Origin of the sequence: Spiroplasma sp. TIUS-1, assembly GCF_010365785.1 — a bacterium.
Taxonomy (GTDB): Bacteria; Bacillota_I; Bacilli_A; order Mycoplasmatales; family Mycoplasmataceae; genus TIUS-1.
Genome location: NZ_CP048387.1, coordinates 692,058 through 749,728, shown reverse-complemented (window position 1 = coordinate 749,728; position 57,671 = coordinate 692,058). Strand labels below are relative to the sequence as shown.

Sequence of the window (57,671 nt, the reverse complement as noted above, 5' to 3'; positions counted from 1 at the left end):
ATGATGAAATTTTTGGATGGTGAAGAATTAACTGTTCCAGAATTAAAATCAGCAATTAGAAAAGGTGTTCTATCAGCTGAATTCTTCCCAGTACTTGCTGGATCAGCATTTAAAAATAAAGGTGTAAAACTTTTATTAGATGCTGTTATAGATTACCTACCAACTCCGTTAGACGTACCACCAATAAAAGGTGTATTAGCTAATGGTAAAGAAGCTGTAAGAAAAGCTTCTGATTCAGAACCTTTCTCAGCTTTAGCATTTAAAATTATGACTGACCCATTTGTGGGTAAATTAACATTCTTTAGAGTTTATTCAGGAGTACTTAAAAAAGGTAGTTATGTTATGAACGCTACAAAAGGTAAAAAAGAGAGAATCGGACGTATCTTAAGAATGCACGCTAACAACCGTGAAGAAATTGAAGAAGTATATGCTGGAGAAATTGCTGCAGCTGTAGGATTAAAAGATACAGTTACAGGAGATACTCTAACAGATGAAAAAAACGAAATTGTTTTAGAATCAATGGTATTCCCAGAACCAGTTATTCATTTAGCTCTTGAACCAAAAACAAAAGCTGATCAAGAAAAACTTGGTTTATCACTTAATAAATTATCTGATGAAGATCCAACATTTAGAACTTTCACTGATGAAGAAACAGGACAAACAATTATTGCTGGAATGGGTGAATTACACTTAGATATTCTAGTTGATCGTTTAAAACGTGAATTCAAAGTTGAAACAAACGTTGGGGCACCTCAAGTTTCTTACAGAGAAACATTCAGAATGCCAACTAAAGCAGAAGGTAAATACATTAAACAATCTGGTGGTCGTGGACAATATGGTCATGTTGTAATCGAGTTTGCACCAAATGAAGACAAAGGTTTTGAATGAAATGACAAAATTGTTGGTGGTAAAGTTACTAAAGAATATATTAATGCAGCTAAAGTTGGATTAATTAACTCACTACAAAATGGTATTATCGCTGGTTTCCCAATGATAGATGTTAAAGCAACAATTGTTGATGGATCTATGCATGACGTCGATTCATCAGAAATGGCATATAAAATTGCCGCATCAATGGCATTGAAAGATGCAGCTAAGAGAGCTAAACCAGTTTTATTAGAACCAATCATGTCAGTTGACGTAACAATTCCCGACGAATACTACGGAGATGTAATGGGTAACATTTCATCAAAACGTGGATTAATTGAAGGGTCAGAACAAAGAGGTAATGCACAAACAGTTAAAGCTAAAGTGCCATTATCAGAAATGTTCGGATACGCTACAGAATTACGTTCATTTACACAAGGTCGTGGGAACTATTCAATGGGATTCAGTCACTATTCTGAAGCTCCTAGAAACGTAGCAGAAGAAATTATTAAAAAATCAGGAAAAAAACCTGTTTAAAAATTAACTTAAAATATTGGAATATTTCAATAAAATTAAGTAAAATTATTAAGAACAAACTTTAAGGAGAATCATCAAATGGCAAAAGAACAATTTGATCGTAGTTTACCTCACGTTAACATTGGAACAATCGGACACGTTGACCACGGTAAAACTACATTAACAGCTGCAATTACAAAAGTATTAGCAGAACAAGGTGGAGCAGAATTCAAAGATTACGCAAATATTGATAATGCACCAGAAGAAAGAGAACGTGGTATTACTATTAATACATCACACGTTGAATATAAAACAAAAAATAGACACTACGCACACGTTGACTGTCCAGGTCACGCCGATTATGTTAAAAACATGATTACTGGTGCCGCACAAATGGATGGAGCAATTCTAGTAGTTGCTGCAACAGATGGACCAATGCCTCAAACAAGAGAGCACATCCTTTTATCAAGACAATTAGGATTACCAGCAATTGTTGTTTTCCTAAACAAATGTGACATGGTTGATGACGAAGAGTTAATTGACTTAGTTGAAATGGAAGTTAGAGATCTATTATCTGCTTATGAATTTGATGGAGATAACTCACCAGTTATCCGTGGATCAGCTTTAGGAGCACTTAATGGTGAAGCTAAATGAGTTGAAAAAGTTAATGAATTAATGGCAGCCGTTGATTCATTTATCCCAACACCAGCTCGTGAAACAGACAAACCTTTATTATTACCAGTTGAAGACGTTTTCACAATTACAGGTCGTGGAACTGTTGCTACAGGTAGAATTGAACGTGGAATGTGTAAAGTAAACGAAGAAGTTGAAATTATCGGACTAGTTGAAGGTTCAAAAAAAGTTGTTGTTACAGGACTAGAAATGTTTAGAAAATTATTAGACCGTGCAGAAGCAGGGGATAATGTTGGAGCATTACTACGTGGAGTTAACCGTGAAGACATCGAACGTGGACAAGTTATTGCTAAACCAGGTTCAATCAAACCACATACAGCATTTACTGCATCAGTATATGCTTTAACACAAGAAGAAGGTGGAAGACATAAACCATTCTTCAACAAATACCGTCCTCAATTCTTCGTACGTACTACAGACGTTACAGGAGAAGTGTCATTACCTGCAGGTACAGACATGGTTATGCCAGGGGATAATGTTGAATTATCAGTTGAATTAATCAAACCAATTGCTGTTGAACAAGGTACAAAATTCTCAATCCGTGAAGGTGGAAGAACTATTGGTGCTGGAACAGTTGTTAAAATTATGAAATAATCCTTTTGGATTATTTTTTTATTTTTAAATTTTTTTTATTTTGTGACGTTAATAAATGTGGAGGAACACAATGAAATTAACAGAAGCACAATATAAAGATATGTCACAATGTCTTGGGAAAAATATAAATAAAGATACAGACTTTGAATTACTTAGTCTAGAATTGCAAAAAGATATGCACGATATGATTGAATCCCTTCGAGGATTAATTACAATTAATAAAGCGTTAATAAAAGACAACCAAGAGTTATTTGATCAAAATGAATTTTTATTAAATGAAATAAAATCTGAAAATATGCCTTCAAAAGATCGAATATTAAATTAGGTGCACAAATTAATTATCAAAATATTATTTATAGTATTTTTGCCTTTTTATCTATTAATAGTAATAACTAGCGGTAGCATTTTAAAAATTCAACACAAGGATAATGTTGCGTTTGTCACTTTAAGCGTAGGCAATGGTCTATTTTCGTATCTTAAAATTGATGATAGTGCTATATTATTTGACTGTGGAATTGGAGGTAATCCAATAAACTGGAGTAATACATTCCAAGGTAATTCCAATTTTCCAACAAATTACATGAAAGAAGATGGGATCAAAATAATTGAAAATATATTTATATCTCATAACCATGTTGATCATTATTCAAACTTAAAAACTATTGCAAAAAATTTTAAAATTAAAAATATCAGTGTTCCTTATAATTTTGACAAAATGAATAATCAAATAAAGAGTTATATCTCAGAAACAGGAGCAAATATTATTAGTTTTAAAAATACATATAAATTTAAAAACATAACTTTTAAAAATTTAACTTATGAATGAGTTACAAAAAATTTTAAAATAAATAAAAATGAAAATAACAATTCCATGATATTAGATTTTGAACTTCTCAATAATAGATTTTTGTTAACAGGTGATACTGAAAATGAGCCTACAAAAAATTTAAATATGAAATTTACAAATTATGATTACTTTCAGGTACCTCATCATGGTAGTGATAATTCAGGAACATTTAATTTATTAAAAAAAATCAAACCAAAAAAATGCATCATAAGTGGAACAAATAATGTTAAAAGTTGGAGTAAATATTCTGGAGGACATAATTTTCCAACAGAGAATATACTCAGCAAAATTCAAAATAGCTGTCAGGATACTTACGTAACTGGATATGCAAAAAATTATAGTGGAGAGCATTCCTTGGAATACTTCCCAAGAATTCATGAAATTTTTAAAACATCAAAAACTATTCAAAGTTATTAGATATGTTAAAATAGTCATAATGATAATGGAAATTAAATATGGCAGCAAGTGATAAAAGCATAATTAAAAAACATAGTAAATTGGCAGAAGAAATTATTGCTCTTGAAAGTGAATATGCAAAACTGTCAGATACAGAATTACGTTCAAAAACAGATGAATTTAAAAAAAGAATTCAAGAAAATGGTGAGTCATTGGATTCAATATTAGTTGAAGCTTTTGCGGTTGCTCGTGAAGCAGCTTATAGAAAACTTGGAATGAAGGCTTATAAAGTTCAGTTGATTGGTGGAATTATTTTACATAATGGTGATATTGCCGAAATGAGAACGGGTGAAGGAAAAACTTTAACAGGAATTTTTCCTGTTTATCTAAATGCGCTAACAGGAAAACCTGTTCATATTGTTACTGTTAATGAATACTTATCAGGACGAGATAGTAAGATTAATGGAGTAGTATTTAATTTTTTAGGTTTAACTGTAGGGCTAAATGGTAGGGCTTTATCTAAACCCTTAAAAAGGCAAGCATATTCTCAAGATATTACTTACACAACAAATGCGGAATTAGGATTCGATTACTTGCGTGATAACTTGGTAATTGATTTTGCTCAAAAAGTACAACGAGGTCTAAATTATGTTGTTATCGATGAAGCTGACTCAGTATTGATTGACGAAGCAAGAACACCTTTAATTATTTCAGGTGGAACTCAGAATAGAAACAATCAATATCAAGCTGCTGACAGTTTTGCAAAAAAATTAAATAAACATGTGGATTTAAAGTTTGATTTGGAAACAAAACAAATAAATATGACTGATTCAGGAATTGCTAAAGCTGAAAAATTCTTTGGGCTTGTTAAGTTATTTGATATTAAGAACTCAGAATTATTTCACTTAATTACAAACGCATTACGTGCGAATTTTACATTTTCTGAGGGTGTTGAGTACATGGTTTCTGATGGGGAAATTAAATTGATAGACCAATTTACTGGTAGGGTTATGGATGGTCGTTCTTATTCAGATGGCCTACAACAAGCTCTTCAAGCTAAGGAAGGGGTAAAGATTGAAGAGGAAACTCAAACTCTTGCTACAATTACTTATCAAAACTTTTACAGACTTTATTCAAAAATTTCAGGTATGACAGGAACTGCGAAGACTGAAGAAGAAGAATTTATTAAAATTTACAATACACGTGTAATTCAATGTCCAACTAACAAACCAGTAATTAGAAAAGATTTACCTGACTTTACATTTGGTACTAAAAGAGCTGCATTGTTAAAAATGACAAAAGATATTAAGGAAATTATTGCAAACGGTAGACCAATTCTAATCGGTACAACATCTGTTGAATCATCAGAACAAATTTCAAGATACCTTACAAATGAAAGTCTGAAGTTTGAAATGATTAATGCCAAAAATCATCATAGAGAAGCAGATATTGTCGAAATGGCCGGGCAAGTTGGATCAATAACATTAGCAACAAACATGGCAGGTCGTGGTACTGATATTAAACTTTCAGATGATGTTAAAAAAAATGGTGGTTTATTTGTTATAGGTGTTGAAAGAAATGAAGCTCGTCGTATAGATAATCAGTTACGTGGACGTGCAGGTCGTCAAGGTGACCCAGGTTCATCAAGATTTTATATAACTATGGAAGATGATTTAATGATTAGGTTTTCATCACCTAGAGTAAGAAATATGTTTGCCAAACTTGGAGATGATCATATAAACTCAAAAATGTTTACCAAAGCATTAACAAATGCACAAAAAAAATTAGAAGGATTAAACTTTGATCAAAGAAAAAATATTTTAGATTATGATAATATCCTTTCACAACAACGTGAATCAATTTATTCTCAGAGAGATACAATCTTATTACAAGAGGATTTGACAAAAGTATTAGAAAGATTTCAATATACAACAGCTTATGAAATAGTTAATGATTCATCTGAGGTTGTGCGTGGAGAAAGGATTATAAATCTTGATAGATTAAAAAATGATATAGTAAAAGATTTTATAGATCCTAACTCATGAAACAAAAACGATTATTTAGGTTTGGATAAGGCAGGGATTGCTAAAAAAATTCAAGTACTTATGATGCAATATTATCTATATAAATCAAGAAATATTCCACAAGATGTTAGAACTAAAATTGAAAGAACTACTATAGTTAAAAACTTGGATTCATATTGAACTAAGCACATTAACATTTCTTCAAAATTAAGATCTGGTATTTATTTACAGCAATATGCTCAAAATAACCCATTACACGAGTATATTGAAGAGTCATCAAGAATGTTCAATAATATGAAGATAAATATAGCAAGTGTTTCAGTTAAACACTTAATAACTTCGATTAATGATGATATGATGCCAAACTTAAATATTCAACAATCTGGTCAAGATCATGTTCACGAAACTAAACCAGAAGTTAGAATTACTGAAGCAGATGTGAAACAAATATTAAGTGAAATAGGAATTGAAAAAGAACAATTTACAAGACCAAATGTTGAAAAAAGATTTCAAGAAATTCTTTCAAGTGAACTTACAGAAGAACAAAAAAGAAATATTTTAATTAAGCAAAATATTTTATCTCAATTTATGCAAAAACTAGATAAGATGATTTTTGAACAAAAAAAACAAGTTCAAATTACAGATGAAATGATAGTTGCTGTTGCCACGAAATATAACTTCAAAAAAGTTAGAGGTAATAATGATTTAATAATGGAAATGTTTAATAAACTATCACATGGTCAACCTGATAATGTAAGAAAGCAATTATTACAAGAAGCAATCTTGATTAGGGACTTAGATAAAATTATTAAAGAAAATCCTCAATTAGAAAAGTTAATTAATGATATCGATGATAATGACGATAGTACTCAAATAGACATTTTGACAAAAATAGGTTAACAAAGGAAAAACATCCAAGGGTGTTTTTTTTAATATATAATAAAAACACTCTGCTGATGACTTTTGTCGTTTGTAGTGTTTTTTACATTTTGGAGGAAATATGGAAAAGAAATTTAAGTTAGTTACAAAATTTGCACCGTCAGGTGATCAGCCTCTTGCAATTGATAAATTAGCTGAAGGTGTTTTGAACAAAGTAAAAGATCAAGTATTGTTAGGGGCAACTGGGACTGGTAAAACATTTACAATTGCAAACGTAATAAACAAAGTTCAAAAACCTACTCTAGTTTTAGTACACAATAAAACACTTGCTATGCAATTATATGTTGAGATGCAGGAATTATTTCCCAACAACAAAGTTGAGTACTATGTTTCACATTTCGATTTTTTCCAACCAGAAGCGTATGTTGCAGCAAGAGATTTGTATATTGGCAAAGATGCTAGAAGAAATGCTGATTTAGACATGATGCGAGTTAGAACATTAAACTCATTAGTTACTAGAGATGATGTTATTGTAGTGGCTTCGGTTGCTGCAATTTATCCAACACAAAATCCAACTACTTATGAAAAAATATTTCTTCAATTAGATTTAGGAGAAACAATAAATCTTAAACAAACATTAACTGACTTAATTCAGATGGGTTATATTAGAAATGATACTGATGATGAAATTGGTAGTTTTTCAGTTAAAGGTGACGCAATAACAATTAGACCAGGGTGAAGTGACAAGATGTATTATAAGATTTCATTATTTGGAGATGAAATTGAAAGCATTGGAACATATGAACCATTAAACAATACTAAACTAGAATCATTAAGAACATTGACAATTTATCCAGCTGTAGCTTATGTTAGTGATAGGGACAAAATTAATATTGTTGTTGAAAACATTAAAAAAGAACTAAATGAAAGAAGCAAAGAATTAAATCAAGCAGGTAGATATATTGAACTTGACAGACTTCAAAAAAGAACTAACTATGATTTAGATATGCTATCTGAATTTGGTATTTGTTCTGGAATTGAAAATTATTCAATGTATTTAGATTTTAGAGAAATAGGATCTGTACCTTGAACATTGATTGATTTTTTTAGTTCGAATGGTTTCTTAACAGTTATTGATGAATCACATATGACGATGCCCCAAATTAGAGGTATGTATCAAACTGATAGAAGCAGAAAAGAGTCGCTTGTGGAATATGGATTTAGGTTGCCTTCAGCAAAAGAAAATAGACCACTGAACTTTGAAGAATTTAAGTCAAAAATTGGTCAAACTATTTATGTTTCAGCAACTCCAAGTGAGTATGAACTTGAGTTGGCAAAAGAAAATGTTGCACAACAAATCATTCGCCCAACTGGGTTACTTGATCCAATTGTTGAGGTAAGGAAGCAAGAAGGTCAAATTGACGATATTATAAAAGAAATAAATTTACGAACTCCTAAAGGTGAAAAAGTATTCATAACAACATTGACAATTAGGTCTTCAGAAAGTATTACAGAATATTTACAAGATAAAAATATAAAAGTTGCCTATATTCATTCAGAACTAAAAACATTTGAGCGAAGCCAAATTTTAAATGATTTACGTTTAGGTGTTTATGATGTAATAGTTGGAGTAAACCTTTTAAGAGAAGGACTGGATATTCCAGAAGTAAGTTTAGTTTGTATATTAGATGCAGATAAACAAGGTTTCTTAAGAAATACACGAAGTCTAATACAAACAATCGGTAGAGCTGCACGAAATGAAAATGGTAGAGTTATTTTTTATGCAAACACAATTAGTAGATCTATGGAAGAAGCAATGGAAGAAACTTCAAGAAGACGTAAAATTCAAGAAGATTTTAATATTGCAAATAACATTGTTCCAAAAACAATAACCAAAGATTTGGCAGCATCATTGCATGATGGAGATATTAGGGGCAAAATTGCACAACTTAAATCTAAATCGTTGAAAGAAAGAAAAACTGAAATTGAGAAGTTAATAGCTTCAACAAGAAAAGAAATGATTATAGCAGCACGTGAACTTGATTTTGAAACAGCAGCTAAATTAAGAGACATAATCATACAGCTAGAGGGAGAATAATATGAAAGATAAGATTATTGTAATTGGGGCGAAAGAACATAATTTAAAAAATATTAATATAGAGGTTCCGAAAAATAAACTTGTTGTATTTACTGGTGTATCTGGTTCTGGTAAATCGTCATTAGCATTTAATACAATTTATGCAGAAGGTGAAAGAAGATATGTTGAATCACTTTCATCTTTTTCTAGACAATTTATTAAAACTACAGAAAAACCGCGAGTTGATGATATTGAAGGTTTATCACCTGCAATATCAATTGACCAAAGAACAACTAGCCATAATCCAAGATCAACTGTGGGAACTGCAACAGAAATTCACGATCACTTAAGATTACTTTGAGCAAATATTGGTCAAGTTTTTTGTATTAATGGACATGGAGAAATTTCTTCTCAAACTGTTCAAGAGATTTATAATTCTGTCAAAAAGAATGTAAAAGAGGGTGATCAAATTTTTATTCAGTCACCAATAGTTAGAGATAAGAAAGGTACTCATAAGGACTTGTTCTATAACTTAAAAAAGGAAAATTTTGTTCGTGTTATTGTAGATGGCGATATGAGACTACTTGAAGATGATATTGAATTAGAACAAAACAAAAGACACAATATTGAAATTGTAGTTGATCGTTTGATCTATAAAAATACTGATGATTTAAATTCTAGATTGTTTTCTGCAATTGAAATGTGTGCAATGTATTCAAAGGGTCTTGTAAAAATTGTAGAACCAAAAAATGGAAACAAAGAAGTTTTATATTCAACGAATCATTCATGTAAAAAATGTGGATTTATGATTTCAAATTTGGAACCAAACTTATTTTCATTTAATAAAAAGGATGGAGCTTGCGAGGAGTGTTCAGGATTAGGGACAAATATGATTCCCGATTTTAATTTAATAGTTCCAGATAAATCTTTGACTATTAACCAAGGGGCTATTGCATTTTTCAAGAACACTGTTGGATCAAAAAACATTGATTGACAAATGTTCTCAAAATTATTAGCACATTACAAAATTTCACTTGATGTTCCAATTGAAAATTTTACAAATAAACAAATTGATATTATTAAAAATGGTAGTGAATATGATGTTGATGTGACAATTGAAACTTCGTCAGGTAGTGTATACAGACAATCAAAACCACTAGATGGAATTTCGTCTTTAATTCAAAGAAGATATATTTCAACAAACTCAGATGATGCTAGAAAAAACTATTTAAAATATATGTCTTCAAGAACTTGTGAGGCATGTAAAGGTAAAAGACTAAACATGACAGCTCTTGCTGTTAAAATTCAAAACAAAAGTATTGCAGACTTTGTTGCAATGACAATTGGGGAAAATTTAGACTTTTTATTAAATATTAATTTAACAAAAAAACAAGAAGAAATTGCTTCACTTGTTATGACGCAATTAGTTTCAAGAATAAGTTTTTTAAACGAAGTTGGTTTAAGTTATTTAAACTTAGAAAGAGCTTCAATGTCATTGTCTGGTGGAGAAGCTCAAAGGATTAGACTTGCTAAACAACTTGGTTCGAAGTTATCAGGAGTACTTTACGTTCTTGACGAGCCATCAATTGGATTGCACCAAAAAGATAATGATAAGTTAATTGGAACTTTAAAAAAATTAAGAGATTTAGGTAACACATTAATTGTTGTTGAACACGATGAAGACACAATGAAAGCGTCAGATTGAATTGTTGATATTGGTCCAGGGGCTGGAGAACACGGTGGTGAAATTACGTTCGAAGGAACTTATGAACAAATTTTGAAAGATGATAAATCATTAACAGGAAAATATTTGAGTGGAGTTAAAAAGATTGAAATACCAAAAAAACGTAGAAGCGGAAATGGTAAAACAATAGAAATTAAAGGAGCACGTGAAAACAACTTAAAAAATGTTGATGTGACAATTCCACTTGGAAAATTTATTTCAATTACTGGTGTATCAGGTTCAGGTAAATCGACGTTACTAGAAGAAATAATTTATAAAGGTGTTAAGAACGAAATTGGAAAAGAGAGAATTAGAACCGGTAAATTTTCAAAAATTACAGGAGCAAATAATGTAAATAAAATAATTTATATTTCTCAAGACCCTATTGGTAGAACACCAAGATCTAACCCAGCAACATATACATCTGTATTTGATGACATTAGAGATTTATTTACAATGACTCCTGATTCTAAAATGAGAGGTTATGCAAAAGGTAGGTTTTCATTTAACGTTCCAGGTGGTAGATGTGAGAATTGCCGTGGAGATGGTATTGTAAAAATTGATATGCAGTTTTTAGGATATGTAGAAATAAAATGTGATGTTTGCTTGGGAAGAAGATACAATGAAGAGACTCTACAAGTTAAGTACAAAGGTAAAAATATTTCAGATGTTTTGGATATGACAATTGAAGAAGCAAGTACTCTATTTGAAAATATACCTAATATAAAAGATAAATTAGACACATTATTAGAAGTTGGAATTGGTTACATTAAATTAGGTCAAAACGGTACAACATTATCTGGTGGGGAAGCTCAGCGTGTTAAATTATCAACACACCTATTGAAAAGACAAACTGGAAATACATTGTTTTTATTAGACGAGCCAACAACTGGTTTACATATCGATGACGTTTCTAGATTAGTTAAAGTACTAAATAAATTAGTTGATTATGGAAACACAGTTTTAACAATTGAACACAATTTAGACTTTATTAAAATGTCAGACTATATAATTGACTTAGGACCAGACGGTGGAACAGGTGGTGGATTAATTGTTGGATCTGGGACACCTGAACAATTATTAAAAGCAAAAGGAAGTTATACAGCTGAGTATTTAGAACCATATTTAAAAAATGATTAGTGTAAACAAAGAGATATTTCCTAAGGACTTAATATTCAAAAAGAACTACCGTTTAAAAGAAATGTTAACAAATGAGTTTAACAATATTGAAAACAACATTAAAGTATTAAGTGTTGTAGGAACTAATGGTAAAGGATCAACAACACTGATGTTGTCTGAAGGAATGAAAACTCAATATAAAAAAGTAGGTATGTTTATATCTCCTGCTTTTTTGTTTCACAATGAAAGAGTACAAATTAATAATGAGTATATTACTGATGAAGAAATAAAAAATATATTAGATGAATATAATTCAATTATTAGAAAATATGAACTTACATATTTTGAAATATGGACATTCATAGGTATAATCCATTTTACAAATAACAATGTTGAAGTTGCAATTATTGAAGCTGGTATAGGTGGAAAATTTGATTCAACAAATGTGTTTGAAAACCAGTTAGCGGTAATTGTAACATCCATATCAATTGATCATATTAATATTTTAGGGAATAAAATTGAAGATATAATTGACCAAAAAATAGGAATATGAAAAGGTAAGTCTAAGATATTTGTAGCCAACTCGAATAAGAAATATAAAAAATATTTTGACCAAAAAAATATTGAGTTTATATTTGCTGATGAGTCAAATTCAAATAATATTTTTGATAGAGATAATCGAGGTTTGGTTGAGTGTGTTTTTAATAACTTTAATTTAAAAGTAGATCTATCAATAAATAAATTACTTGGTAGAATGACCATATTAAAAAGTAAACCATTACTATTAATTGATGGTGCTCATAATATTGATGCACTTGAAAAGTTAGCAATAACTATTTCTGATGTTGAAAAGCCACTTATATTAATTGGTTTATCCGATTTGTCAAAAGTCCAAATGTGTAAAAATATATTTAAAGATAATGAATATTTGTTTGTAAATTTTGAAAGTGAAAAATCAGTTGATCTTTCAAATCAAAAAAACTTTACAAATGATTGAAAAAAAACAGTTAGAGATAATTTGCATAGAAATATAATTGCTACAGGTAGTCTTTATTTTCTACCGTTAATTGTTGAGGAGTTTGGAAATGGCGATACGTAATTTTGAAGGTGACCAATTTCTATTAATATTTACAAATGTAATATCATGGTTATTAGTCGGAGCATTTCTATTAGCAGCAATTTTTATCGAAAGAAAAAGATTAACAGAAACAAAAATATTACACATTTCGATAGTGGGAACAATTTGTGGACTATCTGCAATACTTACAAACTTATTAGGATATAACATTTCAATATTTTCTTTGTCAATTAAGTTAGCTCTTGGACAATGATTAATATTTATAGTTGGAATTTTTTATGGCCCCACATTAGGAGTTGTAGCTGGAATATGTGGAGACTTAGTGGGTTCATTGCTTGGACTTGGTGGTGGAGCTTTTCATGCTGGATTTATGTTGTGTTCTGTAATCATAGGTTTTGCGGGAGGGGTAACTTTGCTATTTGGTAAAAAACATATTTTATTAAAGGGAGCAATTCTATATTCTTTAGCTTACATATTACAATCAATTGTATTGAATCCAATATGATTGTTCAGTATGAGATATGGTGAATATGTTTATGTTGATATGGCTTTGAAATTAATAAAATTACCAATCTCTTTAGCAATTTATATTTCTTTAATTTCGGCAACCTTCTTTTTATTTATTCAAATTATAAAAAGAATGAATGATGAAGATTGTTGATGGTACTTAAAAACAAAAGGTACAGGTGTAGTTAATGAAATATAAATTTGCCGAAATTAATGTTGCAAAGAGAAGTAACATAGAAACAAATCGAAAACTGGCAATACAAGTAGCCACAGATGATTTTAAAACAATAAAATTTTTACTTGTTGATAAACTAATTAATATTAATAATTATGAAAAAAACGTACAAGGTGTTTATGCCATTTTTTCTAATAATAATGAACAGTTAACATTTAGCTATATTGGAGTTTCAAAGAATATAAAAAATAGAATAAAAACTCATAAAGTCGGATTGGAAAAGACAAAAAGTAAAACTTATAAATCATGATTAAAAATATTAAACATCAACAATCAAGGTATAGAAGATTTATATTTTGGGATAATATTAATTTCAGATAATGAACAAGAAAGATTAAAAAGTGAAATTTTAAATATTGCTAAGGTCTGAAATAAGTTTGTTAATGCAAATAAGAGAATGAGAGATAGAAAATACCACTGCATAAATTGCGGAGGTGGGATGACAAATGTTTCTTTTGTTAGTTCTGATGTAAATGTAATGTCATATGACATAAAAATAAAATGCATTAGAAAACATTGCAAGAAACAATACATGTTAAAATAACTATGTATAGAGGTAAAAATTATGATATTTAAAAATAATAACAAGTCATTTGACATTACGCTTAAAGCCATTTGCTCAAGTGATAATGCGATGGTAGTAAAGACTCCAGGAGCAATAACTTTAATTAGTGAAGAAAAAACAATATACCTATTCTTAAATGAAAAAACAAGTTTAAGAAAATTAGAAAACATTATTAAAACAACGTTTACTTCATTGCCATACAATGTAAATGTGGATATTGAATCATTCTTATGCATCAAAGAAAATGACAAAGAGATTTTCCAAGTTGTGGTAGAGGCAATTATGTTTGCAAATAATCCAGGTTATGTACTTAAAAAAGATGCTAAAAAACACGACCGTGATTTTAACATTGTATTTAATAATAATGAGTTTGATGCAATTTTTAATTCGTCAGAAATTAAAATGGAATTTGTAAACTTTGCAAGAAATCTACAAGACTTACCACCTAACATTGGAACTTCTGTGGAAATTGCTAATATGCTTGTTGAAAAAGCAAAAGGCATAGCAGGATTAAAAGTAACTGTTTATAACAAAAAGCAAATTGAACAATTAAAAATGGGATTATTACTTGGAGTAAATGCTGGATCAAGTGTTGAAGCTAGAGTAGTAGTAATGGAATATTCATCAGATAGTTCAATTGAAAAAACTGCTTATATTGGAAAAGGAATTTGTTTTGACTCTGGTGGATATAACTTAAAAGGTTCACAATTTTTAAAAGGAATGAAATTTGATATGTCAGGAGCAGCAATTGTTTGTTCTTCAGTAATGGCGCTTGCAAAAGCAAAAGCTAAATCAAATGTAATTGCCGTTGCATGTTTAACAGATAATAGAATTGGTTCATCAGCAACTCTTACTGAGTCAGTATTAACTTCAATGAATGGAACTACTGTTGAAATAGGTAATACAGATGCAGAAGGTAGATTAGTATTGGCTGACGGAATAACTTTAGCTATTAGAAAATTTGGAGCAGAAAAAGTAGTTGACGTAGCTACATTAACTGGAGCAATTGTTATTGCTTTAGGAGCTTGGTTTACAGGATCTTTTTCAACAAATGACGAATACTACAAAGAATTCGAAATTGCACATAATAAAGCAATTGAATATGTATGAAGACAACCAGTAATTGAGGAGCATTTCGAAGTAATGCAAAAAGCTTCAAAAATTGCAGATTTAAATAATTCTGAAACAAGTAGACAAGCTGGATCATCAACTGCTGCTGCCTTCTTAAACCATTTTGCAGAAGGTAAACCATACATACATCTAGACATTGCTGCCACTGATGCAACAAATGATCGTGGTGATGCGCCTATGTTAAAAACGCTATTTGAATTAGGATCAAAATAAAAAAACAAACATCGTTATTAGGTGTTTTTTTATTTATATTAAGTATAGATACATTAAAAGGATAAAAGATGAGAAGCATTGAAAATAATATAAATAACTTTGTAGACAATTTTATAACAAGTATTATTGGAAAAATAGATTTAGGTTCAGTAGACACTTTTATTAATAATGCAATGATCATTGGTTCTGCAATATTTATATTTGTAACTTTAATGACTCTTGTACTTTATAAATTTTTTCATAAGAAAAAAGTTAGAGTAGCAGTGTATACACTATTTTCATTATGATCAGTAATTACATTGCTTATTACATTTCTATTAATAGCACTTTCATATAATTGGTTTCATATATTAGATCCTCTTAATTCAACAATTGATCCAATACTAGATACATTTAGAGAAATTGTTAAAACATCAGGAGAGACTGGAATTAATTTTTTTAATGGTATGATAGGTGGAATATTTGGTTCAGGTATGAATTATCAAACATTATCAACACAATCAGTAATTAAATTTATATTAAATATTCCAATGATAATTGCTTGAGTAAATATAGGATTAATTTTTTTAATAACTTTAGCTATTATTTTTGCTCCAAAATTTGAATTTATAAAATTAAGTGTGCAAGTTGCGTATTTCATGTTTTTTATCGTTATGTTATTTTTTGGTATTTGATTTTTAATTTTTTCAATAAATGCTAATGTTAAGACAGCAACAATACTTACAGTTTTCATAAAAGGGCAAGCACATATCATAACTGGTGGAATTATCTCTGGAATAGAAAATATTAAAGACAAGGCAGAAGAATTTGTTGATGGTATTTTAGGAAAAATTAATGATGGTAATTTGGAAGAAATCGTAAATCAAATAATTAACACTGAAGGTGGTGTGATATCTATAATGGGTGACGAAATTAAAATTGATATTAGTGAATTAAGTGGCTTACTAGGAATTGACCAGGAAGAAATTATAAATAGTATAAATGAGTTCAAAGATAATTTTGTAAATGAAGGTTCAGAAAAAGCTAAAGAATCATTGACTCAAATTAAAGATTGATTGTCAAAAGATTTGAAGTAGAAAGAGTTGAGCTTTTGTGTACTATCAAATAATCAAATAAATATACTATGGTAAAATTGACTTATATTTAGGGGTAGATATGAAAAAATTAAGTGCAAATGAAGTTAGAAAAATCTGATTAGATTTTTTTAAATCAAAACAACATCACTTCTTGGAACCGGTTAGTTTAGTTCCGGTTAATGATCCTAGTTTGCTTTGAATAAATTCAGGAGTAGCAACATTGAAGCCTTATTTTGATGGAAGATTAAACCCACCATCACAAAGATTAACAAACTCACAAAAAGCCATTAGAACGAATGACATTGAGAATGTTGGAGTTACTGCAAGACACCAAACAATGTTTGAAATGCTAGGTAACTTTTCAATTGGGGATTATTTTAAAAAAGAAGCAATACAATTTGCTTGAGAATTATTAACCTCAAAAGATTGATACGCGATGCCAATTGAAAAACTTTATGTAACTGTATTTGATGAAGATGATGAAGCATTTAATATTTGAAAAGATATTATAGGTTTATCGGAAGACAAAATTTTCAAAATGGGAAGAGATACTAACTTTTGAGATGTAGGGCAAGGTCCTTGTGGTCCTAATAGTGAAATATTTTTTGATCGTGGTGAAATTTGAGATCCAAAAAATATTGGAGTTAAATTATTAAAAGACGATATTGAAAATGACAGATATATTGAAGTTTGAAATATCGTATTTTCGCAATTCAATAATGATGGTCAAAATAACTATACAGCATTACCAAGGAAAAATATTGATACCGGAGCTGGGTTAGAAAGAATGGTTTCAATATTTCAAGAAACACCAACAAATTTTGAAACTGATTTATTTATGCCTACAATTAGAGCAGTTGAAAAATTAACAACAAAAAGATATTCATTAGAAAATTACTTTAAACCAAATAAAGAGCAAACTCAAATTAATACAGCATTTAAAATAATAGCAGATCATATACGTGCTTGTACTTTTGCAATTGCTGATGGAGCTTTTCCTTCAAATAAAGATCGTGGATATATTATTAGAAGACTAATTAGAAGATCAAGTGTATATGCTAAAGCACTTGGAATAAATAAACCATTTCTATCCGATTTGGTTGATGTTGTAATTTCAACAATGAGTGGGTTTTATACTTATTTAAAAGACAAAAAGGATATTGTCAAAAAATCAATTTTAGAAGAAGAAACAAAATTTCTTAAAACATTGACTAAGGGATATGAATTATTTAATGAAATAATTAAAAGAGAAAAATCAATTTCTGCCAAAAATGCATTATTGTTATTTGAGTCATATGGATTTCCAATTGAGATAATTACTGAGTTGGGTGAAAGAGAAAACATTAAAGTTGATTTGGATGGTTTTGACAAACTATTTAATGACGCAAAAGAAATTGCTAAAAATGCAAATAAAAATAATTCAGTTTGGAATAAGCAATCAAAAATTTTAACTGATTTAAAAGTTGAGTCTGAGTTTGTTGGTTATGAAACTCTTACAACTAGAAATTCAAAAGTCGTTTTTATGTTTGCAAACGATAAAGAACTTTCAGAAGCAAAACAAGATCAAGTTATTCAAATTATTTTGGACAAAACCCCATTTTATGCTGAAAAAGGTGGTCAAGCAAATGACACAGGAATACTTGTTAATAATGATGGACAAATACATAAAGTTATTGATGTTCAGTCAGGTCCTAACGGACAAAATATTCACACTGTGGTTGTTGGTAGCAAAATATTATTAGGTGATCTTTTAATTACTGAGGTTGATGAGATAAAAAGAGATCTTACAGCTAATAATCATTCAGGAACACACTTATTGCATGCAACTGTTCGTGAAGTATTGGGAAATGATGCAACTCAAACTGGTAGTTATAATAATGAAGATGGGTTCAGATTAGATATTTCATTTAACAGGATGCCAACACAAGATGAAATTGTAAAAATTTCAAATCAGGCAAACAAGTATATTGCTAAAAATTTCAAACGTGAAGTTTATTATTGTTCTTTAAAAGATGCAATTGAAAAGCATAATGCTATCGCTTTATTTAGTGATAAATATGATTCTGAAGTAAGAGTTGTTAAATTTTCAAATGTTTCAAGTGAACTCTGTGGTGGAACCCATGTTCCACAAACAGGAATTATTGAAAAATTATTTGTGACAAGTGTGGAGTCAAAGGGAAGTGGAGTATATAGATTTACTGCACTAACTACTGAAAGTAAAATACAGGAATTTTTAGAAGAACAATTTTCAAAACAAAGAAATGAAATTCTTGGTCAAAAAAATAAATTTATTGAATTATCAAAGATTAAATCTTCTAAATCAATTGCCTCACTAATTGAAAAAATTGACTCATTAAAAATCATAGAAGAAAATTATACTAAGATTAAAGAACTTGTTTTTGAATTTAAAAATGAATTTAAGCTATATCAGAAAGCTGCAGAATCTGAAATGACAGATTCTATAGTAGATAAATTTAAATCTTTAGAACCAATAAATAACAAAATTGTTTTAATCAACGATAGTTTAGATATGCAAATGTTTAAAAAAATATCAGACATACTGCAAAACAAATATGATCTATTGATATTTGAGGGATTCAATGAATTGTTAAAAGTTTGTGTTATTTCTTCTAGTGACCCAAAAATACCTGCAATTGATATCTTAAAAAATAACCCAAGATTTGAAATTAAAGGTGGGGGAAATAGCAAATTTGCCCAAGGTAAAATTATAAAATCTAAATAAAAAAACTCAAATTTTTTGAGTTTTTTTATTATTTTAAATCTAAAACCAAATTTCAAATTGTATGTATCTTAATTAAAAACTTCTATATAATAAATATTACGTATGTATTTTGTGTGCATATTGACAATACACCGATAAGGGTTGTCTATTATATAGGAGGAATTAATGGCTCAGCAAAAAATAAGAATCAAACTTAAAAGTTATGACAATGCAATCGTGGATCAGTCAATGGTAAAAATCATTGAAGCAGCTGAATCAACTGGTGCAAAAGTTAGGGGACCAATCCCTTTACCAACTGATAAAGAAATTATCACAATTCTTAGATCTGTTCATAAACACAAAGATTCACGTGAACAATTTGAAATTAGAACACATAAAAGAATTTTAGAAATTATTAACCCCACTGCAAAAACAATGGATTCACTTACAAGAGTTCAATTGCCTACAGGGGTTAACATAGAAATCAAACTATAAAACAAAATCACAAAGTATGTATGAAACTTATTACAAAAAATAAAGGAGAAAATCTATGATAGGAATCTTAGGACAAAAACTAGAGATGACTCAAGTATTCGACGAAAATGGAAAATTAATTCCAGTAACTGTTGTGGCTGTTGAACCAAATAAAGTTCTTGCAGTTAAAACAATTGAAAAAGACGGATATGAAGCACTGAAATTAGGTGTGGGTCAAAAAAGAGAAAATTTAGTTAACAAACCACAGATGGGTCAGTTCAAAGCTGCAAACTCATCACCTAAGCGCTTCATTAAAGAGATCCGTAATATGAAAGGTTTTGAAATTGGAGAAGACTTGACACCAGGTCAACTTTTCCAAGCAGGAACATTTATCGATGTTACAGGAATTTCTAAAGGTAAAGGATTCGCTGGGGCTATTAAAAGACACAATTACTCAATCGGGCCAAAAGCTCATGGTTCAGGATACCACAGAGGTATTGGATCAATGGGAGCCATTATTAACAGGATTTTTAAATCTAAAAAAATGGCAGGTCACATGGGACATGAAAAAGTAACAATTCAAAATTTAGAAATCGTTGCAATCTTAGATGATAAAAATGTAATGCTTATTAAAGGTTCAGTTCCTGGACCTAAAAAAGGATTTGTAATTATCAAACAAAATGCTAAGGGTAAAAAAGCAACAAAAGCTTCACAAATTATTTCTAGAAACAAAAAAGAAGAGGCGCCAGTTCAAGAAATGGCTGCAGCTGAGTAATAAGGGGTTTATATGAAAATTAAATTATTTGATACAACAGGTAAAACTCTTAAGGATATTGAAATTGCTTCAAGTGTATTTGGAATCAAACCACATAAACAAGCAATGTACGATACAGTTATTGCTCAACAAGCAGCTTTAAGACAAGGTACTAAAAAAACTAAAACTAGAGGTGAAGTATCTGGTGGTGGTAAAAAACCATGAAGACAAAAAGGAACAGGTAGAGCCCGTCAAGGTTCTATTAGAGCTCCACAATGAAGAGGTGGAGGAGTAGTATTTGGTCCAACTCCAAGCATTAATTACAAAAAAATGGTTAATAGAAAAGTTAGACAACTTGCTATTAAATCAGCTTTATCAATCAAAGCTAAAGAAACAAACTTAATTGTTGTAGATCAATTTAAATTTGCAAAACCTTCAACAAAAGAGTTTATTAAAATTCAAACAGCTCTAAAAATCAATGATAAAAAAACATTAGTTGTAACACTAGAAGATGATTTCAATGTAGCTAAATCTTCATCAAATATTACAGGTGTTAAAACAATTGACGTAATTAAATTAAACTTATTTGATTTAATGAATGCAACAACATTACTGATTACAGAAGATGCAATCAGACACATTGAGGAGGTATACGCCTAATGCACTTAACAGAAGTTATTAAAAAACCATTGTTAACAGAAAAGACATATGCTTCTAGAGCTAACAATGAATATGCTTTTATTGTTGATAAAAAAGCAAATAAAGTACAAATCAAAAAAGCGTTCGAAACAATATTTAATGTAAAAGTAGAAGAAGTTAGAACAATGAATTACGATGGTAAAGCCAAAAGAATGGGTAAGTTCGAAGGAACTAAAGCCTCTTACAAGAAAGCAATCATCAAATTAAAAGATGGAGAAAAATTCGAAATCTTAAACGACTTATAGAATTAAATGAATTGTAGAAAAAGTTATTAGTGTAATAACTACTTATTGCAAAAAATGATATAAGTGATTGACGACAAGGAGAACACATTATGCCAATCAAAAAGTATAAGCCAACCACAAATGGTCGTCGTAATATGACAACACTTGATTATTCTGTTTTAACAACAGATACACCCGAAGGTTCATTAGTTACTAAACTAAACAAAAAAGGTGGACGTAATAATCAAGGTCACATTACTACTAGACATAAAGGTGGTGGACACAAAAGGAATTATAGAGTTATTGATTTCAAAAGAAATAAACTAGATATTCCAGGAAAAATCGCAACTATTGAATATGACCCAAACAGAAATGCATTCATTTCATTGGTTAACTATGCAGATGGAGAAAAACGTTACATTATATTTGCAAAAGGTATGAAGGTAGGACAAGAAATCATAGCTTCAGAAAATGCCGATATAAAAACTGGTAATGCAGCACCACTAAAAAATATTCCAGAAGGAACATTAATTCACAATATTGAAATGAGACCAGGCAAGGGTGGCCAAATGGCTAGATCTGCTGGAGCGTCAGCTCAAATATTAGGTAGAGATGAAGCTGATGGAAAATATGTAATTATCAGACTAGGTTCAGGAGAAGTTAGAAAAATACTTGCTGAATGTTATGCAACAGTTGGTGAAGTTGGAAATGAAGAGTACAACTTAGTTAACTGAGGTAAAGCTGGTAGAAATCGTTGAAGAGGTATTAGACCTACAGTTAGGGGATCAGTTATGAACCCTAACGATCACCCACATGGTGGGGGGGAAGGACGTGCTCCAATTGGACGTTCAGCACCAGTAACACCATGAGGTAAAAAAGCTCTTGGAGTTAAAACTAGAAACAAGAAAAAAGCTTCTACTAAATTAATAGTAAGAAGAAGAGAAAAAAAATAGGAGGTTAGATGTCTAGATCATTAAAAAAAGGTCCATTTGCAGACGATTATCTTTTAAAGAAAGTCGATACTGCTAAAGATGGTAAAAACGAAATAATTAAAACTTGATCAAGAAGATCATCTATCTTCCCAAGTTTTGTTGGACACACATTTGCTGTTTACAACGGAAAAGAATTCATCAATGTTTATGTAACTGAAGACATGGTAGGACACAAGTTGGGGGAATTTTCTCCAACACGTAAATTCGGTGGTCACGGTGATGACAAAAAGAAAAAGAAATAGGGAGAGGGAATAAAATATGGAAACAAGCGCAAAGCTATCTATGCTAAGAACCTCACCTAGAAAAGTTAGATTAGTAGCAGATGCTATTAGAGGCAAAAAAATTGATGAAGCAATAGCTGTATTAAACAATACAGATAAAAGGTCATCTGAACCAGTACTTAAATTATTAAACTCAGCAATAGCTAATGCAGTTAATAATGATGGTGCCGAAGCAGACAAATTATTTGTAAAAACAATATTAGTAAACGAAGGTCCGACTCTAAAAAGATTCAGACCAAAAGATCACGGTAAAGCATTTGAAATTTTAAAACGTACAAGTCATATAACAATTGTTGTAAGTGATGAATTTAAGAAATAGGAGAATAGATTAAATGGGACAAAAAGTATCGCCTAATGTTCTTCGTGTTGGTATTATCCGTGGTTGAGAAGACCGTTGATATGCTGAAAAAGACGAATATGTAAAATGATTACACGAAGATATTAAGATAAGAAAAACTCTATTAGCAGATTTTAAAAACTCAGCAGTTTCTAAAATTGAAATAGAAAGAACTAAAAAAGAAATTATTTTATTTATTCATACAGCAAGACCAGCAGTTGTTCTTGGACAAGAAGGAAAAAATATTCCTGCTCTTGTTAAAAGAATTCAAATGACAATTAAAAACAAAAATGCAAAAATCAAGATCAATGTAATAGAAATAAAAAATCCAGATATCAATGCAGCTTTAGTGGCAGCATTTATTGGTGAACAAATTACAAACCGTGCATCATTTAGAACTGTACAAAAATTAGCTATTAGAAAAGCACTTAAGGCCGGAGCAAAAGGAATTAAAACTTCTGTATCAGGACGTTTAGGTGGAGTTGAAATGGCCAGAACTGAAGGGTATCTAGAAGGTTCTGTTCCATTATCAACACTACGTGCTGATATTGATTATGCTCTATATGAAGCAATGACAGTTTATGGTCAAATCGGTGTTAAAGTTTGAATTAACCATGGTGAAATTTTAGATAAAAATAATAGAAATAAAAATCTATTTATTACTGAAAAACCAGCGTCATCAAAACCTTATCCACCAAGAGAAAATCGTGGACCAAGAGATGGTAATCGCCGTCCAAATAACAAACCAAACAATAACAGATCTGCAGCACCAACTGCAAATGCTGTAAAGGGAGGTAAATAGTTATGTTAATGCCTAAAAGAGTTAAATACCGTAGACCTCATAGAGTAAGTTATGAAGGTAAAGCTAAAGGTGGAAAATTTGTAGCATTCGGAGAATACGGATTGATGTCATTGGATGGAGATTGAATAACTTCAAGACAAATTGAAGCTTCACGTATTGCTATGACAAGATATATGAAACGTTTTGGTAAAGTTTGAATTAGAATTTTCCCACATATGGCAATTACTAAAAAACCTCTGGAAGTTCGAATGGGATCTGGTAAAGGATCTCCTGAAGAATGAGTGGCAGTAGTGAAACAAGGACAAATAATGTTTGAAATTGGTGGAGTGAGTGAAGAAGTTGCTCATGAAGCATTGAGACTTGCTATGCATAAACTTCCTGTGAGATGCAAAATAGTTAAGAGAGGTGAAGAATAATGACTAATCAAGACTTTATGTTAGAACTTAGAGCAAAATCTACATCTGACCTAATGAAACTAAGCGAAGAAAAAAGAGCAGAATTATTTGCTTTAAAATTTCAAGCCGCAGTAGGTAGTTTAGAGCAAACTCATAAATTAAAAGTATTAAAAAAAGACATTGCTAGAATTGAATTATTAATTTCAGAAAGAATGAAAGCTGGTGAAGTTAAAAAAATTAAGCCTGTTAAAACAAACTATAGCAAAGCCGTTAAAGCTGCTGACAAAGAAGGTCAGGCAGTTAGAAAAAAACAAATTGAACAAGTACAACAAATGCAACAAGATCAAATGGGTATGAGTTCAACTGGAAATGTTGATGACTTTACTGCAGCTATGATGGCTGGAGCAGGAATGGAAGTTCCAACAGCTACAGAACAAAAAGTTAAAGTTGCTGCGAAGCCAGTAGAAAAAAAAGCTGAAGTTAAGTCTGCTGCAAAACCTGCAGCAAAAAAAGCTGAAGTTAAGTCTGCTGCAAAGCCTGTGGCAAAAAAAGCTGAAGTTAAGTCTGCTGCAAAGCCTGTGGCAAAAAAAGCTGAAGTTAAGTCTGCTGCAAAACCTGCAGCAAAAAAAGTTGAAGTTAAGTCTGCTGCAAAGCCTGTGGCAAAAAAAGCTGAAGTTAAGTCTGCTGCAAAACCTGTAGCAAAAAAAGCTGAAGTTAAGTCTGCTGCAAAAAAAACCGAAACAAAATCGGCAGGTGTTAAAGAAACAAAAACACCTTTAAAAATAAGTGAAATGGATATTCAAATTGAAGATAACTTCAAAGCAATAAACGTTGATCTGCCTAAAAAACCAAAGGATGCAAAAACTTATGTTTTTGGGTCAAACAAAAACCTACTAGATAAAGAATTGCAAGAAAATGAAAAATCTAAAAATAAAAAATAAGGATTAGAGTAAATATGGAAAGAGATTCACTAAGAAGAACTTTTACTGGTAAAGTTGTGTCAGATAAAATGGACAAAACTATTACTGTAGAAGTTGAAACTTATAAAACACACCCAACATACAAAAAACGTTACAAACACTCAAAAAAATACAAAGCCCACGATGAAAAAGGTATTGCCAAGATTGGTGATAAAGTTGAAATTATGGAAACTAGACCACTAAGTAAAACTAAAAATTTCAGATTAATTAGAGTAGTTGAGAAATCATTAATTTAATATGTTACAAACAGAATCAAGATTAAAAGTCGCTGATAATTCAGGGGCTAAAGAAATTTTAGTTATTAGAAATTTAGGTGGAAGTGTTAGAAAATTTACAAATATCGGAGACATCATTGTTGCAACTGTTAAACAGGCAGCACCTGGTGGAACTGTAAAAAAAGGACAAGTTGTCAAAGCGGTTATTGTTAGATCAATTCGTGGAGTTAGAAGAGAAGATGGTACATATATCAAATTTTCAGAAAATGCAGCTGTAATTATAAAAGATGATAAGTCACCAAGAGGTACTCGTATCTTTGGTCCGATTGCTAGAGAAGTTAAAGATGCTGGTTTTTCAAAAATCGCTTCATTAGCTCCTGAAGTACTTTAAGAGGAAATTAATATGAAACTTAAATTAAAAGTCGGAGACGTAGTTAAAGTAATTGCAGGTTCACACAAAGGTGAACAAGGTCCTATTACAAAATTTTCTAAAGATAAATCAAGAGTGTATGTTAATGGTATTACAGGTGTTAAGCACCAAAAACCAACGCAAGATGGTAAAGAAGGTGGAATAATTCAAATTGATATTTCAGTTGATATTTCAAATATAGCTTTAATAGATCCAAAAAATAAATCTTCAATTACAAAAGTAGGGTATAAAATCGCTGGTTCTAAGAAAACTAGAATAGCAAAAAAAACAGGTAATTCATTAAAATAAGGAGGAATTAATTTATGACAAATAAAAGTGCATTAGAAACTTTATATAAAGAAAAAATTGTTCCTTCATTAATGAAGGAATTCAAATACACATCAATTATGGAAGTTCCTAAGTTAACAAAAATTGTTCTTAACATGGGTATTGGTGATGCTGTACAAGATTCAAAAAGAATCGATGATGCTGCTGTTGAAATGCAACAAATAACAGGTCAAAAACCACTTGTTACTAAAGCAAAAAAATCAATAGCTGTATTTAAACTACGTGAAGGTATGCCTATTGGTGTAAAAGTTACTTTACGTGGTAAAAAAATGTATGACTTTATGTCAAAACTAACTAATGTAGCACTGCCACGTGTTCGTGACTTTAAAGGTGTGTCAAATAGAGGTTTTGATAAGCAAGGTAACTATACAATGGGAATTAAAGAACAAATTATTTTCCCAGAAATAGATTATGACAAAGTAAAAAAAATCCGTGGTATGGATGTAACATTCGTAACAACAGCAAAAAATAAGGACGAATCATTCTCATTGTTAAAACAAATGGGTATGCCATTCGCTAAGTAAGAGGTAAAAGATGGCAAGAAAAGCATTAAAAGTAAAACAAGCATCACACCAAAAATTTAAAGTTAGAAATTATACACGTTGTGGAAATTGCGGTAGACCACATTCAGTATTAAAAAGATTCAATTTATGCCGTATTTGCTTCAGAGAATTAGCCTACAAAGGACAAATTCCTGGAGTAACTAAAGCATCATGATAATACAAGGAGAAAACTAAAATATGACAACAGACGTAATTGCAGATATGCTTACTAGAATTAGAAATGCAAATCAACGTTTTCATCCAACAGTATTAATACCAGGATCAAAAATGAAACAAGATATCGCAAAAATTCTAAAAGCTGAAGGATTCATTGAAGACTTCAAAATCGGAACAGACTATAAAAAAGATATAACAATAACTTTAAAATATGTTGAAAAACAAAGAGTAATACGTGGATTGAAAAGAATTTCAAAACCAGGACTTAGAGTTTATTCAAATGCAAGTGAAATACCACAAGTACTTAACGGATTAGGAATAGCAATCATATCAACATCAAAAGGAATTATTACAGATAAAGTTGCGCGCACTACTAACGTAGGTGGTGAAGTGTTAGCTTTCATCTGATAAGTAGGAGGAACATATGTCACGTATAGGAAATAGAGTTCTAAAAATTCCGGCTGGAGTTGAAGTAAAATTTGATGAAAATAACACAGTTATAATCAAAGGTTTAAAAGGAGAGTTGAGACAATCATTCTCACCACTAATAGCGATCTCTTTAGAAGAAGATGGATTAGTTACAAAACGTACAAATGAGATCAAACATACTAAGCAATTACACGGAACAACAAATTCACTATTATCAGGAATGTTGATTGGTGTAAGTGTTGGTTACAAAGTTGAACTTGACATTGTTGGGGTTGGTTATCGTGCTGCTTTAGCAGGTGATAAAATAAACTTATCATTAGGTTACTCACACCCAATTGCATATCAAATACCAAAAGGTGTTACAGTAGAAATCCCAAAACCAATTAAAATTATCGTTTCAGGAATTGATAAACAATTAGTTGGACAAGTTTGTGCAGAAATTAGAGCTTACAGAAAACCAGAACCATATAAAGGTAAAGGTATTAAGTACAGTGATGAAAAAATCATCAGAAAAGAAGGAAAATCAGCTGGTAAATAGTCAGTTGATAAGTTGGAGATAAAATGAAATATTCAAAAGCAGAAGCTAGAAAAAGAAGACACTTTCGTGTTCGTTCAAAAGTTAGTGGATCAAAAACAAAACCAAGACTTAATGTATTTAAATCAAACTCATTCTTTTATGCACAAATTATTGATGATTTAAATGGTGTTACTTTAGTGAGTGCATCATCAATCAAAATGGGATTAAAAAACGGATGTAATATTGAAGCAGCTAAAGCTGTTGCAAAAGATATAGCAAAAAAAGCGAAAGCTAAAAAAATAGTAGAAGTAGTATTTGACCGTGGTGGATATATTTTCCATGGTAAAGTTAAGGCATTTGCCGAAGCTGTTAGAGAAGAAGGAATTAAATTTTAAGAGGTACGCATGGCAGAAATTACACAAGCAAATAAAATAGCTAATATTGCACCTAATGCAGTATTAAAATCTAATAACACAAACTCATCTAATAACACTTCTTCAGATAACAAAAGATCATTTAATAATAATAAAAAACGTGATGGTAACAAAGGTTTCAAACGTGAAAGAGAAGAAAATCCTTACACAGAAAAAGTTGTTGCAATTAACCGTGTTACAAAAGTTACTAAAGGTGGAAGAAGATTCCGTTTCGGAGCTGTTGTAGTTATTGGTGATAAAAAAGGTAATGTTGGATTGGGTACTGGAAAAGCAAACGAAGTACCTGATGCAATTAAAAAAGCTATCAAAAACGCAAGAAAATCATTAGTAGAGGTTTCAATTGTTGGAACAACAGTTCCTCATGAAATCATTGGACATTTTGGTTCAGGTCGCGTGCTAATTAAACCTGCCGTTAAAGGAAAAGGGGTAATTGCAGGGGGACCAGCTCGTGCGGTTATTGAATGTGCTGGTATTGGAGATGTTTATGTTAAATCATTAGGATCTAATACGCCAATTAATATGATTAGAGCAACAATTGATGGTCTTAGCCAAATGTTAACAGCAGAAAAAATATTAATGCTAAGACAAGGAATTAAACCAGCTCCAAAGCCAGTTGCTAAGCCAGTTGAAGTTAAAAAAGCTGAAGCTCCAAAGCCAGTTGCTAAGCCAGTTGAAGTTAAAAAAGCTGAAGCTCCAAAACCAGTTGCTAAGCCAGTTGAAGTTAAAAAAGTTGTCGCTCCAAAACCAGTTGAAACAGTTACTAAAGCTGAACAATCAGAAGCAAGTAAATTTTTAAAAGAAATGGAGAAAAAGTATGCAGAAGAATTAGCTGCAAAAACTCAATCTCCATCTGCTGCTGATATGGAAGCTAAGAAAGCAGCTGAAGCAAAGGCAAAAGAAGCTGCTAAAAAAGAAACTGAATCTAAAAAAGAGGCTGAAAAAAAATTAGCTGAAGCTAAAAAAATTCAAGAAAAGGCTAAATCAGAAACAGATGTAAAGGCAAAAGAAGCTGCTAAAAAAGAAGCTGAAAAGCTAAAAGCTGAAGCTGAAAAGGCAAAAGCTGCTGCTAAAAAAGAAGCTGAAGCTAAGAAAAATGCAGAAAAAGCTGCTGCTGAAGCTGCAAAAAAAGTTGAAGCTGCAAAAAAAATCAATGTTAAAGAACTTTCAGCTGATGAAAGATCTAAGCTAGATGGATCAGCATCTATTAAAGAAAAAAGAAGTGACTTACAAAAACATTCAAACACTACTAGAAAAATGGCAATAGAAAATAAACTATCTGCTAAATTACAAAAAGCAAACTTAAGAGACATGACTAAAAAAGAATTGATCATTTACATGCGTTCAATTTCTGAAGAAATGTCAAAAAAATAGGAGGGTCTTAATATGAAATTACATGAATTAAAATATACTGAAGGTTCAAAAAAAGACACTACTAGAGTTGGTAGAGGTATGGGTTCAGGAAAAGGAAAAACTTCTACTCGTGGTCACAAAGGACAAAATTCACGTAGTGGAGGAGGAGTTAGACCAGGATTTGAAGGGGGTCAAACTCCTTTATTCAGAAGAATACCAAAAGTTGGATTCACAAACATTTTTCAAAAAGAATATGTTGTTATTAATATTGAAAAACTTCAAGAATTAAAATTAACAGAAGTTAATCACGAAACATTATTTAATGCAAAAGTAATTAAAAACAAAAGAGTTTTAATTAAAATATTAGGTAATGGTGAATTAACTAAAAAATTAGTAGTTAAAGTTAACAAGGTATCAAAACACGCTGAGGAAGCAATTAAAGCTGCCGGAGGTAGCGTAGACTTAATTTAAGGTGGCATATGAGAAAATCAGACCAAGTTAATAAAAAAGATAAACCAAAATTTACAATAAAAAATAAGGACTTAGTGAAGAGAATTATCTTCACTTTAGTTGTTTTATTGTTTGTAAAAATTGCAATGCTTATTACTGTGCCTGGTGTTACATTGTCAAGTGATTATACGGAGGGGGCTAATAACATTGAGTTTTTTAAATTACTTTCAACACTTGGTGGTGGAAGTATAAATCAATTCTCAATATTAGCCCTTGGGGTATCACCTTATATTACTGCATCAATTATTACTCAATTACTTTCAACAGATGTAGTTCCAATTCTTACAAATTGATCTAAGTCTGGAGAAAGGGGTCGAAAAAAAATTGATCGCCTAACGAAAGTATTGACAATTCCATTTGCTCTGATGCAAACTATTGCAACAATATTTACATTGTCACAATATCATCTAATTGAACCCAAATGAGAAATGGATACAATTGGTGGAGCCACATTCTACTTTTTCTTAATTCCACTTATTATGCTGGCAGGAACATTTTTAATGTTATGAATCTCTGACCAGATCACAATCAAGGGAATTGGAAACGGTATATCAATAATAATTTTTGTGGGTATTGTTTCGGGAATGCCTCAAAACATCATTGATACATATGGTTTTTGAACAAATGCTTCAAATGAAGCGACAGTATTATTTGAAGGACTAATTTATTTTGCAATATATATGGTTGCATTTGTATTTGTTATATTTATTGTTACTTTTACAAATGAAGTAGAAAGAAAAATACCAATCCAACAAACTGGTTCAGGTCTCGTTGAGGGTGAAGAAAATATGCCATATCTCCCATTGAAATTAAATAATGCTGGAGTTATACCTGTAATCTTTGCCTCGGCAATTATATCAACCCCAATCACAATTGCAGAGATTGTTAAGATTTCAAATCCAAGTAGTGGTTTTGTATACTTCACGGATAACTTCTTATCTTTCTCTTCATGAGGTGGAATAATAGTATATTCTGTAACAGTTATATTATTTACATTCCTATACTCGCAAGTACAAATCAATCCAGAAAAGATTGCAGATAACTTTAATAAGTCAGGAACATTTATTCCTGGTATTAATCCTGGTAAAGATACTCAAAAATTCTTGAGTGGTACAATCAATAGGTTAAGTTGTTATGGAGCACTTTTCTTGGCTACAATTGCTGCGTTACCATATGTAATTGCAAAATTAACCGACTTGCCATCCAACTTGGCGATAGGGGGTACAGGATTAATTATTATTATTTCTGTTGCTTTACAAACAACTCAGCAAGTAAAAGGTAGATTGATTCAACAATCATTCATTGACAAGAAACAAGACAAGTTTGAAAATGGGATTGGAGATTCAAATTCATCACATATTTGATAGGAGAAAACATATGAACATTTTATTATTGGGTGCACCAGGTTCTGGTAAAGGAACAGCCTCAGAAAAGTTGATTAAATTTAATGGATTTACGCAATTATCTACAGGAGATCTTTATAGAGCTGAAATCTCAAATAAAACTGAATTAGGACTAAAAGCAATTGAATATATTAACGCTGGAAAATATGTTCCAGATGAAATTACAATTGGTATGGTTGCTAAGTTTTTAGAAAAAAAATCAGATAATTTATTGTTTGATGGATTTCCTAGAACTGTTGGTCAAGCTGCAGGTTTAGATAAATTACTGGAATCTAAAGGTACTAAGTTAGACAAAGTTATCCACTTTGTGTGTGATGAGTCTGTTTTAATTGAACGTTTAGGTAATAGAATGATTTGTCCTGTATGTAAAAAAAGTTATCATAAAATCAATATTAAACCAAAAGTTAATGGCATTTGTGATAACGATGGAACCTCATTAGTTGTAAGACCTGATGATGCACCAGATAAAATTAAAGTTCGTTTGGAAGAATACAACACATTGACAGCCCCACTTATAAATATATATAATAATAAAATGGTGGAAATTGACGTAACAAACGTCACTCCAACAGAATTATATGAGGCTGTTGTTGAAGGACTAAAACTTTAATGAACATAACATTAAAAAATAAAGACCAAGCAGCATTAATGAGACATGCTGGCAAAGTCTTGGGCGCGGCTCTATATCATTTACAACAAATGATCAAGCCGGGAGTTAATTGCTTAGATTTAGATAAATTCTTTTATGAATTTATTACTGAGAATGATTGTAAAAGTAGTTTTAAAGGTTACATGGGATTTCCTGCGTATACTTGTATTTCTATTAATCAACAATTAATTCACACAATACCTTCAGATCGTATTATTAACGAAGGAGATATTGTTTCAATTGATGCAGGATGCATTTACAAAGGCTATCATGCCGATGCAGCATTCAGCATTATTTGCGGTGATTCAAAAGACCCTGAACACCAAAGGTTGTTAGAGACTACTGAAAAATCCCTATACCTTGCAATCGAGCAGATAGCACCAGGAGTTAGATTAGGTAATATATCATCAACAATAGAAAACTTCGTTGTTGAGCAAGGATATTATTTACCAACTGAATTTTCAGGACACGGTATAGGTAAATCAATGCATGAAGATCCAATGGTCCCAAATCAAGGAACACCAAATACTGGTGCTCGTTTGATTGAGGGTATGGCTATATGTATTGAACCGATGGTACAAATTGGTACTAGCAAAGTAAAAATGTTAAAAGATGGATGAACTATTGTTTCTGCAAATGAAGAACCAACAGCTCATTTTGAACACACAATACTTGTAACAGAGTCAGGATATGAAATCTTGACTACCATAAAACCAATGGAGGATTAGATGGCTAAAGAAGATTATTTAGAAGTCAGTGGTCAAGTGGTTGAGGTATTACCCAACGCCGCTTTCAAAGTGAAATTAGAAAACAATATAGTTATTTCAGCTCAAGTGTCTGGTAAAATCCGTATGAATCACATTCGCATTTTACCCGGAGATACAGTAACTGTAGCAATTTCACCATACAACCCAACACTTGGGCGAATCACATATAGATTCAAAAACGGAAAATAAACATTAATCACGGAGGACCGAAAGATGAAAGTAAGATCATCAGTTAAAAAAATTTGCGACAAATGTCGTGTAATTAAAAGAAAAGGTCGAGTAATGATTATTTGTGAACAACCAAAACATAAACAAAGACAAGGATAAGGGGATAAGACATGGCTCGTATTAGTGGAGTAGAAATACCAAATAATAAAAGAGTTGTTATCGGTTTAACTTACATTTATGGAATTGGTCTATCAAGATCACAAAAAATCTTAGCAGACGTTACTATCAACGAAAATGTAAGAGTTAAGGATTTAACCGAAGAACAAATCAAAACATTAACAAAAAGATTACTAGAAGAAAAAACAGAAGGTGACCTTAGAAGGGAACAATTATTAAACATCAAACGTTTAATGGAAATTGGTTCATATAGAGGAACAAGACACCGTAAAGGATTACCTGTAAGAGGGCAATCATCAAAAACAAACGCGCGTACAAGAAAAGGTCCTAGAAAGACTGTTGCTAATAAAAAGAAATAGGTAGGAGATAGTTAATCATGGCGAAACCAAAAAGAAACGTTAAGAAAAAAATCAAAAAAAACATACCTAAAGGTATAGCACACGTACACGCAACATTTAATAATACAATCGTAACAATCTCTGATGAAACAGGAAATGTACTATCATGATCAAGTGCTGGTACATTGGGTTTTAAAGGATCTAAAAAATCAACACCTTACGCAGCTCAATTAATTGCAGAAGCTGCTGGTAAGGGTGCCATGGAGCATGGTGTAAAAACAATTCAAGTAGAAGTAAAAGGGCCCGGACCAGGGCGCGATGCTGCCGTTAGAAGTTTAAGTGGAGTTGGATTAGAAATTGTTTCAATTTATGATAAAACACCTTTACCTCATAATGGTGTAAGACCTCGCAAGAAACCAAGAGGATAATCATGAAACCATTTACAAGACCAGAATATGAAGTCATAAAAAATGACGAAACTAAAAACTACGCTGAATTTACATTACAACCATTAGAAAGAGGATTTGGTACTACAATTGGAAACGCAATTCGTAGAACACTACTAAGTTCAACACCAGGAGCTGCAGTATACGCAATTAAAATTGCTGGAGCCACACATGAATTTACTTCTGTTAACGGTATCGTTGAAAATGTAAGTAGAATTGTGCTTAACATAAAAAAATTAATTTTAAGAATCGATGAAACAATGTTCAACCAAGGGGAAATTGCTAAGCTAACACTTAAATCTTCAACTGTTGGAGCCGTAACTGGTGCAGACATTGAATGTCCTGCTGGAGTTGAAGTTATTAATAAAGACTTACATATCGCTACTATCTCTGATGGTGGAGTTATGGATATGATTTTAATGGCTAAAAACTCAAGAGGTTATAGATCATTTAAAGAAAATAAAAAAGAAAAACAAGAAGTTGGTTCAATTACAATTGACTCAAACTACACACCAGTATTAAATGTTTCTTATGAAGTTTTACCAACAAATATTGGTAAGACACAAGATTTTGAAATTTTAATATTAAAAGTAACAACTGATGGATCTGTTACTCCTTCAATGGCAGTTGCAGTTGCAGGAAAAATATTATCAGAACATTTATCATTATTAGTAGACTTAAACACTAGTGCAACTCAATTAGAAGTATTAGGTGTAGAAGATGAAACTGATGAAAAAGAATTAGACAGACCAATTGAAGAATTAGATTTCACACAAAGATCATTGAATTGCTTAAAAAGAGCAAATGTGAATACTTTGCGTGACCTAGTTGAAAAATCTGAATATGATATTCAAGAGATCCGCAATTTAGGAAAAAAATCTTTAAAAGAGATAAAAGACAAAGTAGCACAACTTGGTTTGCTATTTAAATCTGTTTAGTAGGAGGCACATATGTCATATATTCAAAAACAAGGTAAAAATACTGCTTGAAGAGTAGCACTTATGAGAAACCTAACAACAGAACTTATTGTTAAAGAAAAATTAGAAATTACTGAAACAAGAGCAAAAGAGTTAAGAGTGCATTTTGATAAAATGATTACTTTAGCTAAACGTGGAGATTTACATGCTCGTAGACAAGCTGCTGCTTGATTAAGAGATATCGACGCTTCTGATAAAGAAACTGCTTTACAAAAACTTTTCACAAAATTAGGAAAAAAATATAAAGATAGAAATGGTGGATACACTCGTATCTTAAAACTTGATAACCGTAAAGGGGACAATGCACCAATAGTTATTATCGAATTAGTATAATTATTCTCTACAAACATTAAGTTTATGCTTAATGTTTTTTTGTGTAAATTTGGTAAAATTAATATAACAAATAAAGTTGAAAATTATAAAAATTATAATTTAGAATATAGATAACGGAGTAATTATGAAATTGACATTACAAGACTTAAATGACTTTAAAATTGAACTTAACTCAGAATGGGGTGAAGTTCTTTTTAAGGCCAAAGCATTGCATAAAATAAAAAATAAGTACTCAAACAAACTTGTTACAAAAGATGATGTTAAAGCAGTTGAGTTAGAATTTAAATTGGCAAAAGAGAAATTTAAAAAAATAGCTGTTACTACAAAGTTCAAAGACAATGAAGTGGAATGTAAAAGAGCTTTAGAAAATTCTAATCAAACTGATCCAAATTTTTCAGTTTTACAAGATGACTATGAGCTGGCAAGAAAAATAAATTCTGAAGCTAAACATGCAGTGAAAAGCAAAGGTAAAACAGCAGTTCTTTCTAAGCTAAATGATATTTCAATTAAGGTGGAAAACCTTAGTTTCAAGTATAAATCAGAGCATCCGTATGTTCTTAAAAATATCAACTTTGAAATCAATCATGGAGAATATGTAACAATTATTGGTCACAATGGTAGTGGTAAGTCAACTTTATCAAAATTATTAATTGGAGTTTTAAGGGCTAATGAAGGATCAGTTTCTATTTATGGAAACGCAATTAGTGCGTCAACTATTAAATATATTATTAAATTTATGGGAATAGTTTTCCAAAATCCTGATAACCAATTCATTGGATCAACAGTTAAAGACGATATAGCTTTTGGTTTAGAAAACAGGCAAATGGATCCAAAATTGATGCCAGCAATCATAGAAGAAGTTGCCAAAAAAGTTAGAATGGAAAAATTCTTAGATCACGAACCACTATTATTGTCAGGTGGTCAAAAGCAAAGAGTTGCTATTGCTTCAGCTCTGGCTCTTTCGCCAGATATTTTGATTTTCGATGAGGCTTCAAGTATGTTAGATCCTAAAGGTAAAAAAGAAGTTAAAGAAATCATGCTTGACTTAAGACAAAATGAAAATAAAACAATTATATCAATTACACATGATATGGATGAGATTTTAAATGCTGACAAAGTTATTGTTATGAATCGTGGAGAATTGGTTCGTTGTGGTAAGCCGTCTGAAATTTTAAAAGACAAAGAATTCATTAGATCAATTAAACTTGATGTTCCGTTCGTTACATTAATGGAGGAAGCTCTAAACGAAGTTGGAGTTAAAATTTCACATGTTGATAACTTAGATGAATTAGTGGGGCAAATATGTCAAAAATAATTAATAATGAAAAAGTATTGCAAAAACAATATCAAAATGAATTAAATTCTTTTAGAAAATCTGAAAAACCAAAAATTAAACAGAGAATAAAAGAAGTTAAGACATGAATGTCTGAACAAGACAAGAGTGATAAAAAAATTAAATCAACTTATAAATCAAAAATGTTAGCAGCAAAATCTCCTAACTTTGATTTCACAGGTGATATTAAATTAGAAAACATTTCATATGTATATTCTAAAAATTCACCATTTGAATTTCATGCATTAACAAATACAACAGTTGACTTTAAGGTTGGAGAAATTACTGCTATTATTGGAACAACTGGTAGTGGTAAATCAACATTAATTCAAATGACAAATGGTTTGTTGATTTCAGATACAGGACGTGTTGTAGTTGGTAATTATCAAATTCCAGCATCAACTAAAAAAATTCCTGAAGTTAAAAACTTAAGAAGAGAAATTGGATTAGTTTTCCAATTTCCTGAGTACCAACTATTTGAAAAAACTATTGAAAAGGATATTTCATTTGGGCCAATTAATCTTGGTGGAGATAAGTTTGAATCTATCGCTAAGGTACCAGAATACTTAAGAATGGTTGATTTACCCGAAGACTATGCTAAGAGGTCTCCCTTCGATTTATCTGGTGGTCAAAAACGTCGTGTTGCTATTGCAGGTATTATTGCAATGGATGGAAATACATTAGTGCTTGACGAGCCCACTGGTGGACTTGATCCAAGAGGTGAAGAAGACTTCATGGCTTTATTCCAAAGATTGAATAAGGAAAGAGGTAAGAGAATTGTTATTGTTACTCATAACATGGATCACGTTTTGCAAATCGCTGATAAAGTTGTAGTTATGAAAGAAGGTCAATTGTTTGTTAAAGACACACCAACTAATGTATTTAAAAACAAAAGTATGATTGAAGAGTTAGGTATTGAACCTCCTAAACTATATAATCTTGCATATAAATTAAAGGAAAAAGGTTTAGATATTCTTGATAAAGAATTTAGAACAGTAGAAGACTTAGCAAAAGTAATTAAAGAGGCTAAGAAAAAGTAGGTAAATTATGAGAATGACATTCGGAAGATATATACCCAATAATTCAATAATGCATAAAATGGATCCAAGGTTAAAACTATTAATGATAATAGTTATGATTGTTGTTTTATTTTTACCTATTGGATTTACAGGATTTGCACTGATTGGACCAGTTATATTATTAATGTATACAATATCAAAATTGAGATGAACAATGTTATTTAAGATATTAATTCCAGTTTCATTAATTTTTGTTGTGCTCCTTATTATTAATGTATTTGCTGGATCAGTTAGCTATGATAAAGAAAGCGCAAACTGAGAAATGATAGCAAACGGAATTGCTTTGTTAAAGCAAGATTCAAGAGATGGATTTATTTTAATTCTTGGAGGAGCTAAAATTTCAGCTGATGGTCATGTGGCAACAGGATTTATGACTATTAGTGAAGCTACTTTATATAATGCTATTTACATGACTTTGAGAATTTTCTTAATGATTACATTAACATCAATACTTGCTGGTACAACTCAACCATTGGCACTTACATTGGCAATTGAAGATTTACTATGACCTTTAAAAGCTGTTGGATTTCCTGTATTTATATTTTCAACAATCATTTCAATTGCCTTACGTATGATTCCAACTTTAATTGATGAAGCCGGGAGAATTATGAAAGCACAAGCTTCAAGAGGTATTGATTTTAAAAATGGTAAATTAAAAGATAAGGCAAAAACTATGGTTTCACTAATAATTCCATTATTAGTTTCATCTTTTCAAAAAGCTGAAGACCTAGCATATGCTATGGATTCACGTGGGTATGATCCATCAGCAAAGAGAACACGTTACCGTCAATTTCACTTTAGATTTGCAGATTGAATATTCTTTTCACTAGGACTTGCAGCATGTATTTTATTAATGTGTTATCCATTTGTTGACACTTTAAGTTGAATACAAATTCCTAGAATAGATAATATTTTAAATATTTAAAAATGAAATATTATTTTTTGCTAACAGTATCTTATGATGGTTATAACTACAATGGATGAGCTAAACAACCAAATTTAAAGTCGACTATTCAAGGACAACTTGAATATGCTTTAAGCATGTTTTGCCAAACGAAGATGTTTACTACCGCAGCTGCTTCTAGAACTGATACACATGTTCATGCTATTGACCAAAAAGTGAAAATTGAATTGGACTTCTTACCGAACATAAAAAAAATGTATGCTGGATTAAATAAAATTCTTCCATTAGATATTCAAGTAAAAAATATTGAATTAATTTCAAAAGATTTTGATGTTCGTGGAAGCATTTTGAAAAAGTATCAGTTTCAAATAATGACTACAAGACCAGGTGTTTTTGATGCAAAGTATTATCAATATTGTGATGAACAATTTTTTGATTTTAAAAAATTTAAAAAGGCTATTTTAGTCTTTAAAGGAGAACATAATTTCCGTAATTTTATTGCTCTTAAAAGAGATGAAATAGTTGGAAAAGATACTAATAGAGTAATCGATTCTATCAGAGTAAAAAAGTTTGGAAATAAAATTTTTATTGAATTTACAGCTAAGGGATTTTTAAAACATCAAATAAGAATAATGTTAGGTGCCGCAATTGCTCATTCTAATGGTAAAATAGAATTACAAGATATATTTGACGTATTGAATTTACGTAAAGATAAGATGGACTATATAGCTGAAGGCAAAGGTTTATTCTTAAAAAAAATAATTTATTAGAGGTTTACATGAAAGAGCTGAGAAATTTTTCTATTACAGTTTTAACTGATTTAGAAAAATATTATGCAGATAAAGCGGTAGCAAAAAAATTAGGAAAAGAAAATCTGATAATTTTTGTTAACGATAATTCAGTTCGCCTTAATTCAATGGTTGAAGAATTAAAAATTGATATTATTTCAATGCTTAAAGAAATTGAAGAATTAAGAAAACATTTAGATGATATTTATAACTTCAAAAACAGAAGTGCTATCATGTTAAAAGAAGATATCGCAAAACAAAAGCAACATAAAGAATATGTAAAATCTGTTAATTTAAAATTAACAGATTTAAAAGATTGATATACAGATGATTTAAATGAAACAAATTCCAGAATATCAGAAATCGAAGATTTGGTTATTAGATCTAAGACTGTTTTATCTAGAATGGAAAAAAGAAGGATAGTGGACTTAAAGCCATCACATCTTGCAGCAGGTATTGCTATTACTTTTATCCTTTCGCTTGTAACGGGTCTATTGATAAACTATATTTACTTATTACCGTTAAAAGGAATTGAACCACAAATATTTACAATCATTGTTATTGTGGCATTTGTTCTAATTAATATTGCGTTTTGACTTCAACTACTTTTAAGACATTCATTTGGAAGATTATATTTAAATGATGAAAAACCAATGTGAAAAGGTTCAGTTGCTGGATTTATTGCTGCTGGTTTAGACACATTAGGTATTGGTTCTTTTGCAATGGCAACAGCCACATTTAAGATTACAAATGCTATTAAGCCACATGAATTAAAAATGTTGCCAGGTACATTGAATGTAGGGCTAGTCTTTTCACAAATGTTTGCAGGAATTCTTTTCTTAGGAGCAATCGATGTTGATATTTGAACTTTGGTATTGTTTAGTCTTTTTACTATATTCGGAACTACACTAGGGTCATATATCGTAGAAAAGTTACATAGAAAAGCAATTACCTTTGTAATTGCCAGTGCACTTTTTGCAACAGTTATATTAATGATTATGGTTTTGGCTAATGTTTTTCCAACTGGGGTTAAAACTGGACTAATGGCAAAAGAAGATATTCACTTATTAATAATTGGATTAATAATGTTCTTTGGTTTAGGTATCTTAATGAGTTTTGGTGTTGGATTATATGCACCATCAATGGTTGTAATATCATTACTAGGATTAGATCCAATAACTTCAATTCCGATAATGACGTGTGCTGCTGCTTTATCTCAACAAACAGCTGCACTAAGATATGAGGTTGGAAATAACTATATTCCTAAGATTTCTTTTAACGTAATTATTTCAGGAATAATAGGTGTACTGACTGCATTTATTGTTGTCTTTGTTCTTATTATTGGAAATGATCAAAACGCTCAAAAAATACTTGTATTTATAATGAGATGTATAAGTGTTGTAGTTGTATTGTTTACAGCCATATCCTTATTAATAAATTATGTCCATATGAAGCGAGACATGAATGCTGTAAAAATGGATAAAAATGAACTATTATCTGAATCAGAATTCACTGACAAATTTAAACATTTTCTATCAATTATAAATAACACACTGTAAAACAAGAGTTAGACATCAGGTCTAGTTTTTATATATAATACCTTTATACATTGGAGACAGAAATATGAAAAGTAAAAGACTTCTATTAAAAAATGCCTTCAGAAGCTCATGAAAAGTAAAGAGTCAGTTGTTTGGTATTTCATTATTAGTTATGCTTATGACAGTTATTTTGTCGCTAGTTACTTCAAGTAGTGAACAAATAACTCACAAAAATGATTATCTAAATAAAATTTCAAACTTACGTGATGGTATTTTTGATTTACAAAATTCAAAGGGTGCTAAAACTCCAACCGATAAAAATATTAGAAATGATCAAACATATTTATACCAGTATTACTTTGATAATATGATTAAAGAAAAAGGTTATGACTTGTCATGATCAAGAACTGAAGCTAGATCATTTTCTCAGCTAACAGAAAATGGAAACAATATAAATATGAAAATAGTATCAAAAACTTCACCATCAATTGATGAAAAAGTTAGTGTTGACTCAATTGCTATTTCAGAAGGAAGAAATTTTAGTACGGAAGTAGATGAAGATAATATTTCAGTAAGTCGTGAAATGATAATAAATGAAAACTTCGCCAAATTAAACAATATAAAAATAGGCGATGTAGTTCGTGTTGAAAAAGATAAATACGGTGACTCTCTTTTAGTCAAAAATTCACAAAATATAGATGAATCACTAAAGTCACAATTAGAAAATAGTTCGCCAACAGACTTTGTCAACAACAATGAACCAATGGCTTGGTTCCATATAATAGGATTTGGAACATCCGCCGATTTTGCTACCCCAGTTACAGATATCACAACTTCATTTCCTGATTCAAAAACTAGTTTTATTGGATATGTAAAGCCTGAAAATTTTGGGTTAAGTAGAGTTGATAATGGTTATTATGCTTTTGATCAAACAAAGTCACTATTATACGGTACTGAGTTTGGTAAAGAATCGTATCTATCATTTAAATTGAATTCTAAAAATATAGATATTCACGAATTAAACAATGATTTTAATAGAGCTGTATTGGATGAAAATATTGTAAATAACAAAATTTTATTTATGACTAGTGACACGTCATATGAATACTCAAATAGATTAACTTTATTTATTACAGTAATAACTGCATATAATGTAATAGCATTATTTTTATTTGTAATTACAATTTTAATTTCACTATTTGCGCTTTCTATTGTTCTTAAAAAAAGAGTTGAAGCAGTTAAGGCACAAATGGGATGTCTTAAAGCTCTTGGGTATTGAAAAAGAGAAATCTTGGTTAACTTCTTAGCTATTCCATCTATTACTGCAGCAATAGGGGTTACAACAGGATATTTAATTTCATTAGTTCTTAGTGCAGTTGTTATTCATACATTTTCAACATTTTTTACAATATCATTTGGTGTTTATACATTTTCTTTTGCTGCATATTTTTCTACATTCGCAGTCGGATTTTTATTGTTAACTTTCTTTGCTTCAATATTAATTTTAATAGAAGTAAAAAAACCTGCTCTAGAACTCCTACAAGGAAAAAATACATCTAAGTACTCATTAATTGGGTCAATGATTAAATCAATATTTATTAAATCAAATTTTGACACAAGGTTAAGGATGAGTATTTTTGCTGGTTCATGATTAAAATTTGTTGGTACATTTGTAACAATTTTTGCCTCAACAATTCTTATAACAATCACTTCAATAACACCAAGTGTTATTGCTAAAAATGAAACGGCTTCATTTGAAGGTATGAATTACAAATTTGTAACAGAATATCAACAACCAATAGCTGAGAACCCTTTATCTTTTTATAAGACATTTAATCCAAACCATACTCAAACGGAAAATGGTAAAAGTAAAAAATATGGTTATGATGAATCTAAGTTAATTAAAGATTATGTGTCACCAAGCAAAACAAATGACGAGGTGTATACACCGCTACCACTTGATGAAACCAAAGAGGGAATAGATTATGAAATTTTATTTGATGATTTAATGAATAATAATATGAGCAGATATAGTTACTCACCTAACATATTGAAAGTAGATAGTGAAGGTTTTTGACCTATTAAATTAGCGCCAGGATCAAGTAGAATGGCGTATTTAAGTTATCAAATTTTGCCTGAAACATTTTTATCTGCATTGGATAAATTCCCATTAGAAATTAGTTCTATGGCAGGAGATACTTTAAAAAAGCAATGATCAGATCTTGTTGAATTTGAACATAACTTAAACAGTATTGAAGATAATAATATAAATGAATTTGTTAAGTATTTACTTTCATTTTATAAAAGATATGTAACAGGAATACCAGTTACGTTTAATAAAAAATATATAAATGAAGATGGAATAATTAAACACAAGGAATTGCTTAAAGATACAAAAAAAATTACAAATAAAGTTAAGATAAAAATAGAGTTACCGGAATATATTGACCTAATTAACATAGATGAAAGAACAATGGGTAAAAATGATGTTTCTGATAATATTTTGTTCTGGGATGAAGATAGGAAGCCATTAGATGACTTATACTATATGTCGTTTAAAGAACTAAATTCATGAGATCCTGATACTGCTTTACGTGTTATTGCTATTCAGCTTGCAACATGATTTACTATGTTGTATAACGATAGAATTTCTATGTATCTGTTACAAACAGCTTATTCTCGTGCACCTTATTTTGTACAAGAGAGCATTAAAAATGCCGTGATTAATTCAAATTCCGGAAATGATAAAAGTTCAGAATTTTCAATAGCGTTTAACGTAACTCCGTTTGATCCAAAAAAAGAAATCAAAGGAACAATGCTAAAGGCTAGAACTAATAATGATAAAAGTTTAAATATTTATGGATTAAGTGCAGAAGACATTAGATTAATAGATTTATCAGATTTCAAAGGTAAAGATTTATACTCTGAATTATTTAATACATATGAAAATAAAAATCCAATAATCATAAATGAGTCTCTTGCTAAATCTCTTGGTTACAAGGTTGGAGATAAAATTCAGTTAAACATAACTAAAAATCAACTTATTAATGCATCAGGTGATATTGTTTCGGCAGATATAACTCAAGAGAATGAAACTAAAAACCCTGTAAAAGATTTACCTGGCTATACGGATGGCTATGTAACAAATTCAAGTCGTTCATGACAATCAACTAATGGTAAAACATTTGCAGACGCGGGTGTAACATCTGGTATTAACCCAGTTACTATAGATAATAATTATTCTATTAGCGCAAAGGGTGTTTTGGCTTCAACAGGAGCAACACAAATTAATAAAGCTATGTCTAACGGAGAAATTGTTAACTTAACAACAGATGTAATGACAACTTTTACTGTAAAGGGTATTCAAAAAAGTTTTGGTAAACCTCAAGCTTGAACTACAAATGAAGTTGCAGAAGACATTCTTGGTTATAATAATTCAAAAGAAGTTATGTTCGGTCAGTGATTTAAAAATTTTGATTTAAATAGTAAACCATTACAAAAATATATATTTGGAGATATTTTTGAAACAAAAAAACAAGAAGATATAATATTACTAATCAACATGGGAGGCTATGATAATTTGAAATTTTTGGCCAACTCTAATAGTGATGATTCTGAATATTTTAAAAAATATTTAACAGTCTTTGAAAATACTTACCCAGTATTTAATTACAAGTATTCAATGGATGACAATATAAATGACATAACAAAGGTTATGTCAACCACTACAAGCAATGGAGATTTCTCTGCTGTAGGGTTAAATGGGCAATATGATTACAGGAATGAAAGTTTTGATAGTGGTTATGCTCTTGGATCAACAGCAATGGCAATGCCAATGGATCAAGCAAGACTAGTGCTTTCTCAATTAACTGAACTTGTTCAAATGATTACAATTATGTTTATTGTGTTTGCTATGATAATTTCTTCAATAATTATTTTATTAGTAACATCAATTGTTATTAGTGAAAATTCACAATTTATTGCAACAATGAAATTATTAGGTTATAGAAAACGTTATATTGTATGACAAATAATTAGTGTGTATTTAATAGCTATTTTGATAGCTTATGGAATTGGATTTGCTATTGGTTGATTCTCATTTATGGGAGTTACAAACTACCTAGCAAATGAAGGTGCCTGAATACTACCTGTTCAATTTGCATTCTGAATGCCAATAGAAGTTCTTGGGTTATTAGGAATAGTTTTCCTTGTTACATTCTATGCAGCATATGACAAAATAAAAAAATTAACACCTGCACAGGCGTTAAATGCTTAATAAAAATATCTTTTTTTAGAGATATTTTTTTATTTTAAAAATTGTCAAAAGTATTAATATTCATGTTATATTTAAAAAGTAAAATTCAATATGAAAACTTATATAATCCTTCATAACGGGAAGGAGTCTCTACACAGCACCTATGCTGTATTATGAGTTACTAGACTTTTTTTGTTTTGTAAAATGTGTTTTCAGCATTCTCAAACAAGAAAAGTCTTTTCTTTTTTTGCTTCAAGTTTTAATACTTGGATTTTGCCGATTTAAATAAAGGAGAAATTATGGAACAAAAAAATATTGAGGATATTAATAGAGAAACTCAAAATAAAATTTTTAATCCAAATAATAGTCTTATCCCAATTGAGGGAGAGACACCTGAAGAAACTGCAAAAAGGTTTGCTTCAAATTATAAATTTAGCAACAACAAAGCCATTAGAGGAATTGAAAAATTCTTTCAGTTTGATACTTTAGGCGCAATTATGAAAAAAGAAGTTATTGGTGGATTAGCAACTTTCCTATCATTAGTTTATATATTATCTGTACAACCTGGGCTTGTTAGCGGAACTGAGTCAATTACAGAAGGTGCACCAAATATGAATTATTTTGGTATATTCTTTGCGACAGCCATTGCTTCAGGTGTGGGATGTATATTTATGGGATTGTTTGCCAATGTTCCAGTTGCTGTTTCAACAACAATGGGAATTAATACTCTTGTAGCTTTCTCTGTTGGTAATGCAGGTGGTTTAGGATATGAAGGGGCATTAATAGTTACAATGATCTCTTCAATTTTATTTGTAACATTGTCATTAACACCATTAAGAACTAAAATCTTAAGGGTAATACCTAAAGAAATTATATTAGCGATTGGAATTGGAATAGGTGTATTTATTTCATATATTGGTTTACAAAGTATGGGTTGATTTTCAACAACTCCAGCTGGACCAGCATTAGGTAATTTATCACAAAATTGATTAGCCATTATTTTAGGTATGGCAACATTAGCAATTATATTAATATTGTCGTTTAGAAATATACCTGGGGCAGTAGCGATTGGGATTGTAGCAATGTTTATAATCGCATTAATAATTGCGAATTTATTACCAGAAGATAGCCATTGATTAGGTTATGAAGTAACAACAAATGTGAATGGTACAAATATAACTACATATAAGAATGGTTTTTTACATGATGCAAACTTTAAACTAAACGGTGGTTGAACTTATGATTTTGGAGGTTTAATTTCAAACTGAGATAATACATTCTCAGCTTTTACAAACATGGATATTTGAAATAATCCAATATTCTATGTTTCAGTATTCATTATCTTATTAATGAATTTCTTTGATGCTACAGGTACACTTGCTACATTCACACACCAACTAAACAAAAATACAAATCAACATCATGAAATATCAAGTAAAGCACTAATTGTTGATGCATCAGGTACAATGGTTGCTTCTTTAATGGGAACAACTCCATTGGGAACTTTTGTTGAGTCATCAGTTGGAATTCAACAAGGAGCTAGAACTGGATTTGCAGCTATCATAAATGGGTTACTATTCTTTTTAGCTATTGCTTTATTTCCAATTTTTAAAGCAATACCACAATGTATTACTGGCGCAGCATGTGTATATATTGGGATTATGTTATTTAAAGAAGCAGAGCTAGTTAATTGAACTAAAATGGAATTTGTTGTTCCAACATTCCTAACAGTTGTATTTATGATTTCATCATATGAAATAGCAAACGGAATTGCAATTGGATTTATTTCATATGCATTTATGATGTTAATTATGAAAAAAGGTAAAGAAGTAAGTTGAATAATGTACTTACTTGCAATCTTGTTTATTGCTTATTTTATTGCATTTGCTTTCGTGCAATAGTAGTTGTATTTAAGTAACAAATTTGAGATAATATATTTACATTTAAAAGGAGTTTATTATGCAAAATAAAAGTTTAGTGCTATTAATTATTTTATTAATTATGGCAATTATTCCAGGAATCGTTTACTTTTTCCTACACCCAAAATTTAAAATTGTTGCATTAGTAGTTTTACTAGTTATGGCAATTATTCCAGGTGTTCTTTACCTAGTTTGACCAGGTAAAGGTGGATTCTTAAAAGGTTAATTTTAAGATTAATAAAAAATACAGTTAAACTGTATTTTTTATTTAAAAAGGAATATCAATTATTATATAAATACAAATGAGAGGTTAACATGAAAATATTATTTATTGGAACTGGACATATGGGATCAGCTCTAATTTCTGGAATAAAATCAAACAATAATTTTAAAGAGCAAATTTTTGTTTTTAATAGAACTTATGAAAAATCGTTAGATGTATCTAAAAAGTACAACGTGATTCCAGTTAAAAAACTGGAACATCTAAATTATGATATTGTTGTTTTGGGTATAAGACCTGCTGATTTTGAACAACTAGCAGTTGACTTAAAAAAATTTACATTAGAGAAACAAACTTTTGTAACTATGATTAATGCACTCTCTATAAAACAAGCAAGCGACATATTTGGAAATAATAAATTAAATATAGTCAGAATAATGCCTAATATGAATGCTGCTATTCAACAATCTGTTACTGCTTATTCATCAAATAAAATAAATAGTGAAGTTACAAAATTTGTAATTGAAATGTTTTCTAATTGTGGCACAGTAGAAGAAATTCCTGAAGATAAATTTCCAGCCTTCACTGCTCTAGCAGGATGTTCACCTAGTTATATATTTACATTTTTAAATGGATTTTATAAATATGCATTAAAAAATGGTTTTTCAAAGGACCAAGCATATAGAATTATGAAAAATACTATAATTGGAAGTACAGAGTATTCAACAAACTCAGATAATTCATTTGATGAATTAATTAATTCTATTTGTGTTCCTAATGGATCTACTATAGAAGGGCAAAAAGTTTTAGAAACTAATAATTTTCAAGATATCATTATAAAAGCTCTTGAAGCAGCAAAGCAAAAATCATAATATATTTTTAATAGTTTAACTTCTTGCATATTTGTATTGAAACAAGTCTATATATTAATATATAATATTTTTGCTTACACCCAATAGGCCTCGGAACCGTAAGGAGAATAAGCACAATGAAACAAACAACACTGATTAAATCAGCAGACATAAATAAAAAATGATGAGTGGTGGATGCCGAGGGGCAAACACTAGGTAGAATGGCTACACAAATCGCTATGATTTTACGTGGTAAACATAAAGCAGATTACACACCTCACATAAATAACGGAGATCACGTGATCGTTATTAATGCAGAGAAAGTACTGTTAACAGGTAAAAAAGAAGCAGATAAATACTACTACCGTCATTCACTTCACCCAGGTGGACTACACAAAAGAAATGTAGCAACTGAGAGAGAATTAAATCCAGAAAGAATTGTGGAGAGAGCTGTTCGTTTGATGTTATCAAAAAACGTTCAAGGATCAAGTCAATTTCGTGCATTACATGTATATGCAGGTGAAACTCATCCACATGAAGCACAACAACCAGAAGTAATGGTAATCAAGGGAGCTAGTAAGTAATGGCAAACAATAGAGTTGAATATAGAGGAACAGGTAGAAGAAAATCTTCTACAGCTCAAGTTATATTAACACCAGGAAACGGTAACATTGTTGTTAACGGAAAACCTGCATTAGAATTTTTCCCATTCCCTACACTTGTTCAAGATTTAGAACAACCACTAGTATTTACTGAAACAAGAAAAGATTTTGACATTCATGTTAAGGTAAAAGGTGGTGGATTTACAGGTCAAGCAGGAGCTGCTAGATTAGGAATCGCAAGAGCTTTATTAGAAGTTAATGCAGATTTTAAACCAACTTTAAGACAATCAGGTATGATCACACGTGACGCACGTATTAAAGAACGTAAAAAATACGGTCTATACGGAGCACGTCGTGCACCTCAATTCTCAAAAAGATAATTTTATTTATATTAAAAAAGCACGATTTATATCGTGTTTTTTATTTACAATTTTAAACTTGCTAATCAATTAAATAGTGGGTGTAATGTTATAATTTATTAAATGGGAGATTGATATGTTATCTACAAAAAAAACATTTATAAACTTGTGAATTGCAATATCAATTTCTCTAATTGGTGCAACACTTCAGATTTTATTAATTTATTTTATGCTGAAAAACTTTGGTTCTGAGTTTAACGGGTATGTGAGAATTACAATGTTATTTGCAGCTTTAATTGCTACTGCCGATTCAGGTATTGGTATTGTTACTATGATATTGCTTGTTAAGCCAATGCAAAAGGGAGACTGAATTTCAGCAAACGAGATTTACTCAGCTTCAAAAAGAATGTATCGAAAAAGTGCAATTTCATCTCTTGTTATAGCTGTCGCTATTTCTTTCTTATATCCAGTATTTATTCACCTTAACTTGCAAGATATTGGATCTATATTACATAAAGAAACTTGACAAAATGGGATCACATTAACAGGTACAAGCAAGGATGCATTTGCATCAATAAATTACTTTCAATTGGTTTTTATAACTTTAGTTTTTTCAACAAGAAACTTTATACCAACATTTTTTGGAGCAGCTGAAGAAAATGTTATTGCAGCAGATCAACAGTCATTTTCAAGAAAAGCAATTATACTATTTTCAGAAGTCTTTGTTTATTCAATTATATTAATGACAATTAATATTAGTACACTTTCACCAGTAGTTACATTTTCATTATTTTGATTGATTGGACCAATTAAGTTAGTTTTCATTTGAATATTTGTTAAAAAGAACTATGTTTGGTTGAAATACCGTCGTGGTATTGTTAACCAAAAAATGAATTTAATGTCGTTCCAATTATCTAAATCTGGATTGGGAGTAACATTAATGCTTTCATCAGATATATTGTTAGTAATCCTTTTCTTTGGTGCAGGGGTTTCTTCTACTTTATCTCTATATATGATAGTTGCATTAAATGTTCAAGCAGTTATGATGAACTTTATTATTTCATTTAGAGAATACTTTACAAATGTTATAGCAAAACAAGGTAGGTTGAAGTTTGAAACATATGCAAAATATGAACTTTATACATTTGCAGTAGCAGCATTTACTTTCATAAATCTTGCAATTTTGATGCCATACTTTGTGTCATCTATGTACTATCCAATAGTTAGAGATGAGATTGCAGGATTAAATGAAAGTGGTGATATAACAAGTTTCTTACCAGAGTCAAATGCAATGGAATTCATGTTTACAAACACAACGTTCTCGATGTTAATTGCAGCATCTACATCACTTGTTATTGTTGGAGAATCTCAGAATACTTTAATTCAAGCTAAAGGAAAAAACTATGAAATATCTAATGTTCAAAATTCAATAGGATTGGCTTATTTTTTCTCAACATTAATAGCTCTATCAATAATAGTTCTTACTAAACCTGGAAATAATTCATATATCATAATTGGGATTACAGTGATGTATTCATTGAAAATATTTTTCTTATTTGTTCGAAGTGTATATCTTTCAATTTACTGCAGTAGATATCTTGCATATTCAGCGACATCTAATTTCTCAACAAGAAATATTCTTGTATTGATTGTTCCAATAGTTATTGCATTAACATTAAACTACATGGTTGTTGAAGATATAAAAAGTGTTAAAGATTACATTGATGAAAATCAAATTTCGTTTTTATTACAATTGGCATTAATTACAATTTCATCATCATTTGGTCTAATTATAGTTACATCATTTATATGTTCTCCAAAACTAATATTTGAAACAATTGCAAAAATACCTTTAGTATCAAAAATTATTGATATTAATTTAATTCAAAAAATTAGTGACCTAACTATAAAAACAGACGAAAGTGATATTCACTTTCTTGATATTGAAAAGGAAAAAGAAGCTTCAAGTAATTTAACTGTTTCTTTTGACAATGAAGAGGTTAGAAACTCAAAAGCTGAATTTGAAAATGTGACAGCGCTTATCGATAACTCTGATAACTTAATTTATAAAGTAAAAGGTGAGAGATAGTATAATCAAAAAGAGGTAAATTATGACAGGAACAAGTACAGGATTAATATTTATATTTTTATTATTTTTTGTTTGTTTTACTGCAGGATCTACAATATTAAGTATTTTTAAAATTAAAAAAAACCAAGTGTCATCAAAGATTATTATTGGTTTTTTTGCACTATTATTTTTTTTAACTATTATCTCATTTGTATTAAACTTATTTGGAGCAGTTTTGACTTTGCAAGTATATACTTATTTCATTTGGGGTTGTATATTGGTTTTTGCTTTAGTTTCAATAATCTTTGTTAAATTTTGATTGAAGTTTTTCAAATTAAATTGAAACTCTTTAATCTTATTAATACTATTTATATCTTATGTTTTATATTTTTATTTCAAACTAACACTTAACACATTGCCTTTTAGCTTATCTCTTCGTTTGACAGAAAATTATTTAAATTGAAATATGTTTGGTCAATCATGAATGAAAAATGTTTTATATCAACTAACTGTACTACCATTAGTTACTCAATTTGTGAGTACGGGAGAACACACTTCGCTAGAGCTTTTAGCTGACTACTTATTTGTTTTTAATATATTAATTAGAGGGCTAATTTATACTGCTCTTACAGGAATAATTTTAGAAATGGGTATTGGAAGAACTAGAGTATCTAGAGTTATAATCGCTGTTATAGTTTCTGGAATTTTATTTGGATATGTGGCTTTAACTTCTAACTTAGAAAAACCATTTGACTCATCAATGATGTTTGGTTATTTAATAAAATTAATTTCTGCTATGCTTGCATTTTATTGTGTAAATCAGAATAGATACAAATTGTATAGTTATTTGTTAGGAATAATGACATTAGCAGCAGTGGGAATGGATCAATCAAAAATAATTATTCTATTATTTTTTATATACTCAATATTATTGATTCTTACATATAGTTTTGACAATATGCTATTTAAAGATCATATTAAAATATTATTTCCTGTATCTTTAGGATCATTGTTATATAGCTTGTATGTAAAGAACATTGTTTGAATAGTTATAACTGGTGGGATATTAGCTCTAACAATTTTGATTGCAATTTGAATTATTTCAAGTCACGTGTTGATTAAAAAAATGGAATTTACGCTATCTAACCGTACATCAATTCTTATGATTGTTGTACCAACAATATTAATATTATTTGGTGTATTGTCATTTCTTTCTATATCAGATTGGAGTAGTGCAGCTATTGAAGATAAATTTGGTTATTTATATAAATATAAATATATTAGTCTAATCACTGACCCATTAGTGCAACTACCAATTTTAATATCAATTACTTCTTTTGAATTAATAATTTGTTCTTTATGAGTTTCAAGGAGAAGGAAGTTTAAAAATAGCATAAGTGTTGTTTTTATAGATTTTGCTGTTATACAGTATCTAATGTTTTACAATCCATTTTCAAGAATGTTCTGGTTATTGGTACTTGAGGATAAAACACAAATCCAATATGATATATTTTATCTGTTTTACCCATACATAATATTTGCAGTTTTAATATGAATTGTTCAAAAATTAGAAAAAGACATATTGGAATTATTTGACATAAATATAAACAAAGATGAACAAATAAAAATTATCATATATAAAAATATAGCTATACGTAGTAAGGACAAATTAAATGATTGAAAAAATAAAGCAAAGGATAGAAGATTTAAAAAATCAAATAAACGATTGGAATCGTAGCTACTATGAATTTGAAGTTTCTCCAGTTGATGATTCTGAATTTGATAAAACAATTGCTGAACTTATATCTTTGGAAACACAATATCCACAATTTTTAACACAAGACTCACCAACTCAAAAAGTTGGTGGTTCTGTTGATTCTAAATTTACTAAGTATATTCACAAAAGTCCAATGTTAAGTTTGTCTAATGCCTTTGATGATAATGACTTAAGAACTTTTGATAATCAAATTAAAAAAAGTTTAGAAAATAAAAAGTATAGCTATGTTGTTGAACCAAAAATTGATGGTTTATCAATATCTTTAATTTATAAAAATACAAAATTATATAAAGCAATTACAAGGGGTGACGGAATTGTTGGAGAAGATGTTACTGATAATGTTAAAATGATTTCTTCAATTCCCAAAACTATTTCCAATAATAGTGATTATTTTGAAGTTAGAGGAGAGGTATATTTACCTAAATTAGAGTTTGAAAGAATTAATTCTGAGCGTTTTAAAGTTGGAGAAAAGCTATTTGCCAATCCAAGAAATGCCGCAGCAGGAACTTTAAGACAATTAGATCCACAAATAGTTAAAGATAGAAATTTAGATATTTGAATTTATTTTTTAATGAATAAAGAAAATATATTAACTCATAATGAATCTTTAAAAGTTCTTTCTGAGTATAAGTTTAGAGTTAATCCATTAAGTATTAAAACCGAAGATATTATCGGTGTAATTAAAATAATTAATTCTTTATCTGCTCAACGTGAAGATTTGGAATATGAGATTGATGGAATAGTAATTAAAGTAAATGAATTTGATCATTATGATTCAATAGGATATACTTCTAAATTTCCTAAATGAGCAATTGCATATAAGTTACCAGCTGAGATAAAAACTACAAAACTATTAGACATATTTCCTACAATTGGAAGAACTGGTAAAGTTACTTATAATGCCAAATTAAAACCAGTTAAATTAGCTGGAACAACTGTAGGAGCAGCTACATTACATAATTCATCTTTTATCATTGACAGAGAAGTAAGGGTTGGAGCTGATGTTCGTGTTAAAAAAGCTGGAGATATTATTCCTGAAGTAATTTCTGTAGTTAAAGATGAAAATTATAACTCACTACCTATTTGATCAGAGGCAAAAAATTGTCCTGATTGTGGAAGCATATTACAAAGAATTGAACCTGAAGTTGATCAATATTGTGAAAATGATTTTTGCGCCAGAAGAATCATACGAGGTTTGGAACACTTTGTTTCTCGTGACGCACAAAATATTGAAGGTCTTTCAATTAAGTTAATTGAAAAGTTCTATGAAAAAAATTATGTAAAAAATCCAGCCGATATTTTTAAGTTGTCAAAGCGTAAAGATGAATTAATTAAGTTAGATAAAATGGGCGAAAGATCTGTTGATAACTTGTTAACATCAATAGAAAATTCAAAGAATAAATCATTGGAAAAATTATTATTTGGTATAGGTATAAGACATTTAGGAAAAAAAAGTGCATTTATTCTTTCTAAAAAATATAGAAATATTGATTCACTTATGAATTTAAGTGAAGAAGAATTGTCTGAAGTTAGAGATATAGGCCCTATTGTAGCTCATTCTGTTGTTAATTGATTTAAGAAAGAAACAAACAGATCAATTATCAGAGAATTTAAAGATTTGGGTATTAATCTTGAATACAAGCCTGCAATGGAAGAAAAATCTCATGCTGATATAACTAATAAGACATTTGTAATTACAGGTACATTATCAAAGTCAAGAAATTATTTTAAAGATTTATTAATATCTTATGGAGCAAATATAGCAAATTCTGTTTCAAAAAATACAGACTATGTATTGGCTGGAGAAGAAGCAGGTTCTAAACTTGATAAGGCAAACAAGTTAGGTGTTAGAATAATAAATGAAGAGGAATTATTAAATATAATCTAGTAGTATGGAATTAAATAAGAAGTTAGTCATTGAAATTGCCAACGATATAAGAATTTCTTTAGATGATAAAGAAATCAATGAAATCGTTAAATCTGAAATTGAGATACGTGCAAAAATGGAAAAAATTGTAAAATTTGAAATCAAAGGGGATGTTGAACCTTTGAGTTTTCCTTTTGAAATTGAAAATACTTATTTAAGAGATGACAAAGAAATTTCTACTCTTTCACGTGATGATGGATTGAAAAATGCAAAACAGGTTATCGACAATTATGTAATACTTCCAAGGGTGGTTAAATAATGAATAAGACAATTAAAGACTATGCAAAATTAGTTAAAGAGTCATCAATTAAAACTGTTCTTGAGTACTCATTTAGAGATATTGAAAAGGAGTTTGATTCTAATTTTTATATTAATTTGAATAAAGAAAAAATTAATATCAAAGCTGAACAATTGGATAAAAAAGCTAGAATAAATTCTCATTTATTTGGAGTTCCATATTTTGAAAAAGATAACATTGTAAATACTGATATTCCAACAACTGCGGGATCATTATTTTTAAAAGATTATGTTTCACCATTTAATGCAACAATTAACGAAATATTAAGTGAAGCTGGAGCAATGATGGTTGGTAAAACAGCTATGGATGAATTTGGAATGGGTGGAACAGGGTTATTTTCATTTAATGGTGAAATTAGAAATCCATATGAAAAAAATAGAATTATTGGAGGTTCATCATCTGGATCAGCTTATGCTGTTGCAACAGGTATGGTACCTTTTGCAACAGGGTCAGATACTGGTGATTCAATTAGAAAACCTGCTTCATTTGTTGGCATTGTTGGATTTAAACCAACATATGGTTCAATTTCAAGATATGGTTTAATGCCATATGCTCCTAGTTTAGACACTATTGGTTTTTTTACAAATAATGTAGATGATCAAAAAATTTTGGCAGAGGTTACATTCAAACAAGACAAGAAAGACTTTACCTCAATCAATAATCCTTTTAAGTATGAAAATAAAAAATTTGACAAGAAACTAAAAATAGTTCAAATAAGAGAAATTTATGATCTAATGCCAGAAGATCTTAAAAAAGAATATGACAACTTTACAGAAAGAATGTTGGCAGTAGGTCATACAGTTAGTTTCGAATCAATTGATATAAATATATTAAATATGCTTGGTGAAGTATATATGGCTATTTCATATGCTGAAGCAGCATCAACTCTTTCGAACTTACAAGGTGTACATTTTGGAAAAAGAGAAGAAGGTGATAGTTATGAAAATATTATTAAACATTCACGAGGAAACAATTTTTCAAAAACAGTTAAAAAAAGAATGATAATTGGAGGTTACTCACTTAAGTCTGAAAACCAAGATATCATTTTTCTGAAGGCAAAAAAAATAAGAAGAATAATTGTTGATAGAATCGCTGAAATTTATCAAACGGCAGACATTATAGTTTTACCGCCTTCTTCTGGAATAGCTCCAACAGTGAGCGAAGCAATGAAGTCAGCATCTGGAGATGCAGCTGTCAATGGTGTAATTGATTCTGCACTATTGCTTGCAAACTTTAATGGTATGCCATCAATCACAATTCCATTTATCAAACTTAACAATTTGCCAATTGGCATTAATCTAAACGCAAATATTAAAAAAGATATACTGTTATTAGATTTTGCCCAACAAGTAGAAGAAATATTAAAAAATAAGGAATAAAAGATATGAATAATTTTGAAGTAGTTATTGGAATTGAAAACCATGTTGAACTAAAAACAATGTCTAAAATGTTTGCCTCATCGCAAGTAAATTTTAATTCTATTCAAAATACAAATATAGATGCAATGGCGTTGGCCTTACCAGGTGCTCTTCCTACAGTAAATAAAAAAGGTGTTGAACTTGCAATACTTGCATGTAACGGTTTAAATATGAAAATTGATAGTCTACTTCGCTTTGATAGAAAGAGTTATTTTTATTCTGATTTACCGAAAGGTTTTCAAATTACACAAAACTTTTATCCAATCGGAAAAGATGGTTTTCTAGAAATTAATGTTAATGGAAAAACTAAGAGAGTTCAAATTGAAAGATTACATATTGAAGAGGACACTGCAAAACAGACTCACAAGGGTGATTTAACATATATTGATTACAACCGTTCTGGAGATGGGTTAGTTGAAATAGTCACAAAACCAGTTTTAAGAAGTGCTGATGAAGTTATAGCATACTTAGAAGAATTACGTGAAACATTATTATTCTTAGGAATAAGTGATGTAAAAATGAATGAGGGTTCATTGCGATGTGATGTAAATATTTCTTTAAGACCATATGGGTATAAAGAATTTGGAACAAAAGTAGAAATTAAGAACCTTAATTCATTTAATAATGTTAGAAAAGCTATTGAATTTGAAATTAAAAAGCAAACATCAATGTTATTAAAAAATGAACCAATACTTTCTGAAACAAAACGATTTGATGAAGCGAGTCAGGAAACAAAAGTAATGCGTTTAAAAGACACCTCAGTGGATTATAAATATTTTGAAGAACCAAACATAACTCCGATTAGATTAGAAGAAGAATTTATAAATCAAGTTATTGAAAATGCGCCTGAATTGGCAAAAGAAAAAAGAAAAAAATATGTTTTTTCTTACAAACTTAGTGAAAAAGATGCAAATCAAATTTTATCAAATTATGAACTTACAATGTT

59 protein-coding genes and 1 riboswitch (2 of these 60 cut by a window edge) are annotated in these 57,671 nt (G+C 30.0%); all 59 genes read left to right on the top strand.

The window, feature by feature from the left end:
* Window positions 1-1,404 carry the 3' portion of an elongation factor G gene (gene fusA / locus STIUS_RS03370; RefSeq protein WP_162649971.1) on the top strand. 675 nt of this gene lie to the left of the window's left edge, so the window shows 1,404 of its 2,079 coding nt (coding positions 676-2,079); its start codon lies beyond the left edge, outside the window; its stop codon occupies window positions 1,402-1,404.
* Between the two features lie 78 nt (window positions 1,405-1,482).
* Window positions 1,483-2,670 carry an elongation factor Tu gene (tuf, locus tag STIUS_RS03365; RefSeq protein ID WP_162649970.1) on the top strand — a complete coding sequence of 396 codons (1,188 nt, stop codon included), beginning with the start codon at window positions 1,483-1,485 and terminating at the stop codon, window positions 2,668-2,670.
* Window positions 2,671-2,740: 70 nt separating this feature from the next.
* A complete protein-coding gene (locus STIUS_RS03360) occupies window positions 2,741-2,995 on the top strand; it encodes a hypothetical protein (RefSeq protein WP_162649969.1) in 255 nt (84 codons plus the stop codon).
* Window positions 2,996-3,934, top strand: a complete 939-nt coding sequence (locus tag STIUS_RS03355) for a ComEC/Rec2 family competence protein (RefSeq protein WP_162649968.1) — start codon at window positions 2,996-2,998, stop codon at window positions 3,932-3,934. It abuts the gene before it with no gap.
* 38 nt (window positions 3,935-3,972) lie between these two features.
* Window positions 3,973-6,837, top strand: coding sequence for a preprotein translocase subunit SecA (secA, locus tag STIUS_RS03350; protein ID WP_162649967.1), 2,865 nt, complete (start codon window positions 3,973-3,975; stop codon window positions 6,835-6,837).
* A gap of 100 nt (window positions 6,838-6,937) precedes the next feature.
* Window positions 6,938-8,914, top strand: coding sequence for an excinuclease ABC subunit UvrB (gene uvrB, locus STIUS_RS03345; RefSeq protein ID WP_162649966.1), 1,977 nt, complete (start codon window positions 6,938-6,940; stop codon window positions 8,912-8,914).
* Between the two features lies 1 nt (window position 8,915).
* On the top strand, window positions 8,916-11,756 hold the full coding sequence (gene uvrA, locus STIUS_RS03340; protein WP_162649965.1) for an excinuclease ABC subunit UvrA: 2,841 nt from the start codon (window positions 8,916-8,918) through the stop codon (window positions 11,754-11,756).
* Window positions 11,749-12,834, top strand: a complete 1,086-nt coding sequence (locus STIUS_RS03335; RefSeq protein WP_162649964.1) for a Mur ligase family protein — start codon at window positions 11,749-11,751, stop codon at window positions 12,832-12,834. Before uvrA ends, STIUS_RS03335 begins: the two co-directional genes overlap by 8 nt.
* Window positions 12,821-13,519, top strand: a complete 699-nt coding sequence (locus STIUS_RS03330) for a folate family ECF transporter S component (protein WP_162649963.1) — start codon at window positions 12,821-12,823, stop codon at window positions 13,517-13,519. The genes STIUS_RS03335 and STIUS_RS03330 overlap by 14 nt, the downstream gene beginning before the upstream one ends.
* The gene (locus tag STIUS_RS03325) at window positions 13,509-14,099 is read left to right on the top strand and encodes a GIY-YIG nuclease family protein (RefSeq protein ID WP_162649962.1); all 591 of its coding nucleotides are present in this window, start codon (window positions 13,509-13,511) and stop codon (window positions 14,097-14,099) included. Before STIUS_RS03330 ends, STIUS_RS03325 begins: the two co-directional genes overlap by 11 nt.
* Window positions 14,100-14,120: 21 nt before the next feature.
* Window positions 14,121-15,464 carry a M17 family metallopeptidase gene (locus tag STIUS_RS03320; RefSeq protein WP_162649961.1) on the top strand — a complete coding sequence of 448 codons (1,344 nt, stop codon included), beginning with the start codon at window positions 14,121-14,123 and terminating at the stop codon, window positions 15,462-15,464.
* Window positions 15,465-15,532: 68 nt separating this feature from the next.
* Window positions 15,533-16,540 carry a hypothetical protein gene (locus STIUS_RS03315; protein ID WP_162649960.1) on the top strand — a complete coding sequence of 336 codons (1,008 nt, stop codon included), beginning with the start codon at window positions 15,533-15,535 and terminating at the stop codon, window positions 16,538-16,540.
* Window positions 16,541-16,619: 79 nt separating this feature from the next.
* Window positions 16,620-19,283, top strand: a complete 2,664-nt coding sequence (alaS, locus tag STIUS_RS03310; RefSeq protein WP_162649959.1) for an alanine--tRNA ligase — start codon at window positions 16,620-16,622, stop codon at window positions 19,281-19,283.
* Window positions 19,284-19,448: 165 nt separating this feature from the next.
* Complete coding sequence (gene rpsJ / locus STIUS_RS03305; protein ID WP_162649958.1) at window positions 19,449-19,757, top strand: 30S ribosomal protein S10; 309 nt, start codon at window positions 19,449-19,451, stop codon at window positions 19,755-19,757.
* Between the two features lie 55 nt (window positions 19,758-19,812).
* Complete coding sequence (gene rplC, locus STIUS_RS03300; protein ID WP_162649957.1) at window positions 19,813-20,511, top strand: 50S ribosomal protein L3; 699 nt, start codon at window positions 19,813-19,815, stop codon at window positions 20,509-20,511.
* Window positions 20,512-20,523: 12 nt separating this feature from the next.
* Window positions 20,524-21,150 (top strand): 50S ribosomal protein L4, encoded by a 627-nt coding sequence (gene rplD, locus STIUS_RS03295; RefSeq protein WP_162649956.1) that lies wholly within the window; start codon window positions 20,524-20,526, stop codon window positions 21,148-21,150.
* Entirely contained in the window at window positions 21,150-21,434 is a 285-nt protein-coding gene (gene rplW, locus STIUS_RS03290; RefSeq protein WP_162649955.1) for a 50S ribosomal protein L23, read from the top strand. Before rplD ends, rplW begins: the two co-directional genes overlap by 1 nt.
* 89 nt (window positions 21,435-21,523) lie before the next feature.
* On the top strand, window positions 21,524-22,366 hold the full coding sequence (rplB, locus tag STIUS_RS03285) for a 50S ribosomal protein L2 (RefSeq protein WP_162649954.1): 843 nt from the start codon (window positions 21,524-21,526) through the stop codon (window positions 22,364-22,366).
* Window positions 22,367-22,374: 8 nt separating this feature from the next.
* Window positions 22,375-22,647 carry a 30S ribosomal protein S19 gene (gene rpsS / locus STIUS_RS03280; RefSeq protein ID WP_162649953.1) on the top strand — a complete coding sequence of 91 codons (273 nt, stop codon included), beginning with the start codon at window positions 22,375-22,377 and terminating at the stop codon, window positions 22,645-22,647.
* A 16-nt stretch (window positions 22,648-22,663) separates the two neighbouring features.
* A complete protein-coding gene (rplV, locus tag STIUS_RS03275; RefSeq protein WP_162649952.1) occupies window positions 22,664-23,005 on the top strand; it encodes a 50S ribosomal protein L22 in 342 nt (113 codons plus the stop codon).
* 13 nt (window positions 23,006-23,018) lie between these two features.
* Window positions 23,019-23,825, top strand: a complete 807-nt coding sequence (gene rpsC / locus STIUS_RS03270; RefSeq protein WP_162649951.1) for a 30S ribosomal protein S3 — start codon at window positions 23,019-23,021, stop codon at window positions 23,823-23,825.
* Window positions 23,826-23,827: 2 nt separating this feature from the next.
* Window positions 23,828-24,241 carry a 50S ribosomal protein L16 gene (rplP, locus tag STIUS_RS03265; RefSeq protein WP_162649950.1) on the top strand — a complete coding sequence of 138 codons (414 nt, stop codon included), beginning with the start codon at window positions 23,828-23,830 and terminating at the stop codon, window positions 24,239-24,241.
* Window positions 24,241-25,161, top strand: a complete 921-nt coding sequence (gene rpmC / locus STIUS_RS03780) for a 50S ribosomal protein L29 (RefSeq protein ID WP_162649949.1) — start codon at window positions 24,241-24,243, stop codon at window positions 25,159-25,161. The genes rplP and rpmC overlap by 1 nt, the downstream gene beginning before the upstream one ends.
* Before the next feature lie 14 nt (window positions 25,162-25,175).
* A complete protein-coding gene (rpsQ, locus tag STIUS_RS03255; protein ID WP_162649948.1) occupies window positions 25,176-25,436 on the top strand; it encodes a 30S ribosomal protein S17 in 261 nt (86 codons plus the stop codon).
* A 1-nt stretch (window position 25,437) separates the two neighbouring features.
* Complete coding sequence (rplN, locus tag STIUS_RS03250; protein WP_162649947.1) at window positions 25,438-25,806, top strand: 50S ribosomal protein L14; 369 nt, start codon at window positions 25,438-25,440, stop codon at window positions 25,804-25,806.
* A 12-nt stretch (window positions 25,807-25,818) separates the two neighbouring features.
* Window positions 25,819-26,133 carry a 50S ribosomal protein L24 gene (rplX, locus tag STIUS_RS03245; RefSeq protein ID WP_162649946.1) on the top strand — a complete coding sequence of 105 codons (315 nt, stop codon included), beginning with the start codon at window positions 25,819-25,821 and terminating at the stop codon, window positions 26,131-26,133.
* A gap of 14 nt (window positions 26,134-26,147) precedes the next feature.
* Complete coding sequence (rplE, locus tag STIUS_RS03240) at window positions 26,148-26,696, top strand: 50S ribosomal protein L5 (RefSeq protein ID WP_162649945.1); 549 nt, start codon at window positions 26,148-26,150, stop codon at window positions 26,694-26,696.
* A gap of 10 nt (window positions 26,697-26,706) precedes the next feature.
* On the top strand, window positions 26,707-26,892 hold the full coding sequence (locus STIUS_RS03235; RefSeq protein ID WP_162649944.1) for a type Z 30S ribosomal protein S14: 186 nt from the start codon (window positions 26,707-26,709) through the stop codon (window positions 26,890-26,892).
* 20 nt (window positions 26,893-26,912) lie between these two features.
* Window positions 26,913-27,302 (top strand): 30S ribosomal protein S8, encoded by a 390-nt coding sequence (rpsH, locus tag STIUS_RS03230; RefSeq protein WP_162649943.1) that lies wholly within the window; start codon window positions 26,913-26,915, stop codon window positions 27,300-27,302.
* Between the two features lie 13 nt (window positions 27,303-27,315).
* Window positions 27,316-27,858 (top strand): 50S ribosomal protein L6, encoded by a 543-nt coding sequence (rplF, locus tag STIUS_RS03225; RefSeq protein WP_162649942.1) that lies wholly within the window; start codon window positions 27,316-27,318, stop codon window positions 27,856-27,858.
* A gap of 23 nt (window positions 27,859-27,881) precedes the next feature.
* The gene (rplR, locus tag STIUS_RS03220; protein ID WP_162649941.1) at window positions 27,882-28,232 is read left to right on the top strand and encodes a 50S ribosomal protein L18; all 351 of its coding nucleotides are present in this window, start codon (window positions 27,882-27,884) and stop codon (window positions 28,230-28,232) included.
* A gap of 9 nt (window positions 28,233-28,241) precedes the next feature.
* Entirely contained in the window at window positions 28,242-29,642 is a 1,401-nt protein-coding gene (rpsE, locus tag STIUS_RS03775) for a 30S ribosomal protein S5 (RefSeq protein ID WP_203234701.1), read from the top strand.
* Between the two features lie 12 nt (window positions 29,643-29,654).
* The gene (gene rplO / locus STIUS_RS03210; RefSeq protein ID WP_162649940.1) at window positions 29,655-30,092 is read left to right on the top strand and encodes a 50S ribosomal protein L15; all 438 of its coding nucleotides are present in this window, start codon (window positions 29,655-29,657) and stop codon (window positions 30,090-30,092) included.
* Between the two features lie 8 nt (window positions 30,093-30,100).
* Window positions 30,101-31,498, top strand: a complete 1,398-nt coding sequence (secY, locus tag STIUS_RS03205) for a preprotein translocase subunit SecY (RefSeq protein ID WP_162649939.1) — start codon at window positions 30,101-30,103, stop codon at window positions 31,496-31,498.
* A gap of 10 nt (window positions 31,499-31,508) precedes the next feature.
* Window positions 31,509-32,144, top strand: a complete 636-nt coding sequence (locus tag STIUS_RS03200; protein ID WP_162649938.1) for a nucleoside monophosphate kinase — start codon at window positions 31,509-31,511, stop codon at window positions 32,142-32,144.
* Complete coding sequence (map, locus tag STIUS_RS03195; protein WP_162649937.1) at window positions 32,144-32,911, top strand: type I methionyl aminopeptidase; 768 nt, start codon at window positions 32,144-32,146, stop codon at window positions 32,909-32,911. The genes STIUS_RS03200 and map overlap by 1 nt, the downstream gene beginning before the upstream one ends.
* Window positions 32,912-33,139 carry a translation initiation factor IF-1 gene (gene infA, locus STIUS_RS03190; protein WP_162649936.1) on the top strand — a complete coding sequence of 76 codons (228 nt, stop codon included), beginning with the start codon at window positions 32,912-32,914 and terminating at the stop codon, window positions 33,137-33,139.
* Between the two features lie 24 nt (window positions 33,140-33,163).
* Window positions 33,164-33,277, top strand: a complete 114-nt coding sequence (rpmJ, locus tag STIUS_RS03185; RefSeq protein WP_162649935.1) for a 50S ribosomal protein L36 — start codon at window positions 33,164-33,166, stop codon at window positions 33,275-33,277.
* 11 nt (window positions 33,278-33,288) lie between these two features.
* On the top strand, window positions 33,289-33,654 hold the full coding sequence (gene rpsM / locus STIUS_RS03180; RefSeq protein ID WP_162649934.1) for a 30S ribosomal protein S13: 366 nt from the start codon (window positions 33,289-33,291) through the stop codon (window positions 33,652-33,654).
* A gap of 17 nt (window positions 33,655-33,671) precedes the next feature.
* Entirely contained in the window at window positions 33,672-34,061 is a 390-nt protein-coding gene (gene rpsK, locus STIUS_RS03175; RefSeq protein ID WP_162649933.1) for a 30S ribosomal protein S11, read from the top strand.
* Window positions 34,062-34,063: 2 nt separating this feature from the next.
* Window positions 34,064-35,017 (top strand): DNA-directed RNA polymerase subunit alpha, encoded by a 954-nt coding sequence (locus STIUS_RS03170; protein WP_162649932.1) that lies wholly within the window; start codon window positions 34,064-34,066, stop codon window positions 35,015-35,017.
* 12 nt (window positions 35,018-35,029) lie between these two features.
* Window positions 35,030-35,389 carry a 50S ribosomal protein L17 gene (rplQ, locus tag STIUS_RS03165; RefSeq protein WP_162649931.1) on the top strand — a complete coding sequence of 120 codons (360 nt, stop codon included), beginning with the start codon at window positions 35,030-35,032 and terminating at the stop codon, window positions 35,387-35,389.
* Window positions 35,390-35,513: 124 nt separating this feature from the next.
* The gene (locus STIUS_RS03160; RefSeq protein WP_162649930.1) at window positions 35,514-36,704 is read left to right on the top strand and encodes an energy-coupling factor transporter ATPase; all 1,191 of its coding nucleotides are present in this window, start codon (window positions 35,514-35,516) and stop codon (window positions 36,702-36,704) included.
* A gap of 161 nt (window positions 36,705-36,865) precedes the next feature.
* A complete protein-coding gene (locus tag STIUS_RS03155) occupies window positions 36,866-37,762 on the top strand; it encodes an energy-coupling factor transporter ATPase (protein ID WP_162650048.1) in 897 nt (298 codons plus the stop codon).
* Window positions 37,763-37,769: 7 nt separating this feature from the next.
* Window positions 37,770-38,726 (top strand): energy-coupling factor transporter transmembrane protein EcfT, encoded by a 957-nt coding sequence (locus STIUS_RS03150; RefSeq protein ID WP_162649929.1) that lies wholly within the window; start codon window positions 37,770-37,772, stop codon window positions 38,724-38,726.
* A 2-nt stretch (window positions 38,727-38,728) separates the two neighbouring features.
* Window positions 38,729-39,475 carry a tRNA pseudouridine(38-40) synthase TruA gene (truA, locus tag STIUS_RS03145; RefSeq protein WP_162649928.1) on the top strand — a complete coding sequence of 249 codons (747 nt, stop codon included), beginning with the start codon at window positions 38,729-38,731 and terminating at the stop codon, window positions 39,473-39,475.
* 8 nt (window positions 39,476-39,483) lie between these two features.
* Window positions 39,484-41,052, top strand: a complete 1,569-nt coding sequence (locus tag STIUS_RS03140; RefSeq protein WP_162649927.1) for a hypothetical protein — start codon at window positions 39,484-39,486, stop codon at window positions 41,050-41,052.
* A 64-nt stretch (window positions 41,053-41,116) separates the two neighbouring features.
* Window positions 41,117-45,307 carry an ABC transporter permease gene (locus STIUS_RS03135; protein ID WP_162649926.1) on the top strand — a complete coding sequence of 1,397 codons (4,191 nt, stop codon included), beginning with the start codon at window positions 41,117-41,119 and terminating at the stop codon, window positions 45,305-45,307.
* 78 nt (window positions 45,308-45,385) lie between these two features.
* Window positions 45,386-45,480, top strand: a riboswitch (purine riboswitch).
* Between the two features lie 105 nt (window positions 45,481-45,585).
* A complete protein-coding gene (locus STIUS_RS03130; RefSeq protein WP_162649925.1) occupies window positions 45,586-47,187 on the top strand; it encodes an NCS2 family permease in 1,602 nt (533 codons plus the stop codon).
* Between the two features lie 58 nt (window positions 47,188-47,245).
* On the top strand, window positions 47,246-47,431 hold the full coding sequence (locus tag STIUS_RS03125; RefSeq protein WP_162649924.1) for a hypothetical protein: 186 nt from the start codon (window positions 47,246-47,248) through the stop codon (window positions 47,429-47,431).
* A gap of 89 nt (window positions 47,432-47,520) precedes the next feature.
* Entirely contained in the window at window positions 47,521-48,297 is a 777-nt protein-coding gene (gene proC, locus STIUS_RS03120; RefSeq protein WP_162649923.1) for a pyrroline-5-carboxylate reductase, read from the top strand.
* Window positions 48,298-48,413: 116 nt separating this feature from the next.
* Window positions 48,414-48,860 carry a 50S ribosomal protein L13 gene (rplM, locus tag STIUS_RS03115; RefSeq protein WP_162649922.1) on the top strand — a complete coding sequence of 149 codons (447 nt, stop codon included), beginning with the start codon at window positions 48,414-48,416 and terminating at the stop codon, window positions 48,858-48,860.
* The gene (gene rpsI, locus STIUS_RS03110) at window positions 48,860-49,258 is read left to right on the top strand and encodes a 30S ribosomal protein S9 (protein ID WP_162649921.1); all 399 of its coding nucleotides are present in this window, start codon (window positions 48,860-48,862) and stop codon (window positions 49,256-49,258) included. The genes rplM and rpsI overlap by 1 nt, the downstream gene beginning before the upstream one ends.
* 115 nt (window positions 49,259-49,373) lie before the next feature.
* Window positions 49,374-51,326 (top strand): hypothetical protein, encoded by a 1,953-nt coding sequence (locus STIUS_RS03105; RefSeq protein ID WP_162649920.1) that lies wholly within the window; start codon window positions 49,374-49,376, stop codon window positions 51,324-51,326.
* Between the two features lie 22 nt (window positions 51,327-51,348).
* The gene (locus tag STIUS_RS03100; RefSeq protein WP_162649919.1) at window positions 51,349-53,043 is read left to right on the top strand and encodes a hypothetical protein; all 1,695 of its coding nucleotides are present in this window, start codon (window positions 51,349-51,351) and stop codon (window positions 53,041-53,043) included.
* Window positions 52,979-54,970: an NAD-dependent DNA ligase LigA gene (gene ligA, locus STIUS_RS03095; protein WP_162649918.1), complete on the top strand. Its 1,992-nt coding sequence runs from the start codon at window positions 52,979-52,981 to the stop codon at window positions 54,968-54,970. Before STIUS_RS03100 ends, ligA begins: the two co-directional genes overlap by 65 nt.
* 4 nt (window positions 54,971-54,974) lie before the next feature.
* Window positions 54,975-55,268: an aspartyl/glutamyl-tRNA amidotransferase subunit C gene (locus STIUS_RS03090; RefSeq protein WP_162649917.1), complete on the top strand. Its 294-nt coding sequence runs from the start codon at window positions 54,975-54,977 to the stop codon at window positions 55,266-55,268.
* Window positions 55,268-56,686 (top strand): amidase family protein, encoded by a 1,419-nt coding sequence (locus tag STIUS_RS03085; protein ID WP_162649916.1) that lies wholly within the window; start codon window positions 55,268-55,270, stop codon window positions 56,684-56,686. The genes STIUS_RS03090 and STIUS_RS03085 overlap by 1 nt, the downstream gene beginning before the upstream one ends.
* A gap of 5 nt (window positions 56,687-56,691) precedes the next feature.
* Window positions 56,692-57,671: the 5' portion of an Asp-tRNA(Asn)/Glu-tRNA(Gln) amidotransferase subunit GatB gene (gene gatB, locus STIUS_RS03080; RefSeq protein ID WP_162649915.1), read on the top strand. Its footprint extends 457 nt past the window's final position; 980 of the gene's 1,437 nt are visible here — the first part of the coding sequence; it begins with the start codon at window positions 56,692-56,694; its stop codon lies beyond the right edge, outside the window.